Annotated in this window: 37 protein-coding genes (2 of these 37 running past the window's edge); 20 read left to right on the top strand and 17 right to left on the bottom strand. The window is 74.0% G+C overall.

The features are described 5' to 3' along the window. The 4 genes from cydD to hisC form a co-directional block, all read right to left on the bottom strand. Positions 1-446: the 5' portion of a thiol reductant ABC exporter subunit CydD gene (cydD, locus tag ABD361_RS03135; RefSeq protein ID WP_344433081.1), read on the bottom strand. 3,076 nt of this gene lie to the left of the window's left edge; the window shows 446 of its 3,522 coding nt (coding positions 1-446); its start codon is at positions 444-446; the stop codon falls past the left edge of the window. A 10-nt stretch (positions 447-456) separates the two neighbouring features. Then, complete coding sequence (gene cydB / locus ABD361_RS03130; RefSeq protein WP_344433080.1) at positions 457-1,458, bottom strand: cytochrome d ubiquinol oxidase subunit II; 1,002 nt, start codon at positions 1,456-1,458, stop codon at positions 457-459. Positions 1,459-1,512: 54 nt separating this feature from the next. Continuing rightward, positions 1,513-3,096 (bottom strand): cytochrome ubiquinol oxidase subunit I, encoded by a 1,584-nt coding sequence (locus ABD361_RS03125; protein ID WP_344433079.1) that lies wholly within the window; start codon positions 3,094-3,096, stop codon positions 1,513-1,515. A gap of 312 nt (positions 3,097-3,408) precedes the next feature. Continuing rightward, on the bottom strand, positions 3,409-4,488 hold the full coding sequence (hisC, locus tag ABD361_RS03120; protein ID WP_344433078.1) for a histidinol-phosphate transaminase: 1,080 nt from the start codon (positions 4,486-4,488) through the stop codon (positions 3,409-3,411). Positions 4,489-4,821: 333 nt separating this feature from the next. Here hisC and ABD361_RS03115 point away from each other — a divergent pair, with 333 nt between their 5' ends. The 3 genes from ABD361_RS03115 to ABD361_RS03105 all read left to right on the top strand — a co-directional run bounded on the left by ABD361_RS03115 (position 4,822) and on the right by ABD361_RS03105 (position 8,555). Further along, entirely contained in the window at positions 4,822-5,934 is a 1,113-nt protein-coding gene (locus tag ABD361_RS03115; RefSeq protein ID WP_344433077.1) for a LacI family DNA-binding transcriptional regulator, read from the top strand. 439 nt (positions 5,935-6,373) lie between these two features. After that, positions 6,374-7,516, top strand: a complete 1,143-nt coding sequence (locus ABD361_RS03110) for a metallophosphoesterase family protein (protein WP_425583128.1) — start codon at positions 6,374-6,376, stop codon at positions 7,514-7,516. 187 nt (positions 7,517-7,703) lie between these two features. Beyond that, positions 7,704-8,555: a hypothetical protein gene (locus tag ABD361_RS03105; RefSeq protein WP_344433075.1), complete on the top strand. Its 852-nt coding sequence runs from the start codon at positions 7,704-7,706 to the stop codon at positions 8,553-8,555. 154 nt (positions 8,556-8,709) lie between these two features. On the opposite strand, the gene thiC is transcribed toward ABD361_RS03105, so the two are convergent. Beyond that, complete coding sequence (gene thiC / locus ABD361_RS03100) at positions 8,710-10,470, bottom strand: phosphomethylpyrimidine synthase ThiC (RefSeq protein ID WP_344433074.1); 1,761 nt, start codon at positions 10,468-10,470, stop codon at positions 8,710-8,712. Positions 10,471-10,664: 194 nt separating this feature from the next. Here thiC and ABD361_RS03095 point away from each other — a divergent pair, with 194 nt between their 5' ends. Next, positions 10,665-12,071 (top strand): YibE/F family protein, encoded by a 1,407-nt coding sequence (locus ABD361_RS03095; protein WP_344433073.1) that lies wholly within the window; start codon positions 10,665-10,667, stop codon positions 12,069-12,071. An 8-nt stretch (positions 12,072-12,079) separates the two neighbouring features. On the opposite strand, the gene ABD361_RS03090 is transcribed toward ABD361_RS03095, so the two are convergent. The 3 genes from ABD361_RS03090 to ABD361_RS03080 all read right to left on the bottom strand — a co-directional run bounded on the left by ABD361_RS03090 (position 12,080) and on the right by ABD361_RS03080 (position 13,701). Continuing rightward, positions 12,080-12,526: an SsgA family sporulation/cell division regulator gene (locus ABD361_RS03090; protein WP_344433072.1), complete on the bottom strand. Its 447-nt coding sequence runs from the start codon at positions 12,524-12,526 to the stop codon at positions 12,080-12,082. Between the two features lie 427 nt (positions 12,527-12,953). Further along, complete coding sequence (locus ABD361_RS03085; RefSeq protein WP_344433071.1) at positions 12,954-13,172, bottom strand: DUF5326 family protein; 219 nt, start codon at positions 13,170-13,172, stop codon at positions 12,954-12,956. Between the two features lie 211 nt (positions 13,173-13,383). Continuing rightward, complete coding sequence (locus tag ABD361_RS03080; protein WP_344433070.1) at positions 13,384-13,701, bottom strand: cupin domain-containing protein; 318 nt, start codon at positions 13,699-13,701, stop codon at positions 13,384-13,386. A gap of 81 nt (positions 13,702-13,782) precedes the next feature. Here ABD361_RS03080 and ABD361_RS03075 point away from each other — a divergent pair, with 81 nt between their 5' ends. Next, positions 13,783-14,163 (top strand): phage holin family protein, encoded by a 381-nt coding sequence (locus ABD361_RS03075; protein ID WP_344433069.1) that lies wholly within the window; start codon positions 13,783-13,785, stop codon positions 14,161-14,163. Positions 14,164-14,216: 53 nt separating this feature from the next. On the opposite strand, the gene ABD361_RS03070 is transcribed toward ABD361_RS03075, so the two are convergent. The 3 genes from ABD361_RS03070 to ABD361_RS03060 form a co-directional block, all read right to left on the bottom strand. After that, complete coding sequence (locus ABD361_RS03070) at positions 14,217-14,792, bottom strand: hypothetical protein (RefSeq protein ID WP_344433068.1); 576 nt, start codon at positions 14,790-14,792, stop codon at positions 14,217-14,219. A gap of 29 nt (positions 14,793-14,821) precedes the next feature. Continuing rightward, entirely contained in the window at positions 14,822-16,159 is a 1,338-nt protein-coding gene (locus ABD361_RS03065; protein ID WP_344433274.1) for an amino acid permease, read from the bottom strand. A gap of 138 nt (positions 16,160-16,297) precedes the next feature. After that, positions 16,298-16,951 carry a ScbR family autoregulator-binding transcription factor gene (locus ABD361_RS03060; protein WP_344433067.1) on the bottom strand — a complete coding sequence of 218 codons (654 nt, stop codon included), beginning with the start codon at positions 16,949-16,951 and terminating at the stop codon, positions 16,298-16,300. A 282-nt stretch (positions 16,952-17,233) separates the two neighbouring features. Here ABD361_RS03060 and ABD361_RS03055 point away from each other — a divergent pair, with 282 nt between their 5' ends. Both ABD361_RS03055 and ABD361_RS03050 read left to right on the top strand, forming a co-directional pair. After that, positions 17,234-19,447: an AfsR/SARP family transcriptional regulator gene (locus ABD361_RS03055; protein WP_344433066.1), complete on the top strand. Its 2,214-nt coding sequence runs from the start codon at positions 17,234-17,236 to the stop codon at positions 19,445-19,447. 27 nt (positions 19,448-19,474) lie between these two features. Then, the gene (locus ABD361_RS03050; RefSeq protein WP_344433065.1) at positions 19,475-19,642 is read left to right on the top strand and encodes a hypothetical protein; all 168 of its coding nucleotides are present in this window, start codon (positions 19,475-19,477) and stop codon (positions 19,640-19,642) included. 72 nt (positions 19,643-19,714) lie between these two features. Here ABD361_RS03050 and ABD361_RS03045 read toward each other — a convergent pair whose 3' ends face one another. Genes ABD361_RS03045 through ABD361_RS03030 form a run of 4 tightly spaced genes read right to left on the bottom strand, consistent with a single transcriptional unit; the run spans position 19,715 to position 23,041 of the window. Beyond that, entirely contained in the window at positions 19,715-20,476 is a 762-nt protein-coding gene (locus tag ABD361_RS03045) for a GNAT family N-acetyltransferase (protein WP_344433064.1), read from the bottom strand. After that, a complete protein-coding gene (locus ABD361_RS03040; RefSeq protein ID WP_344433063.1) occupies positions 20,464-21,228 on the bottom strand; it encodes a thioesterase II family protein in 765 nt (254 codons plus the stop codon). Before ABD361_RS03040 ends, ABD361_RS03045 begins: the two co-directional genes overlap by 13 nt. Next, a complete protein-coding gene (locus ABD361_RS03035) occupies positions 21,225-22,037 on the bottom strand; it encodes an ABC transporter permease (protein ID WP_344433062.1) in 813 nt (270 codons plus the stop codon). Before ABD361_RS03035 ends, ABD361_RS03040 begins: the two co-directional genes overlap by 4 nt. Beyond that, positions 22,034-23,041 carry an ATP-binding cassette domain-containing protein gene (locus ABD361_RS03030; RefSeq protein ID WP_344433061.1) on the bottom strand — a complete coding sequence of 336 codons (1,008 nt, stop codon included), beginning with the start codon at positions 23,039-23,041 and terminating at the stop codon, positions 22,034-22,036. The genes ABD361_RS03035 and ABD361_RS03030 overlap by 4 nt, the downstream gene beginning before the upstream one ends. A 162-nt stretch (positions 23,042-23,203) precedes the next feature. Between ABD361_RS03030 and ABD361_RS03025 the strand changes: the two genes are divergently transcribed. The 12 genes from ABD361_RS03025 (at position 23,204) to ABD361_RS02970 (ending at position 55,216) form a co-directional block, all read left to right on the top strand. Then, entirely contained in the window at positions 23,204-31,381 is an 8,178-nt protein-coding gene (locus tag ABD361_RS03025) for an amino acid adenylation domain-containing protein (protein WP_425583127.1), read from the top strand. After that, a complete protein-coding gene (locus ABD361_RS03020) occupies positions 31,378-39,108 on the top strand; it encodes an amino acid adenylation domain-containing protein (protein ID WP_344433059.1) in 7,731 nt (2,576 codons plus the stop codon). The genes ABD361_RS03025 and ABD361_RS03020 overlap by 4 nt, the downstream gene beginning before the upstream one ends. Continuing rightward, on the top strand, positions 39,105-44,696 hold the full coding sequence (locus ABD361_RS03015) for an amino acid adenylation domain-containing protein (RefSeq protein ID WP_344433058.1): 5,592 nt from the start codon (positions 39,105-39,107) through the stop codon (positions 44,694-44,696). Before ABD361_RS03020 ends, ABD361_RS03015 begins: the two co-directional genes overlap by 4 nt. Before the next feature lie 213 nt (positions 44,697-44,909). Beyond that, positions 44,910-45,968, top strand: a complete 1,059-nt coding sequence (locus ABD361_RS03010) for an alpha/beta hydrolase (protein ID WP_344433057.1) — start codon at positions 44,910-44,912, stop codon at positions 45,966-45,968. Further along, the gene (locus ABD361_RS03005) at positions 45,961-47,154 is read left to right on the top strand and encodes an acyltransferase family protein (protein WP_344433056.1); all 1,194 of its coding nucleotides are present in this window, start codon (positions 45,961-45,963) and stop codon (positions 47,152-47,154) included. Before ABD361_RS03010 ends, ABD361_RS03005 begins: the two co-directional genes overlap by 8 nt. 67 nt (positions 47,155-47,221) lie before the next feature. Next, positions 47,222-49,741, top strand: a complete 2,520-nt coding sequence (locus tag ABD361_RS03000; protein WP_344433055.1) for a non-ribosomal peptide synthetase — start codon at positions 47,222-47,224, stop codon at positions 49,739-49,741. 215 nt (positions 49,742-49,956) lie between these two features. Beyond that, complete coding sequence (locus tag ABD361_RS02995; protein ID WP_344433054.1) at positions 49,957-50,913, top strand: TauD/TfdA family dioxygenase; 957 nt, start codon at positions 49,957-49,959, stop codon at positions 50,911-50,913. A 34-nt stretch (positions 50,914-50,947) separates the two neighbouring features. Next, complete coding sequence (sbnB, locus tag ABD361_RS02990) at positions 50,948-51,988, top strand: 2,3-diaminopropionate biosynthesis protein SbnB (protein ID WP_344433052.1); 1,041 nt, start codon at positions 50,948-50,950, stop codon at positions 51,986-51,988. 33 nt (positions 51,989-52,021) lie between these two features. Next, the gene (sbnA, locus tag ABD361_RS02985) at positions 52,022-53,065 is read left to right on the top strand and encodes a 2,3-diaminopropionate biosynthesis protein SbnA (RefSeq protein WP_344433050.1); all 1,044 of its coding nucleotides are present in this window, start codon (positions 52,022-52,024) and stop codon (positions 53,063-53,065) included. 32 nt (positions 53,066-53,097) lie between these two features. Further along, positions 53,098-53,307, top strand: coding sequence for an MbtH family protein (locus tag ABD361_RS02980; protein ID WP_344433049.1), 210 nt, complete (start codon positions 53,098-53,100; stop codon positions 53,305-53,307). 49 nt (positions 53,308-53,356) lie between these two features. Beyond that, positions 53,357-54,337, top strand: a complete 981-nt coding sequence (locus ABD361_RS02975) for a TauD/TfdA family dioxygenase (RefSeq protein ID WP_344433048.1) — start codon at positions 53,357-53,359, stop codon at positions 54,335-54,337. 108 nt (positions 54,338-54,445) lie between these two features. After that, positions 54,446-55,216, top strand: coding sequence for a LuxR C-terminal-related transcriptional regulator (locus ABD361_RS02970; RefSeq protein ID WP_344433047.1), 771 nt, complete (start codon positions 54,446-54,448; stop codon positions 55,214-55,216). Here the strand turns inward: ABD361_RS02970 and ABD361_RS02965 are convergent. After that, positions 55,099-55,902, bottom strand: a complete 804-nt coding sequence (locus ABD361_RS02965; RefSeq protein ID WP_344433046.1) for a 4'-phosphopantetheinyl transferase family protein — start codon at positions 55,900-55,902, stop codon at positions 55,099-55,101. The genes ABD361_RS02970 and ABD361_RS02965 overlap by 118 nt on opposite strands. Positions 55,903-56,183: 281 nt before the next feature. Beyond that, positions 56,184-56,828 (bottom strand): ScbR family autoregulator-binding transcription factor, encoded by a 645-nt coding sequence (locus ABD361_RS02960; protein ID WP_344433045.1) that lies wholly within the window; start codon positions 56,826-56,828, stop codon positions 56,184-56,186. A 252-nt stretch (positions 56,829-57,080) separates the two neighbouring features. Between ABD361_RS02960 and ABD361_RS02955 the strand changes: the two genes are divergently transcribed. Continuing rightward, a protein-coding gene (locus ABD361_RS02955; RefSeq protein ID WP_344433044.1) for a ScbA/BarX family gamma-butyrolactone biosynthesis protein crosses the window boundary here: on the top strand, positions 57,081-57,671 show its 5' portion. 369 nt of this gene lie beyond the right edge of the window; the window shows 591 of its 960 coding nt (coding positions 1-591); it begins with the start codon at positions 57,081-57,083; its stop codon lies beyond the right edge, outside the window.

Here is a 57,671-nt window from a genome sequence, read left to right as displayed (position 1 = left end):
CGGGCGAGCACGGCGACGGGGACGACGACGGCGAGGCCGAGCTGGGGCAGGTAGCGGGCGAAGTAGTCGTCGAGCGCGTCCATGCCGCGCGTGGCGAGGGTGGCCAGGGCGCCGGTCGGGGCGGCGCCGGGCCCCAGCAGGGCGGCGTGGCCGAGGAGCCGGGTGCGCAGGGCGGACTTCACCGCGGCGCTCGCGCGGTGCGCGGCCCGTTCGGTGAGCCAGGCCACCGCCGCCCGGCCGAGGGCGGCGGCGGCCAGCAGGATCAGCGGCCGCAGCAGGTCCGCGGGCGTCCGGCCGTGCTGGAAGGCGCCGGTGACCACCTCGGCGATCAGCATCGCCTGGGCGATCACCAGCCCGGCGCCGGCCAGGCCGAGGGCGACGGTGGCGGCGACGAAGCGGCGGGCCGCGGCGGCGTGGCGCAGGAGCCGGGGGTCGACGGGCTTCATGGCGCCGGGCTCAGTGGGCGGCCGGGATGTGCCGGGTGGAGATCCGCTTGCGGAAGACCCAGTACGTCCAGGCCTGGTAGCCGATGATGACGGGGGTCGCGAAGCCCGCGATCCAGGTCATGATCTTGAGCGTGTAGGCGCCGGAGGCGGCGTTGGTGACGGTCAGGCTCCACGCGGGGTCGGAGGTGGAGGGCAGCACGTTCGGGAAGAGCGCGAGGAAGACCGTGGCGAAGGCCGCCACCACCGCCAGTCCGGACAGCGCGAACGCCCAGCCCTCGCGCCGGGCCCGGTTCAGCAGCAGGGCCAGCGGCAGGGCGCCGAGGGCCAGGACGACCGCGGGCAGGCTGCGCCCGTTGCCGTACGCCGCCTGCGTCCAGATCAGGAAGGCGGCGGCGAGCAGCAGGGCCGCGATGCCGTAGCGCCCGGCGTGGGCGCGGGCCCGGTGACGGATGTCGCCGTCGGTCTTCAGGGCCGCGAAGACCGCGCCGTGGAAGGTGAAGAGCACGAGCGTGAACAGGCCGCCCAGCAGGGCGTACGGGCTGATCAGGTCGAGCACGTCACCGGTGAAGTTCTTGTCGGGCCCGATCGGCACCCCGCGCACGATGTCGGCGAAGGCGACGCCCCACAGGAAGGCGGGCAGCAGCGAGCACCAGAAGATGGCGGCTTCCCAATTGCGCTGCCAGCGCTCCTCGGGGCGCTTGTGGCGGTACTCGAAGGCCACGCCCCGCACGATCAGGCACACCAGGATCGCCAGCAGCGGCAGGTAGAAGCCGCTGAAGAGGGTGGCGTACCAGTCGGGGAAGGCGGCGAAGGTGGCGCCGGCGGCGGTGATGAGCCAGACCTCGTTGCCGTCCCAGACGGGCCCGATGGTGTTGATCAGGACCCGGCGTTCGGTGCGGTCCTTCGCCAGGGTGCGCGTGAGCACGCCGATGCCGAAGTCGAAGCCTTCGAGGAAGAAGTAGCCGGTCCACAGGACCGCAATGAGCAGGAACCAGAAGTCGTGGAGGTGCATGGCCCTCTCTCCCTTGTCTGTGACGCCCTTGTCTGTGACGAGCCGCCGCGCCGGTCAGTACGCGAACGTCATCGGCTTGTCGGCGTCCTCGGGCCGCTCGTCGGCGGCGTCGCGGCCGCGGGGCAGCCGCAGCCGGGGGTCCTTCGCCGGCGGCTGCTCGTCGGTGTCGGGCCCGGCCTTGCCGTACTTCAGCAGCAGCCGGACCTCGACCACGGCGAGCACCGCGTACAGGCCGGTGAAGACGGCCAGCGAGGTGATGACCTCGCCCTGCCCCACGCCGGGCGAGACCGCGTCGGAGGTCTTCATCAGGCCGTAGACGGCCCAGGGCTGACGGCCCATCTCGGTGAAGATCCAGCCGAAGGAGTTGGCCAGGAGCGGCAGGCCCATGGTCAGGATGCCGATGCGCCACGACCAGGCGGTCAGGAAGGGGTTCATCTCCCGGGTGCGGGTGAGCATCAGGCGCGGGATCTCGTCCTGTCCGACGCGCTTGTCCGGTGCCACCCACAGCTTGCGGCGGGTGGTCCACAGGCCGATCAGGCCGGCCACGAAGGAGGTCATCCCGAAGCCGATCATGAGGCGGAAGCCCCAGAAGGTCATGAAGATGCTCGGGATGTACTCCTCGGCCTTCCCGCCGTAGCGGGCGGCCTCCTGGGCCGCGACGTCGTTGATGCCGGGGACGGACTCGGTGAAGTTGTTGTGGGCGAGGAAGGACAGCAGGCCGGGGATCTCGATCTCGACGCTGTTGTGGCCCTGGGAGACGTCGCCGACCGCGAAGACCGAGAACGGGGCCGGCGACTGCGTCTCCCACAGGGCCTCGGCGGCGGCCATCTTCATCGGCTGCTGCTCGAACATCACCTTGCCCAGCTCGTCGCCGCTGACGGCCGTGCCCAGGCCCGCGATCACGGCGACGACCAGGCCCACGCGCAGCGAGGCGAGCATGGCGGGCAGCTGCCTGCGCTGCTTCGCGCCGAGCTCCTCGCCCCTGATCTGCTTGCGCTTGGCGCGCCAGAGGTGGAAGGAGGAGACGCCGACGACGAAGGCCGCGCCGGTGAGGAAGGCGGCGGTCAGGGTGTGCAGGACGACGACCATGGTCGTGTTCTGGGTGAACACCGCCCAGATGTCGGTCAGCTGCGCCCGGCCGGTGGCCTTGTCGACGGTGTAGCCGATGGGGTGCTGCATCCAGGAGTTGGCGGCCAGGATGAAGTACGAGGAGAGGATCGTGCCCATGGCCACGATCCAGATGCAGGCGCAGTGGATCTTCTTGGGCAGCTTGTCCCAGCCGAAGATCCACAGCCCGATGAAGGTGGACTCGAAGAAGAAGGCGAGCAGGGCCTCCATCGCGAGCGGGGCGCCGAAGACGTCACCGACGAAACGCGAGTAGTCCGACCAGTTCATGCCGAACTGGAACTCCTGCACGATGCCGGTGACCACGCCCATCGCGATGTTGATCAGGAAGAGCTTCCCCCAGAACTTCGTGGCGTGGAAGTACTTCTCCTTGCCCGTACGGACCCAGGCCGTCTCCAGGCCGGCCGTGATCGCCGCGAGGCTGATGGTGAGGGGGACGAAGAGGAAGTGGTAGACGGTCGTGATGCCGAATTGCCAGCGGGCGAGCGTCTCAGGAGCCAGGGCCAGATTCACCGGGGTCTCTCCTTGCCTCTTGCCTCACCGGTGACGCCTGCCACCGGTGGTTTCGCCCCTGTATGACCCGTATAAATGCGGTCATCCAAGCGCGCTTGTGAACGCGTTCACATTCACAAGCATCATGGCACACCCGTTTTTCGGACAAGCATCCGGGGTGCCCCGATCGGCCCTAGCGCGGCCCGCGGGCGCCCTGCGCACAACGGCAGCGGGCCCCCACCCCGCCAGGGGTGAGGGCCCGTACGCCCGACGGCGGCGCCGTCACGGCTCCCCGGCCGTCACAGCTGCTCGGCCGTCACGGCTCCTCGGCCGTCACAGCTCCTTGCGGAACTCCTCCGCCGCCCGCAGCACCAGGTCGTTCGCCTCGGTCTCGCCGATCGTCACCCGCACGCCCTCGCCCGGGAACGGCCGGACGACCACGCCCGCCCGCTCGCACGCGGCGGCGAAGTCCGCGGCGCGCTCCCCCAGCGGCAGCCAGACGAAGTTGGCCTGCGACTCCGGAACCGTCCAGCCCTGGCCGGCCAGCCCCTCGGCCACCCGGGTGCGCTCGGCCACCAGCGCGTCCACCCGCTCGCGCAGCGCGTCCTCGCTGCGCAGCGAGGCGACGGCCGCGTCCTGGGCCATCTGGCTCACGCCGAACGGCACCGCGGTCTTGCGCAGCGCCGCGGCCACCGGCTCGTGGGCGACGGCGAAGCCGATCCGCATGCCGGCCAGGCCGTACGCCTTGGAGAAGGTGCGCAGCACGCAGACGTTGGGCCGGTCGCGGTACAGGTCGATGCCGTCGGGCACCTCCTCGTCCCGGATGAACTCCCGGTACGCCTCGTCGAGCACGATCAGCACGTCCGAGGGCACGCGGTCCAGGAAGGACTCCAGCTCGGCCCGGCGCACCACGGTGCCGGTGGGGTTGTTGGGGTTGCAGACGAAGATCAGGCGCGTCCGCTCGGTGATCGCGGCCAGCATCGCGTCCAGGTCGTGGACCGCGCCCTCGGTCAGCGGCACCTGCACCGGGGTCGCGCCGGAGACCTGGGTGATGATCGGGTACGCCTCGAAGGACCGCCAGGCGTACAGCACCTCGTCGCCCGGGCCGGCCGTCGCCTGCACCAGCTGCTGGGCGACGCCGACCGAACCGGTGCCGGTGGCCAGGTGGCTCAGCGGCACGTCGAAGCGCTCGGCGAGCTCGGCCATCAGGCCGGCACAGGCCATGTCGGGGTAGCGGTTGAGGGAGGCGGCGGCCTGCAGGGCGCTCTCCAGCACCCCGGGCAGCGGCGGGTAGGGGTTCTCGTTGGAGGAGAGCTTGTACGCCACGGGGCCGCCGGCGGCCGCGGGCCGGCCGGGCTTGTAGGTCGGTACGCCCTCGAGCGCGGCGCGCAGCTTCGGGGTCTTCTCGGTCACCGCGGGTCCTCCTCCACCTCTGACTGAATACACCACACCTTATGAGGATTGCCCGGGGCGGCGTCCAGAGTTTCGGGAGCGCTCCCCGCAGGTCCGCGCGCCGTGGCGGGCGCCCTGGCGCGCGTCCCTCGTGAAGGTGAGTTGAGACCTCTTCGAGACCTGGACCATTCCGCGGGCGTGGATATGCCAGAGGCCCACGGCCCCCCGCAAGCTCCCTCAACTACCTGCGATTCCATGATCATTGATGGAATCGGTCACAGCAGAAACGTGCCTGTCAACAGTCAAATGAGGCACCCTGCCAAAGGACCACCCGAGCCCTACTATCGGCCTGCCATGACAGCAGCAGGGAAGCATCAGGTGAGCCGGGCTGAGACCTCCCGCCGGGGCAGCAGGCAGGGGCGCGCGGGCATCCGCGACGTGGCCGCCGCCGCCGGGGTGTCGATCACGACCGTCTCCGACGCGCTCAACGGCAAGGGCCGGCTACCGGACGCGACCCGCCGCCACGTCCGCGAGGTCGCCGACCGGCTGGGCTACCGCCCGTCGGCCGCGGCCCGCACGCTCCGTACGGGCAAGTCCGGGCTCATCGGACTGACCGTGACCACATACGGGGATGAACCTTTCACCTTCACCGAGTTCGCCTACTTCGCCGAGATGGCCCGGGCCGCCACCTCCGCCGCGCTGGCCCGCGGCTACGCCCTGGTCATCCTGCCCGCGACCTCCCGTCACGACGTGTGGTCCAACGTCGCCCTCGACGGCACGGTCGTCATCGACCCCTCCGACCACGACCCGGTCGTCTCCGACCTGGTCCGCCAGGGCATCCCGGTGGTCTCCGACGGGCGCCCGGCCGGCTCCCTGCCGGTGACCGCCTGGGTGGACAACGACCACGAGGCCGCGGTGCTCGACATCCTCGACCACCTCGCCGCCGCCGGGGCCCGCCGGATCGGCCTGCTCACCGGCACCACCACCGACACCTACACCCGGCTGTCGACCACCGCCTACCTGCGCTGGTGCGAGCGCGTGGGCCAGGACCCGGTCTACGAGGAGTACCCCGCGCACGACCCCTGCGCCGGCGCCGTCGCCGCCGACCGGCTGCTGGCCCGGCCCGACCGGCCGGACGCGGTGTACGGGCTGTTCGACCCCAACGGCACCGACCTGCTCGCCGCCGCCCGCCGCTACGGCCTGCGCGTCCCCGACGACCTGCTGCTCGTGTGCTGCAGCGAATCCACCGTCTACGCCACCACCGAACCGCCGATCACCACGCTCTCGCTCAAGCCGCGGCGCATCGGCACCGCGGTCGTCCAGCTGCTCATCGACGCGATCGAGGGCCTGGGCAGCGGTCGCCCGGTCGAGCAGGTGATACCGACGGAGCTGATCGTCCGGACGTCCTCCGAACGGCGCCCGCCCCGCACCACCGTGAGCCCCCCGCGCGGCCCCGCATCCGGCTGACGCCCCGCGACCACCCGTACGCCCGGCATCCGCACACCACCCGCACCGCCCCGTACGTCCCCACTGCCACCGCAGTCACCTCCCGCCCGCCGCGCCGACCCGCGGCGGAACGCCGGCCGACCGGCCCACGGACCACCCGCCCGCCACGCCCGGATGTCAACCGGGCGCGGGACGTCAACCGGAAGCACACCCGCTCCCGGGGGAGCGGGTCACCGGGCCCGGGGACGGCGCACGAGGCCGCTCGACCGGCCCGAACGGCTCATTTAACGGCGCATTTGGGGAGAAATGACCGGCGATCCCGGTCACCCGCCCCGATTCACAGCCCCTGGTGCGTCACAAGGCGCGACGGTCATTCCTATGATGGGCGCACGACACCGCGGACCGCCGTCGACCAGGCAAGGTCCACAAGGTGCACGGCGGCGCGATGGTGGAGGGGTCGATGACTCAGGGGGCCGGGCAGGGACCTGCGGCACGGGCCACGGCGGCGATGCCGCCCATCTCCGGGTACGCCGCAGCGCAGCCTCCCGCGCCCGGCTACGGCCATCCCGCCCCGCCCCCGGTGCCGCCCGCCCCGGCCCAGCCGCCGCTGCCCGGCGGCGGGGAGTACGGCGAGTACCCCGAGGGCTACACCCCCACCGCCCGCGACCTGCCGGTCATCAACCGCGGCGCCCCGCAGGACGTGCCCACCGTCGAGCTCACCCCGCTCGCCGCGCCGCAGCCCCAGGCCCAGCCCCAGCAGGACCCCCTGCCGGCCGGCCCCGGCCCCCTATACGTCGTCGGCGACGTCCACGGCTACCTGGACGAGCTCTACGAGGCACTGGCCGCCGAGGGCCTGATCGACGCGCACGGCAACTGGGCCGCGGGCAACGCCCGGCTGTGGTTCCTCGGCGACTTCACCGACCGGGGCCCCGACGGCGTCGGCGTGATCGACCTGGTGATGCGGCTGTCCGCCGAGGCCGCCGCCGCCGGGGGCTACTGCAAGGCCCTCATGGGCAACCACGAGCTGCTGCTCATCGGCGCCCGCCGGTTCGCCGACACCCCCGTGAACTCCGGCGCCGGCACCGCCTCCTTCCAGGCCGCATGGCTGCTCAACGGCGGCCAGCGCAGCGACATGGAGCGCCTGCAGGACCACCACCTGCAGTGGATGTCACGCCTGGACGCGATCGCGGAGGAGGACGGCCACCTGCTGCTGCACTCCGACACCACCGCCTACCTCGAATTCGGCGACTCCATCGAGGACGTCAACGACGCCATCACCGAGGCACTGCAGCGCAACGACCCCGACGAGTGCTGGGAGCTGTTCCGCAAGTTCACCAAGCGCTTCGCCTTCCGCGACGAGGAGGAGGGGCCGCTCGCCGTACGGAAGCTGCTGCAGACGTACGGCGGAAGCCGTATCGTCCACGGCCACAGCCCCATCCCCTATCTGCTGGGCGAGGTGCCCGCGGAGGACGCGGACGGCGAGGACGGCGCGCCCCTGGTGGACGGCCCGCACCTGTACGCCGGCGGGCTCGCGGTCGCCATGGACGGCGGGGTCACCATGGCCGGAAAACTGCTGGTGGCGCAACTTCCGCTGACCGACTGAGGATTCAGCGGGGCGTTCCCCGGGCAGATCGAGGGTTCCACCGGCGCGGGGCAATTCGGGAAACCGGCTGTCACCGCGCGCCGGTAGCGCTCTACCATCGGCTTGTCCGTCGCAGGCTCGCTCTCCTCCGTTTCCGCCCACTGCCCGGTACAAGCCGACACCACGGCGCCATACGGAGCATCGGGGGATGCACATGAACAGCGCTCCGCATCTGCTTGCCGAGGACCGCCCGGAATTCGAGCGGCTTCTCGACCAGGCGCTGCGTACAGCGAACCAGGACCCGGAACTGTCCGCACTCATAGGACAGCGGCTCGGCACCGAGCAGCTGCGCGGCATGGCACGAGGGGCCATGGCCGCCATCGTCTCGTGCGCGGCGACGGAATATCAGGAGTTCATCGCCGTCCGTGAGGAACTGCGCGCCCGCTCCGCCGCCGCCCGGCCCCAGCCGGTCGGCGGCGGTTCCGCTTCCGGTGGCGGGAGCGACGCGGGGGACGACCACGCGGTCGCCTCCGCGAGCACGACCCCGGAAGGGCCGGACGCCCCCGGCGCCGGCGCGCTCGCGGTCGTCGCGGTGCTGGCCCCCGTGCTGGCCGGGATCGCGGGGTTCCTGTTCCTGCTCATCGGCTATGTGATGCGCACGGTGGGCACGGGCGGGGCGGCGGCCGGCCAGATGGTCACCATCGGCTGGTGGTTCGGCGGCCTGACCGTCGCCGCGGTGCTGGTGGCCTCCTCCGGCCTGCTGGTCACCGCCCTGCGCACCGGCCGGGAGGCCCAGGACGGCGCGCCGCACGACCCCCTGGCCGAGGAGGCCGGGCGGGCCCGCGAGGCCTGGCGGCAGGCCCTGCTGCACCGTGGCCTGCTGCCGTTCCTGAGAGAGGCACTGATCAACACGGGCGCCCCGGCCCCCCGTTCGTACGCGAACGGCGGCGGCCCGCCCGGCGGTCCGCCCGGCGGGGCGGGCCGCACGCCCCGGCTCGGCTACTCCCCGCCCGGCTTCACGAGCCCCGAGCAGGGGGGCAACGGGAAGGCTCCGCAATGACCACGTTTCCCGCCCGGCCGCCGGGGCGCCCCGTAGGCGCGCTCCGGCGGCCGGGCGAAGGCGGCACTCCGTCTGCGGGTGCGTCGTGGCTTGTCGCGCAGTTCCCCGCGCCCCTACGGGGCGCCCCTGTCGGGCGCCCTGTCGGGGCGCTGCCTCAGTCGGCGATCGGGAGATAGACGCGGTTGCCGGAGGCGGCGAATTCGCGCGACTTCTGCGCCATGCCTTCCTCCGCATCGACGGCCAGATCGCCGCCGTGCTCGCGGCGAATGTCCTGGGAGATCTTCATCGAACAGAACTTCGGTCCGCACATCGAGCAGAAGTGCGCCGTCTTCGCGGGTTCGGCCGGCAGCGTCTCGTCGTGGAAGGCGCGGGCGGTGTCCGGGTCGAGGGCCAGGTTGAACTGGTCCTCCCAGCGGAATTCGAAACGCGCGTCCGAGAGCGCGTCGTCCCATTCCTGGGCGCCCGGGTGGCCCTTGGCGAGGTCCGCCGCATGGGCCGCGATCTTGTAGGTGATGACGCCGGTCTTCACGTCGTCGCGGTCCGGCAGGCCGAGGTGCTCCTTGGGCGTGACGTAGCAGAGCATCGCCGTGCCCCACCAGGCGATCATCGCCGCGCCGATGCCGGAGGTGATGTGGTCGTACGCCGGTGCGACGTCGGTCGTCAGCGGGCCGAGGGTGTAGAACGGGGCCTCCTCGCAGATCTCCTGCTGGAGGTCGATGTTCTCCTTGATCTTGTGCATCGGGACGTGGCCCGGGCCCTCGATCATCGTCTGCACGTGGTGCCGCTTGGCGATCGAGTTGAGCTCGCCCAGCGTCCTGAGCTCGGCGAACTGGGCCTCGTCGTTCGCATCCGCGATCGAACCGGGGCGCAGGCCGTCGCCCAGGGAGAACGTCACGTCGTAGGAGGCGAGGATCTCGCAGAGCTCCTCGAAGTTCTCGTAGAGGAACGACTCCTTGTGGTGCGCCAGGCACCAGGCCGCCATGATCGAGCCGCCGCGCGAGACGATGCCGGTCTTGCGGCGGGCGGTCAGCGGGACGTAGCGCAGCAGCACGCCGGCGTGGACGGTCATGTAGTCGACGCCCTGCTCGGCCTGCTCGATGACGGTGTCCTTGTAGATCTCCCAGGTGAGCTCCTCGGCCTTGCCGTCCACCTTCTCCAGCGCCTGGTAGAGCGGGACGGTGCCGATCGGCACGGGGGAGTTGCGCAGCACCCACTCGCGGGTGGTGTGGATGTTGCGGCCGGTGGAGAGGTCCATGACCGTGTCGGCGCCCCAGCGGGTGGCCCAGGTCATCTTCTCCACCTCCTCCTCGATGGAGGAGGTGACGGCCGAGTTGCCGATGTTGGCGTTCACCTTCACCAGGAACTTCTTGCCGATGATCATCGGCTCGATCTCCGGGTGGTTGACGTTGGCCGGCAGCACGGCGCGGCCCGCGGCGATCTCCTCGCGGACGGTCTCCGGGGAGACGCCCTCGCGCAGTGCCACGTACTCCATCTCGGCGGTGATCTCCCCGCGCCGGGCGTACGCGAGCTGGGTGACCGCCGCTCCGTCGCGGCCCCGGCGGGGCTGACGGGGGCGGCCGGGGAAGACGGCGTCGAGGTTGCGCAGGCCCCCGCGCGGCGCGGTGTGCCTGATGCCGTCGTCCTCCGGGCGCACCGGGCGCCCGGCGTACTCCTCGGTGTCGCCGCGGGCGATGATCCAGTTCTCCCGGAGCGGGGGGAGGCCCCGTCGTACGTCCGTTTCGACGGACGCATCGGTGTACGGGCCGGACGTGTCGTAGAGGCGGACGTCCTGGCCGTTGGTGAGGTGCACCCGTCGCACCGGAACGCGGATGTCCGGACGCGAGCCCGTCACATAGTCCTTGTGCCAGCCGATCTCGCGACCGGCTCCGGACGTGCGTGCATCCTGCGAGGTCATATGACCGTAACTCCCTACGCCGGCATTACCCGGTAACAGGTTCGGCGGTCGGCGCAGCGGCTTTCGCACCCATGTCCAGTGCGAAGGTCAGCGCCCTCTCAGCCCGGTGCTCCGAGCTCCCGCGATTGCAAAGGTGGCACCACGCTAGCGCCTCCCGCGTCCGGAGGGCCAGGGGGGCTTGTCATCATCGTCGGGTGACCCCCACGCACCCTTCCCCCCACTCGCACGCCCCCCACGACCCCGACCACGCCCGTGCGCCCGACCCCGGCGGACCCGCGCACGGCCATGGGCACGGCCATGGGCACGGCCACAGTCATGCCCACGCGCACGGTCCGGCGACGCCCGTCTCGGCTCATCTGCGCAAGGTCATCGCGGCCGTGCTCATCCCCTTCGCCGCCGCCGTGGCCGCCGGGCTGATCGTGCTGTGGCCCGGCGGGGCCCCGCCGCACCAGCACACCGGCGTCGGCATGGACCAGCAGACCCAGTCCGGGCGGGTGACGGCCGTCCAGGAGTACTCCTGCCCGGCCTCCGGCGGGTTCGGCGGCCCGCAGCAGCAGCCGCAGCAGGGCGCCGCCCCGTCGTCGGCGCCGCCGCCCGCGCAGGGCACCTGCCAGAAGGCCACCGTCGAGGTGACGTCGGGGCCGGACAAGGGCACGACGTTCACCGAGCTGGTGCAGCCCGGCTCCTCGCGCCACTACTCCTCCGGGCAGAAGGTGGTCCTCGCCTACGCGCCGAAGGCCCCGGAGAACCTGCGCTATTCGGTCACGGACGTCGACCGCGACCTGCCCATGGGGCTGCTCGCGGGCGTCTTCGCGGTCGCCGTCGTGGCCGTCGGCCGGTTGCGCGGCGTCTTCGCGCTCGTCGCGCTGGTGATCAGTTTCGGCGTGCTGACGCTGTTCATCCTGCCGGCGATCCTGCAGGGCTCGGACCCGCTGGTCGTCGCCGTGGTGGGCGGCGGCGCGATCATGCTGATCGCGCTCTACATGTGCCACGGGCTCAACGCCCGCACATCCGTGGCGGTCCTGGGCACGCTCACCTCCCTGCTGGTCATCGGCCTGCTGGGGTCGCTGTTCACCTCGTGGGCCCACCTGACGGGCAACACCGACGACCAGACCGGGCTCGTGCACGGCCTCTACCCGCAGATCGAGATACGGGGTCTGCTGCTCGCCGGGATCATCATCGGTTCGCTGGGCGTGCTCGACGACGTCACGGTCACCCAGACGTCGGCGGTGTGGGAGCTCAAGGAAGCGGATCCGGCCGCCACTTGGCGCCGGCTGTACGGACAGGCGATGCGCATCGGACGCGATCACATCGCCTCGGTGGTCAACACGCTCGTGCTGGCCTACGCGGGTGCGTCGCTGCCGCTGATGCTGCTGTTCACCATCGCGGACCGGGGGGTGGGCACGGTGGCGACGAGCGAGGTCGTCGCGGAGGAGATCGTACGGACGCTGGTGGGCAGCATCGGCCTGGTGGCCTCGGTGCCGGTGACCACGCTGCTGGCCGCGCTCGTGGTGAGCGCCGACCGGCCCGGCGCCGCGGGGGGCGGCAGGGGGACGGGACGGTCCAGGTCGCGCGGTGGCAGGCGCCGCCGGGCGAAGTGAGGCCCCGGCTAACCGGCGTTCTGCCCCTCGGGGTTGCCGGCGAGGATGCTGTCGAGGGCCGCGGCGAGCTCGTAGTCGAAGTCGGCGACCGTGTGCTCCTCGCCGAGGGGGGCGATGCGGTCGGTCCGGTCGAGGAAGGCCACCAGCGGGGCGGCCCCGGCCCGGAACAGCGCGCCCTCGCCGCCCACTTGCAGGCGGATGAAGACGTCGGACAGGTGCTGCGAGGAGGCGGGGGCAATGTGCACGTCGCCCTCGCCGGAGGGCTGGCTGAGCCCGTCCAGCAGCAGCTCCCGGGCGAAGGCCCAGGTCACCGGCGCGTCGCCGGGGAGGTGGAAGGTGAACTTCACCGCGTAGGGGTCGCTGCTGTCGTAGCCCAGCTCCACCGGGATCCGGAAGGACAGCTCCTCGGAGACGAGGAACGTCATGACCACTTCTGCCTGAACTGTGTCGCGCATCGCCCAATGCCCCGTCTTCGTCGGTTTGGCAGGGATTGGAGCCTGGTGGCCCCAATGACGCCATAGTCTGACAAGAACGCCCAGTGGATCACAAGGAGTGATTTTCCAGTTACTCATGGAGACCGAGGGTGAGCATACGAGCTCTCCGACTCTGGAGCGTAGCGACTCGACTACTCCACGGAGTCGTAACGTGGGATTTGATGGCACGGAACGGCTGAGAACTGGCCAAAGTGGCGCGAGAGGGCACGGATTTCCGTGGGGGCGGTCCCCGGGACGTTCAGGTTGACGGAGGAAAGTTGACGGCGGAGATAACTCCCCGCCGTCCGTTTCGTTGAGCCGGTGGAGCGGACACCGGGCGGTGGCGTGGGCGACGTCCCCTGCCCGGTGGGCGTTCCGAGCGCCCCCCGCGCGCCCGGAACCCCCGGCCCTACCAGTCGCCCCTCGACGACGAGGACGACGTGAACTTCTTGACCAGGAAGACCAGGCCGCCGACCAGGGCCACCAGCAGCAGGGCCTTGAAGAGCAGGTTGATGACAAAACCGAGCAGGCTCAGGATCAGGCTGCCGAAGACCAGCACCACGAGAGCCGGCAGCACGACCAGCGTCACCCACCACGGCAGTCCCGCGAAAAATCCCTTCTCCGACATCTCAACCCCTGCTCTCGACTTCGTGCGCGTATTCCCGCGCTCTTGTTGATGTCCGGTCGCCGAACGCGCCGCCGCACAATTGCGTCCGCGCATTCCCGGCCGTCCGGAGCGAATGCCCCGTCCTGACCTCGATGCTAGGCGCGCCGGGTGCACTGCAGGGGCCCGCGCACCCCCCGTCCATCCCTGAGCCTCCCCCTACGGGATGCGGCCTTCAGCTCTCCGGCGGCGAGAAGACCACGAGCACCCGCAGGTCCTCGCTGATGTGGTGGAAGCGGTGCGTCACCCCGGCCGGTACGTACACGACGCTGCCCCGCCCCACGTGGGTGGTCTCATCCCCCACCGTGATCGATCCGCGGCCGCTCATCACGACGTAGACCTCGTCCTGGGCGTGCGGGCCCTGGGGGTCGGGGTCGCCGGCGTCCAGCGCGTACAGCCCCACCGACATGTTCCGCTCGCGCAGGAACTGCAGGTACGCACCCTCGTTCGCGACCCGCTCGGCCTCGAGTTCGTCCAGCCGGAACGCCTTCATGTCCTGACCTGCTTCCTGCCGCACCGATCATGGTTGATGTGCGGCTCCCCGTGGGCCGCGCCCGTCTGCAACGATCTCACCATGAAGAATTTCGTAGTCAAGACGGTCGCCAACGCCGCGGCCCTGGCGGTGGCCATCTGGCTGCTGAAGGGCATCACGCTCTCCGGCGAGAACACCGCCCGCAAGGTGATCACGCTGTTCCTCGTCGCCCTGGTCTTCGGCGCGGTGAACTATCTGGTCAAGCCGGTCGTCAAGCTGCTGTCCCTGCCGCTGTTCATCCTCACCCTCGGCCTGTTCACGCTGGTGGTCAACGCGCTGATGCTGCTGCTGACCTCGTGGCTCGCGGGCAGGCTGGACCTGGCCTTCCACGTCGCGGGCTTCGGGGCCGCGCTCGTCGGCGGCGTGATCGTCTCCATCGTCGCCTGGGCGATGCACGTGATCCTGCCCGACGACCAGGACTGACGGCGGCGGGGCGCGGCGGCCGGGGCGCCGCCGCACCGCCCGCCCGCGCGGGTCTACGAGCCCGCGCCCACCAGGCGCCGCGTCAGCCGCAGCTGGGCCCGCGAGAGGGCGATGACCAGCCGGGGACCGGCGAAGAGCGCGAGGACGCCCGCCGCGAAGTGCAGGGCCACCGCACCCTCGGGAGTGGGACCGCCCCAGGCCGGGTCCGGATAGGGCGCCCAGCCCCACACGGGATAGGTCAGGTTGCGGGCGCAGACGATGACCACGCCCACGGCCAGCGCGCAGGCCACCCCACTGAGCAGCAGGTCGGCCAGGAAGTACGTGAGCGCACCGCCGAGCCGGCCCTTCCCCGCCCGCGGCGCGATCCGCGCCCCGAAGAACCAGCGCGCCCGCGCCCGGCCGAACGCGCCGGCACACAGCAGGGCGAGCACGGTGAGCACCACCGCCCCCACCACACCGAGCACGGGAACGCCCCTCTCCCGGGTGATTCTCAGGCCGTTGACCACGGCCAGGAACCAGGCCAGGCCCAGCGGGGCGAGCAGCGCGTGCAGCATGTGCCGCCAGGTGACGGCCCTGAAGGGCACCCGCAGCAGGTCGGCGAGCACGGCTCGGGGCGGCGTGCGTGACATGAAGAATCGTCTCCTCGGGGGGTCGGAGGTCATGCAGGCGACGACACCGCAAGAGCGGTGCGGCGCCTGCGTCGTACGACGTCGCGCGCCCAGGCGATGCCCGCCAGCACGGCACTGGCCACCGCCGAACACAGGACCTGCACCCTGGCGTCCGCATCGGTCAGCATGAGCACGAGCACGGCCGCGACGCCGGCCAGGGTCAGCCAGGTGACGTAGGGGAAACCCCACATCCGTACCGCGGGTCGCTCGGCGCCCGCCTGCTCCAGGCGGCGGCGCAGCCTCAGTTGGGACGCGGCGACCAGCAGCCAGACCACCAGCAGCACGGCGCCGACGGTGTTGAGCAGGTAGAGGAAGACCGTGTCCGGCCACAGCAGGTTCAGCACCACGGACGCGAAGCCGAAGCCCACGGAGGCCAGGACGGCCCGGTGGGGCACGCCCTCGCGGTTGACGGCCAGCAGCGCCCGCGGGGCCTCGCCGCGCTCGGCGAGGGAGAAGACCATGCGCGAGGCGCCGTAGAGGTTGGCGTTGATGGCCGACAGCAGGGCCACCACGACCACCACGTTCATGATCTGCCCGGCGGCGGGGATGCCGAGGTGCTCCAGGACCGCGACGTAGGGGCTGCGGCCGATCTCGGAGTCGTTCCAGGGCAGCAGGGTGACGACGACCGCGAGCGAGCCGATGTAGAAGACCAGGATCCGCCACACCGCGCTGCGCACCGCCCGGCCCACGGCCCGGGCCGGGTCCTCGGACTCGGCGGCGGCGATGGTGAGCACCTCCAGGCCGCCGAAGGAGAAGGTCACGGCGAGCACGCCGGCGACCACGCCGCCCCAGCCGTGCGGCAGGAAGCCGCCGTGGCCGGTGAGGTTGGCCAGGCCCGGCGAGGACGAGCCGGGCAGCAGACCGAGGACGGCGAGCAGGCCGAGGCCGAGGAAGCAGACGATGGCGCCCACCTTCAAGGCGGCGGCCCAGAACTCGAGTTCGCCGAAGTTCTTCACCGAGGCCAGGTTGGCGGCGGTGAAGAAGGTGATGAACATCAGCACCCAGGCCCACTGCGGCACCGCCGGCAGCCAGCCGGAGGCGATGGCCGCGGCGCCGGTGGCCTCGACGGACAGCACGACCACGAGCATCAGCCAGTACAGCCAGCCCACGGTGAACCCGGCCCAGCGCCCGAAGGCCCGCTCGGCGTGCACCGAGAAGGACCCGGGCGCGGGGTCGGCCGCGGACATCTCGCCGAGCATGCGCATCACCAGCAGCGCGAGGGTGCCGGCGATGGCGTACGAGATCAGGATGCCCGGGCCCGCGAGGGCCACGCCGGCGCCCGAGCCGACGAACAGCCCGGCGCCGATCACCCCGCCCAGGCCGAGCATGGTCAGGTGGCGCTGTTTGAGGGCGGCGGGCAGGGCCCTGCCGGTGTCGGTCGTCACATGGGTCTCCTGCGGGTCGACGGGACCGCCGGCCGTGCGCCGGCGGGCACGGGGACCCTAGTCAGGGGACTTTTTGCCTTGTTATCGAAGGGTTTTCCCGACGCCGGCCGGGCGCAGCAGCGGCAGCCGGTCCGCGGGGGCCAGCCGCGGCAGGACCAGGCCCCAGACCCGGGTGATCCAGTCCGCGTCCGCGCCGTCGCCCGCACCCGTGCCCTCCCCTTCGCCGTCGCGGGAGAAGAGTTCGGCGCCCGCGATCAGGGAGAGGGCGAGGGCGGCCACCGCGTCCTCGTCGGCGTCCGGCAGCAGGCTGCCGTCGGCCTTGGCCCGCTGCAGCAGTGACCGGACGGCAGCCGCCCACTCCTCGTAGCAGTCGGGCCGGGAGCGCTCGGGGAACTCCGCGTCGCGCGAGAGCCGTACGTCGGCCCGGGTCAGCGGGTCGGTGCGCAGCGCCCGGGCCAGGTGGTGGGTGAGGTCGACCACCGTCTGCAGGGCGAGGACCGGTCGCTCGGCCAGGGCCTCGACGGCGGCCGTGGAGGCAGCGCGGGCCTCGTCGCGCACGGCCTGGGCCAGGTCGGCCTTGGTGGAGAAGTGGAAGTACAGCGCCCCCTTGGTGGCCCCGGCCGCCGCGCTGATCCGCGACAGCGTGGCGCGCTCGTACCCGATGCGGTCGAAGACGTCCGCCGCTCCCCGAATGAGGGCCCTGCGGGTCCGCTCCGCCCTCTCCTGCTGCTCCACGTGCCACCTCGGCGTCCGCTGGGTCAACAACATGCGAAGAATAAACATACCGCGTGGTTTTTTCCAGCGCCACAGGCCCAGTTCCGGGCGGCCCGCCCGCCCCATCCGGGCAGGACAGGGCCGAGGCTCGACTTTGACAAACCGGCTGGCTGGTTTTTAACTGGCTCTGCCCACACCCCGGGCAGCGCCCGGCGCCGTCGATCACGGCGCCCCACACGGGACGTGGCGACACGGCCCGCGCGGCAACCACAGCACGACCGGCACGGAACAACGGGGGCGGAGATGACAGAGGTGGCGTACGAGCCGCAGGCCGACACGGAGACGGCCGCGGCGGGAATGGAATTCGGGATCCTCGGCCCGCTGCAGGTCACCGCGGGCGGCCGCCAGGTGCCCGTCGGCGGGCCCAGACAACGCACGATCCTCGCGATGATGCTGCTCGCCCAGGGCCAGGTGGTCTCCGTCGACCGCCTGGTGGACGTGGTGTGGGACGGCCGTCCCCCCGCCACCGCGCGCACCCAGGTCGCCATCTGCATCGCCGGGCTGCGCAAGACCTTCAAGGCCGCGGGCTGCGCCGAGGACGCCATCGTCACCGTCCACCCCGGCTACCTGCTGCGCATGAGCGGGCACCGCGTCGACGCCGGTGACTTCTCCGCCCTGGTCGCCGAGGGCCGGCAGGCCGCCCGCGAGGGCCGCACCACCCGCGCGGAGGCCCTGTACCGGCGGGCGCTCGGCCTGTGGCGCGGCCCGGCCCTGGCCGGCGTGGCCGGCCGCCCGGTGGAGGGCGAGGCCGCCCACCTGGAGGAACACCGCCTCGCCGCGTACGAGGAGTGGTCCGACCTGCGCCTGGAGCTCGGCCAGTACCAGGCGCTCATCCCCGAACTCGCCGACCTGACCCGCGAGCACCCGCTGCGCGAGCGGCCCCGCGTCCAGCTGATGCTCGCCCAGTACCGGGCCGGCCGGCGGGCCGAGGCGCTGGAGGTCTTCCGCGAGGCCCGCAGCCGCTTCATCGAGGAGCTCGGCCTCGAACCGGGCCCCGCGCTCACCGAGCTGCACGACGCGATCCTGCGCGACGACCCCGCCCTGACACCCGCCCGCGCCCCCGAACCCCCGCCCGCTGTCGCCGAACCCGCCGTCACCCCGGCCCATCTGCCCACACCCCTGCCCGTCTTCGTCGGACGGGAGGCCGAACTCGCCGCCCTCGACGCCCTGCTGGACGAGGAGCCGGGCCGCGCCGCCGTCGAGCAGCCGCCCACCATCGCCCTGGTCAGCGGCGTTCCCGGGGCCGGCAAGACCGGCCTCGCACTGCGCTGGGCGCACCAATGGGCCGACGCCTTCCCCGACGGACAGCTCTACGCCGACCTCGGCGGCCGCGGCGGCCAGGAGGAGGTCACCGCCGCCGACGTCCTCGCCCGCTTCCTGCGCGCCCTCGGCGTGCCCGGCGAGCGGGTGCCGGCCGACCTCGGCGAGCGCGAGGCCCTCTACCGCAGCGTCCTGGCCACCCGGCGCATCCTCCTCGTCCTCGACGACGCCCAATCCGGCGCCCAGCTGCGCCCCCTGCTCCCCGGCACCGGCCGCTGCCGCGTCGTGGTCACCAGCCGCGCCCCCCTCGACAGCGCGGCCACCGCGGGCGGCGCCGTGCGCATCGGCCTGGGCATGCTGCACGAGGAGGAGGCCGTCGACCTGATCGGCCGCATCGCCGGCCGCGACCGCGTCGCCGCCGAACCCGCCCACGCCGACCGGCTGGCCGCCCAGTGCGACCGGCTGCCGCTCGCCCTGCGCATCGCCGCGACCCGGCTCGCCGCCAAACCGCACTGGACCCTGCGCCACCTGACCGCCCGGCTGGCGGACGAGCGCCGCCGGTTCGCCGAACTGAGCGAGGCCGACCCGGCGCTGCGCGCCGGTCTCGACCTCAGCTACCGCCGGCTGACCGCGGACGCCGCCGCCATGTACCGGCGGCTCGCCCTGCTGGAGGCGCCCGACTTCGCCGTCTGGGCCGGCGCCGCCGTCCTCGACACCGGCGTGCTGGAGGCCGAGCGGCTCATGGAGCAGCTCGTCGACGCCCAGCTGCTGGGCACCACCGGCACCGACGCCACCGGCAGCCTGCGCTACCGCTTCCCCGACCTGCTGCGGCTGCACGCCCGCGAGCGCGCCGAGGCCGAGGAGCCGGCGGACGAGCGGGAGCGGGCCGTGGACCGGGCGCTGCGCGCCTGGCTCACCATCGCCGAGGAGGCCCGGCGCCGCGAGCACGGCGTGCGCCGGGTCTCCCTGCAGCGCAGCACGCTGCGCCGCCGGATCGACCCCGACTACCTCGACGAGCTGCTCGCCTCACCGCACGACTGGCTTCAGGCGGAGCAGCGCTGCCTGACGTCCGTCATCGCGCAGTCCGTGGCGCTCGGCCGGGACGAACTCGCCTTCGAGCTCGCGCTCTCGGCGGGATTGCGGGAGAAGGAGACCTCCGCGGCACCGGCACAGGTGCTGGCCGCGGGTTGCCGATGAAGCAGGAGTCAAGGAAAGAGAGGACGAGTGAGGGAGACATCGCATGCGGTCATCGCCGGTTCCCTGCTGATCAGTTGCGCCATGCTGGCCGGAGCGGCCGTCGTCTGGCGGGCGGCCACCGAGCAACGCACCGCGGCCGCCGACACGGCGGAACGGGTACGGGCCATCCAGCGGCTGCTGGAGGACGCCGAATAGCCGGCCGACGATAGGCGAAGGGGCCGGGTGGGCACTGGATTCCAGTGCCCACCCGGCCCCTTCCGCACGGGCTCAGAAGTCCTCCTCCAGCTGCACGCTGGTGAACTCCTGGACCGTGGTGTAGCCGAGGCGCCGGTACAGCCGCACCGCGGACGCATTGCCGGAGTGCACCGACAGCGTGCACACCGCCTCGCCTCCCTCCAGGACGTCCCGCGTGAGCCGGCCCGTGACGGCCGCGGCCAGCCCGCGGCCGCGCAGCGCGGGCGCGGTGGCGATCGAGGCGAGGTGGGCCGTGCCCGTCCCCGGGCGCCGCTGCAGGGCGCCGGCGGCGGCCAGTTCGCCGTCCTCCGTACGCAGCGTGGCCCACGTCTGCACGGTCGGGTCGCCGGGGCGTACGGCGTAGCCGGGGCTGGCCGCCGTGAGCAGGGCGGTGATCTCGGGCATCCCGGCGTCGTCGGTGCGCACCCGATCCTCCAGCGGATGCGGCTGCGGGGCCCGGGTCGCCGTCATCAGCTCCCAGTACTCGTACGTGTCCTCCGCCACGGCCATCCCGGGCAGCCCGCTCAGGTCGGTGCCGCGCGGCACCGTCAGCCCGTAGGGCGGGGCCGGCAGGTCCGGCAGGACGGCCCGCAGCAGGTCGGCCGCGGGTTCCGGGGCGCCGACGACGGTGAGCCACTCGGTGGGCTCCGGGCCGGGTGCGGTGCCGTAGGCCGCGGCGCCCGGCAGGGACCAGGCCACGAGGTCGCGGTCGGGGGCGATCAGAGCGGCGGTCCACGCGTCGCCGGTCCCGGCGAGGAGGGACGCGCCGGTGCGGTGGGCGGTCAGGGTCGGCACGGGGCCTCCAGAGCGGTACCGGCCAGCCGCCGGGCGATGTCGTCGAGCAGCGCGGCCTCGTGCGGCACCAGGTAGAAGTGCCCGCCGGCGAAGCCGCGGGCGGCGAAGCCCGCGCCCGCGACGACGGCCCAGGCCAGCGCCTCGGGCTCGGCGGCGCCCGTGTCCTGCTCGCCGTAGTACGCGGTCAGCGGCACGGGCAGCGGCCGGGTGGTGGCCTCGCCGGCGTACGCGTCCAGCATCCGGTAGTCGGCGCGCAGTACGGGCAGGAACAGCTCGCGCAGCTCGGGGTGGTCGAGGGCGGCCGACGCGGGCGCACCCCGGCCCTGCACGTGCGCGACCAGGGCGTCGTCGTCCAGGTCGCCGGTGCCCGAGGGCTGGAGCCGGTGCGGCGCGCGCCGGGCCGAGACCAGCAGGGCCACGGGCGGGCGCGCGTGCTCCCCGGCCAGCCGGTGCGCCACCTCGTAGGCGACGGAGGCGCCCATGCTGTGCCCGAACAGGGCCAGCGGCCGCTCGTCCAGGGCCAGCAGGGCCGCGGTGACGGCGTCGGCGAACTCGCCCATCCGCGTCGCGCACGGCTCGGCGATCCGGTCCTCGCGGCCCGGGTAGCGCACCGCCAGGACCTCGACGTCGTCGGGCAGGCCGGCCGGCCAGGTGCGGAAGGCGCTCGCCGTGCCGCCGGCGTGCGGGAAGCACACCAGCCGTACGCGGGGCTGTGCCACCGCGCGCAGGACCCGCAACCAGTTCGTGCTCATGCCCGCCTCCTGTACTGCCGCACCGCCAGGCCCGCGAAGAGCGCGACGAGGCCCGCGCTCCAGGCGAGCGCGCCCGTCGCACTGCCGGCCACCGGGCCGCCGTTCATCAGGTTCCGGGCGGCGTCGACGACCAGCGTCATCGGGTTGTTGGCCACGACCACGCGCAGCCAGCCCGGCATCGTACCCGGGTCGACGAAAATCGAACTGCCGAACTGGAACGGCACCATGGCCAGCATGCCGATGCTCTGCACCGTCTCCGGCGTGCGGGCGGCCAGGCCGATGTAGGCGTGCATCCAGCACAGCGCCACGCCGTACAGCAGGATCAGCCCGATCGCACCCAGCACACCGAGGACGTCGGTGTGCACGCGGAAGCCGATCAGCAGCGCGAACGCCAGGATCACCAGCAGGCTCACCAGCATGCGGACGGTGTCCGCGAGGATGCGCCCGCCGAGCACCGCCGACCCCGCCATCGGCAGGGAACGGAAACGGTCCATGATGCCGTTGCTGAAGTCACTGTTGATGCTGATGCCCGAGGTACGGGAGGCGATGGTGATGCTCAGCGCCATGATGCCCGGCATCAGGTACTGCCGGTACTCCGCGGCGCTGCCCGAGATCGCGCCGCCGAAGCCGAACACGAAGATCACAGCGAAGATCAGCGGCATCAGCGTGGCATCCAGGACCTGCCCCGGACTGGCCAGCACCTTGCGCAGGTTGCGGCGGGCGATCGCCAGCGTGTGCTGCACCGCCTCCGCCGCTCCGGGCACCCGGGCCACCGTGGCGGTCGTCGCGGTGGCGGTCGTCGCGCTCATGCCGCGCTCCTCGTGGTCTCGTCGTCGTGCGCACCGGAACCGGCACCGGCTCCGGCATCGGCTCCGGCATCGGCTCCGGTGAGCGTCAGGAACACCTCGTCCAGGCTCGGCACGTGCGTGTTGACCCCGGCCACCGGGATCCCGGCCGCGCCCAGTGCTCGTACGGCCGCCGTCAGCGCGCCGCCGCCCTCGCCGGACAACGGCACCTGGACGTGGCCCGCGGCCTCGTCCAGCTGCGCCTCCCCCGCCCCGCAGCCCGCCAGGACGCGGCGCACCTCGGGCAGCTGCCCGGGGTCCTCCGGCACCACGCGCAGCACCTGGCCGCCCACCCGGGCGCGCAGCTCGGCCGTGCCGCCGGAGGCGATGACCCGGCCGCGGTCGATGACGACCAGCGAGTCGGCGAGCGCCTCGGCCTCCTCCATGTACTGGGTCGTGAGCAGCACCGTCGTACCGGCGGCCGCCAACGCCCGCACCTCGTCCCACAGTTCGTTGCGGCTGCGCGGGTCCAGGCCGGTGGTCGGCTCGTCCAGGAACAGCACCCGCGGGCTGCCGACCAGGCTCACCGCGATGTCCAGCCGGCGGCGCATGCCGCCCGAGTAGCCGCCCGCGGCCCGGCCGCCGGCCTCCGTCAGCCGGAACCGCTCCAGCATCTCGTCGGCCCTCGCCCGCGCACCGCGCCGGCCCAGGCCCGTCAGCCGGCCGACCAGGTAGAGGTTCTCCCAGCCGGAGATGTCCTGGTCCACCGCCGCGTACTGGCCGGTCAGACCGATCAGCGAACGCACCGCGCGAGCCTCGCGCACCACGTCGTGGCCCAGGATCTCCGCCCGCCCGCCGTCCGGGCGCAGCAGCGTGGAGAGCATCCTCACCGTCGTCGTCTTGCCCGCGCCGTTGGGGCCCAGCACGCCCAGCACGCTGCCCGCCGGCACCTCCAGGCTCACCCCGCGCACCGCGGGGGTGCCCGCGAAACTCTTGACCAGATCCTCGGTCCGGATCGCCGTCGTCATCGGGTCCTCTCGATTTCTCCCGGGGTACCACCGGGGTCCGGAAACTAGGCGGCCCGCGTATTGGCGGCATATCGCTTGCTTATCCCGAGCGGCCCGCTCGGTATGAAAAGCCGTCAATAACACGTCGAAAACCCGGCTCATTAGCTTCCCCGCAAGATCGCAATGAGCGAACGAGGAGTCGGATTGATGGAAGGTGTCCCGATGCCGTACGAGTCCCTGCGGGACCGGCTCGCCGCGCACGCGTCCCGTACGCCGGAGCGCACCGCGCTCACCGGCGCGGGACGGCGGTGGAGCTACCGCGAACTGGACCGGGACACCGAGGTGCTGGCGCAGCGGCTGTACGACGTCGGTGTGGGCGCCGGCGACGTGGTGGCCGTGCACGGCGAGCGTGATCCGCATCTGTTGCTTGCGCTGGTGGCCGTGCTCAAGGTTGGGGCCGCCTTTACGGTGCTGGATGCGGGGCATCCGGCTTCTCGGGTTGCCGCCTGTGCCGCGGCGGCTGCGCCGCGGGCTTGGCTTGTGTGCGGAGGCGCTCCGGCGCCGGCCGCGGACGGGGTGCCGGTACTGGACGTACCGGGGGTGGTTGCTGCCGGTGGGTCGGTTGGCGCCCACCCGTTCCTCCCCCAGCTACCGCTGGGGGGACCCCCAGCGGAACGACTGCCCGCCAACCGGGCGGCCTATGTTGCTTTTACCTCCGGGACCACCGGGGTGCCTCGGGCCGTTGTGGGCTCGTGGGAGCCCGTTGCGCATTTTCTTGAGTGGTACAGCCGGGCCTTCTCCCTCGGGGACGGGGATCGGTTCGCCGCGCTTGCCGGGCTGGGGCACGATCCGTTGTTGCGCGATCTGTTCACGCCGCTGTGGGTCGGCGGCGAAGTGCACTTCCCCGACGTGCCGTTGCGCGATGCCGCCGCGCTGGGCCGGTGGCTGGCGGAGACCGGCGTCACCGTCGTCCACCTCACGCCCGGCCTCGCCGACGCCCTCGCCGACGCCGCCCCCGCGGGCGGCTGGCCCGCGCTGCGGCAGGTCGGGTTCGGCGGGGAGGCGCTGGGCTGGGGGACCGCCCGTACCTGGGCGCGGCTCGCGCCCGGCGCGCGGCTGCTGAACCTCTACGGCGCCACCGAGACCCCGCAGGCCGTCTCCGTACTCGTCGTGCGCGAGCCCGGCGGCCCGCTGCGGGCCGAGTCGGGGGCCCGCGTGCCGCTGGGGCCGGGCATCGACGGCGTGACGCTGCTGGTGCGCGCCGAGGACGGCACTCTCGTGGACGCCGGTACCGCAGGGGCCACCGGTGAGCTGGTCGTGCGCACCCGGCACCTTGCCCGGTACGCCGACGCCGCCGAGGTGCCCGCCGAGTACGCCACCGGCGACCTCGTGCGCGCGGCCGGTGACGGCACGCTCACCTACCTGGGCCGCGCCGACGACCAGGTCAAGATCCGCGGCTTCCGCGTCGAGCCCGGCGAGGTCGAGGCCGTGCTGCGCGCCCACCCCGGCGTCTCGGGCGCGGCCGTGACCGTCGCCGAGGACGCCTCCGGCGACCGCAGCCTCGTCGCCTACGTCGTGGGCGACACCAAGGGCCTGCGCGAGCACGCCGTGGCTCTTCTGCCCTCCTACATGGTTCCCTCGCGCTACCTCTCGCTCGACTCCCTCCCGCTCACCCCCAACGGCAAGGTGGACCGCGCCGCGCTGCCCGCCCCGGGCGCCGCTGCGGTCGCGGCGCGCGGCCGGGCGCCGCGCACGCCGCGCGAGGAGGTGCTGTGCGGGCTGTTCGCCGAGGTGCTCGGCGCCGCACAGGTCGGCATCGACGACGACTTCTTCGTGCTGGGCGGCCACTCGCTCAAGGCCAACCGCCTGATCAACCGGGTGCGCAAGGTCTTCGGCGCGGCCCTGTCCGTGCACACCCTCTTCGACGCGCCGACCGTCGCCGCCCTGGCCGCCCGCCTCGACGCGGAGGCCGGCTCGCAGCGCCCCGCCCTGCGCCCGGCGGAGCGCCCCGCGCGCGTACCGCTGTCCGCCGCCCAGCAGCGCCTGTGGTTCCTGCACCACATGGACGACCTGGAGGACGGCGCCGCCGCGTACAACGTCGCCCTGCGCGTGCACCTGCGCGGCCGGCTGGACCGCAGCGCGCTCGCCGCGGCCCTGGCCGACCTCACCGACCGGCACGAGTCGCTGCGCACCCGCTACCCGGCACTCGACGGGGAGCCGTACCAGGACGTGCTGCCCGCCGGCAGCAGCCGCCCGCAGCTGGCGGTCGTCGCCGCGGGCGACGGCCTGGAGGAGGCCGTCACCGAGGCGGCCCGCCACCGCTTCGACCTCGCCGCCGAACCGCCCTTCCGCCCCACGCTGTTCACCGTCTCCGACGACGAGCACGTGCTGCTCCTGCTGCTGCACCACATCGTCACCGACGGCGGCTCCCTGGCGCCGCTCAGCCGCGACCTGTCCACCGCGTACGCCGCCCGGCTCGACGGCCGCGCGCCGCAGTGGGCGCCGCTGCCCGTGCAGTACGCCGACTACGCCCTGTGGCAGCAGGGGCACCTCGGCGACGAGCAGGCCGCGTACTGGAAGGAGCGCCTCGCCGGTCTGCCCGAGGTGCTCGAACTGCCCACCGACCGGCCCCGGCCGGCCGTGGCCAGCAACAAGGGCGGCCTCGTCCCGCTGAGCGTGGACGCCGACCTGCACCACAGCCTCACCAAGCTCGCCCGCCGCACCGGCACCACGGTCTTCATGACCGTGCACGCCGCCCTGGCCGCGCTGCTCACCCGGCTCGGCGCCGGCACCGACATCCCCCTCGGCACGCCGGTGGCCGGCCGCGGCGACGAAGCCCTCGACGACCTCGTCGGCTTCTTCGCCAACACCCTCGTCCTGCGCACCGACACCTCCGGCGACCCCACCTTCCGCCAGCTGCTGGGCCGGGTGCGCGAGGGCGACCTGGCCGCCTTCGACCACCAGGACGTGCCCTTCGAGCGCGTCGTCGAGACCGTCAACCCGGCCCGGTCGCTGGCGCACACCCCGCTGTTCCAGACGATGCTGACGTTCGCCGGGTCCACCGGCGCGCAGTTCGCGCTGCCGGGCCTGACCGCCGAGCTGACCACCGTGGACAAGCGCGTGGCCAAGTTCGACCTGTCGTTCGTCCTGCAGGAGGAGCACGCGGCCGACGGCGCCCCGCAGGGCATCACCGGCAGCCTGGAGTACGCCGCCGACCTCTTCGACGAGGACGGCGCCCGCGCCGTCGCCGACCGCCTGGTGCGGCTGCTGGCGGCCGCTGCGGCCGAGCCCGACCGGGCGATCGGCGAGCTGGAGATCCTCTCCCCCGAGGAGCGCCACCAGCTGCTCGCCGGCTGGCACGGCGAGCAGCGCGAGGTCGACGCCACGACGCTCACCGCGCTCTTCGAGGCCCAGGCCGCCCGCACCCCCCACGCCGTCGCCGTCGAGCACGCCGGCACCACGCTCACCTACGCCGAGCTCGACGCCCGCGCCAACCGGCTCGCCCGGCTGCTCGTGCGCCGCGGCGTCGGCCCCGAGCGGTACGCGGCCGTCGCGCTGCCCCGCTCGGCCGACCTGGTCACCGCCCTGCTCGCCGTGCTCAAGGCGGGCGGCGCCTACCTGCCGCTCGACCTCGCCTACCCCGCCGAGCGCACCGGTTTCATGCTGGCCGACGTCCGGCCCGTCACCGTCATCGCCCACAGCGAGCAGCTGCCCGCCCTGGGCGAGGCCATCGCGCTGGCCGCCCCGGCCGACGAGGCCCCCGGCGTCCTGCTCCTCGACGACACCGCGACGCACGACGCGCTCGCCGGCGAGTCGGCGGACACCCTCACCGACGCCGAGCGCACGACGCCCCTGCGGCCGTCCCACGCCGCCTTCACCATCTTCACCTCCGGCTCCACCGGCCGCCCCAAGGGCGTCATGGTCGAGCACCGCTCGCTGGTGCAGTACCTGTCGTGGGTCCGCGAGGCGTACGACAGCGTCGACGGCCGCGCGCTGGTGCACTCCCCGGTCTCCTTCGACCTCACCGTCACCGGCCTGTTCGCCCCGCTCATCACCGGCGGCTGCGCCCACCTCGTCCGCCTGGACGGGCGGACCGGCCCCGACGAGGTCACCGAGGCGACCCGGCCGACGTTCGTGAAGGCCACCCCCAGCCACCTGCCCCTGCTGCTGGAGCTCGACGACCGCTTCTCCCCCTCCCGCCAGCTGGTGCTGGGCGGCGAGTCGCTGATGGGCGAGGTGCTGGACCTGTGGCGGGCCCGCCACCCGCAGGCCACCGTCATCAACGAGTACGGCCCGACCGAGACCACCGTCGGCTGCACCGAGTACCGCATCGAGCCCGGCGACACCGTGCCCTCGGGCGTGGTCACCATCGGCCGCCCCATCTGGAACACCCAGATGTACGTGCTGGACGCCGCGCTGCGCCCGGTGCCGGCCGGCGTGCCCGGCGAGCTGTACATCGCCGGCGACCTGGTCACCCGCGGCTACCTGGGCCGCCCGGCGCTGACCGCCGGCCGCTTCGTCGCCAACCCGTACGGGCCGCCCGGCAGCCGCATGTACCGCAGCGGCGACATCGTGCGCTGGGCGCGCGACGGGCAGCTGCAGTTCGTCAGCCGCGTCGACAACCAGGTCAAGCTGCGCGGCTTCCGCATCGAACTCGGCGAGATCGAGACCGTCCTGGCCGCGCACGAGCGCGTGGTCCAGGCCGCGGTCGTGGTCCGCGAGGACCGGCCGGGCGACCGGCGCCTGGTCGCGTACGTCGTCGGTGACACCGAGGACTTGCGCGAGCACGCCGCCGCCGAACTCCCCGAGTACATGGTGCCCTCCGCCTTCGTCGCCCTCGACGTGCTGCCGCTGACCCCCAACGGCAAGCTCGACCACCGCGCCCTGCCCGCGCCCGCCTCCTTGCGGGCCGGCGGCGGCCGGGCGGCGCGCACGCCGCGCGAGGAGATCCTGTGCGGCCTGTTCGCCGAGGTCCTCGGCCTGGACGGGGTCGGCGCCGACGACAACTTCTTCGAGCTCGGCGGCCACTCACTGATGGCCACCCGCCTCATCAGCCGCATCCGCACCGCCTTCGGCGCCGAGCTGCCGATCCGGGCCCTCTTCGAGGCCCCGACCGCCGAGCGCCTCGCCGAACGCCTCGCGGAGGCCGGCGAGGCCCGGCCCGCCCTCGTGGCCGCGCAGCGGCCCGAGGTGCTGCCGCTGTCCTTCGCCCAGCACCGGCTGTGGTTCCTCGGCCGCCTCGAAGGCCCGAGCGCCACCTACAACGTGCCGCTGGCCGTACGCCTGTCCGGGCCGGTCGACACCGACGCCCTTCAGGCGGCACTCGGTGACGTGGTGGCCCGCCACGAGAGCCTGCGCACCGTCTTCCCCGAGGCCGACGGCACGCCCGTCCAGCGCATCCTGCCCGCGGACGAGGCCACGGTGCGGCTGACGGTCACCGACACCACCGACGTCGACGCCGCGCTGCGGGAAGCGGTCGGCCACGCCTTCGCGCTCGATGCCGAACTGCCGCTGCGCGCCACGTTCTTCCGCGAGACGGCCGAGCAGGGCGTGCTCCTCGTCCTCATGCACCACATCGCCGCCGACGGCTGGTCGACCGCACCCCTGCTGGCCGACCTCACCACCGCGTACACCGCCCGCCTGGCGGGCGAGGCGCCCGCGTGGCAGCCGCCGGCCGTGCAGTACGCCGACTACGCGCTGTGGCAGCACGACGTCCTCGGCGACGAGAACGACCCCGCCAGCCTCGCCGCCCAGCAGGCCGCGTACTGGAAGGAGCGCCTGGCCGGGCTGCCCGAGCTGCTCGACCTGCCCACCGACCACGCCCGCCCCGCCGTCGCCTCGCACCGCGGCCAGCAGGTGGACTTCGCCCTGCCGGCCGACGCCCACCGGGCCGTCACCGAGCTGGCCCGCCGCACGGGCACCACGGTCTTCATGACCGTGCAGGCCGCCCTCGCGGCCCTCCTCACCCGCCTCGGCGCCGGCACCGACATCCCCCTCGGCACCGCCGTCGCCGGCCGCACGGACGAGGCGCTCGACGAGCTCGTCGGCTTCTTCGTCAACACCCTCGTCCTGCGCACCGACACCTCCGGCGACCCCACGTTCGAGGAGCTCCTGGCCCGCGTCCGCGAGACCGACCTGGCCGCGTACGCCCACCAGGACCTGCCCTTCGAGCGCCTCGTCGAGATCGCCAACCCGGCGCGCTCCCTGGCCCACCACCCGCTCTTCCAGGTCATGCTCGTCCTGCAGAACAACGCCGAGGGCACCCTCGACCTGCCGGGCCTGACCGCCACGACGCTGGAACTGCAGGCGGCGGCCGCCAAGTTCGACCTTTCCTTCAACCTGCACGAGCGCTTCGCCCCCGACGGCACCCCTGCCGGCATCGGCGGCGGCCTCGTCTACGCCACCGACCTGTTCGAGCGGCACACCGCCGAGGACATCGCCGGCGGCCTGGCCCGCCTGCTGGGCGCCGCGGCCGCCGACCCGGCCCGCACCGTCGGCGAGCTCGACGTCCTGGCCGCCGAGGACCGCGCCCGGCTGCTGGGCGGCGACTGGAGCGGGGACGCGCGCGCCTTCCGCACCGCCTCGGTGCCGCAGCTCTTCGCCGAGCAGGCGGCCCGCACCCCGGACACCGTCGCGCTGGTCGCGGGCGGGGACACCGTCACGTACGCCGGGCTCGACGCCCTCGGCAACCGCGTCGCCCACCGCCTGCTGGCGCACGGCGTCACCGCCGAGACCCGCGTGGCCCTGCTGCACGACCGCTCCATCGAGGCCGTGGCCTGCCTGCTGGGCGTGCTCAAGGCCGGCGGCGCGTACGTGCCGCTCGACGCCCGCCACCCCGCCGCCCGCATCCGGGCGATCCTGGCGGCGTCCGGCGCGCAGGTGCTGCTCACCGACCGGCCGGCCGCCGAACTCGGCGACCTGCCCGAGCAGATCACCGTCGTGCCCGTCGCCGAGGCCGTCGGTGGCACCGCCGACCACGACCCGGGCATCACCGTCCACCCCGGACAGCTGGCCTACTCGATGTTCACGTCGGGCTCCACCGGCACCCCCAAGGGCGTCGCGACCACCCACGCCAACATCGTCGCCTTCTGCGCGGAGGCCACCTTCCACACCGGGCGCCACCGCAGGCTGCTGCTGCACTCGCCGCTCGCCTTCGACGCCTCGACGTACGAGATGTGGGTGCCGCTGCTGGCCGGCGGCCAGGTCGTCCTCGCCCCGCCCGGCGACCTCGACCTGCCCGCCCTCGCCCGCACCATCGCCGAGGAGGGCATCACCAGTGTCTTCCTCACCGCCGGCCTCTTCCGGCTGATCGCCGAGGAGCACGTGGGCTGCCTGCGCGGCGTCCACGAGGTGTGGACGGGCGGCGAGGTCGTCTCCACCGCCGCCCTGCGCCGCGTCGTCGAGGAGTGCCCCGGCACCACGGTCATCGACGTCTACGGGCCGACGGAGACCACCACCTTCGCCACCTTCCACCCGCTGCGCCGCCCGTACGACTACCCGGGCACCGTCCCGATCGGCGCGCCGATGGACAACACCGCCGCGTACGTCCTGGACGCCGCGCTGCGCCCGGTGCCGGTGGGCGTGCCCGGCGAGCTGTACCTGGCCGGCGCGGGCCTGGCCCGCGGCTACCTCGGCCGTCCCGACCTGACCGCGGGCCGCTTCGTGGCCGATCCGTACGGACCGCCGGGCAGCCGGATGTACCGCACGGGCGACCTGGTGCGCTGGGACCGCGGCGGGCAGCTGCACTTCACCGGCCGCGTCGACGACCAGGTCAAGATCCGCGGCTTCCGCATCGAGCTCGGCGAGATCGAGAGCGTGCTGCTCACGCACGACGCGGTCGCCCAGGCGGCCGTGGTCGTGCGCGAGGACCGGCCCGGCGACAAGCGCCTGGTCGCCTACGTCGTCGGTGACACCGCGGGCCTGCGCGAGCACACCGCGGAGCGCCTGCCCGAGTACATGGTGCCGTCCGTCTTCATGACGCTTCAGGCCCTGCCGCTCAACCCCAACGGCAAGCTCGACCACAAGGCGCTGCCCGTCCCGGACCCGGACGACCGGCCCGCCGGGCGGGCGCCGCGCACCCCGCGCGAAGAGGTGCTCTGCGGCCTCTTCGCGGAGGTGCTGGGCCTGGAGAACGTCGGCATCGACGACGACTTCTTCGCGCTGGGCGGCCACTCCCTGATGGCCACCCGTCTCATCAGCCGCATCCGCACCGTCTTCGGCGTGGAGCTGGCCATCAGGGCCCTGTTCGAAGCACCGACCGTCGCGACGCTCGCCGGTCACCTGGACACCGCCGAGAAGGCGCGTCCGACACTCCGGCCGAAGCTGCGGCCGATGAAGAGGTCTGTTGAGGAGATGTCATGATTCCGCTCTCTTACGCGCAGCACCGGCTGTGGTTCCTCAGCCGCCTCGAAGGCCCCAGCGCCACCTACAACGTCCCCCTCGCCCTGCGCCTGACGGGCACCGTCGACACCGGCGCCCTGGAGGCGGCCCTGCGGGACGTGGTGGCCCGCCACGAGAGCCTGCGCACCGTCTTCCCGGAGACCGACGGCGTGCCGCGGCAGCGCATCCTGCCCGTGGAGACCGGCTTCACCGGCCTGACCGTCACCGACACCGGCTCCGGCGACGTCGACACCGCACTGCAGGAGGCGGTCGGCCACGCCTTCGCGCTGGAGACCGAACCGCCCCTGCGCGCCACGCTGTTCCGGGTGGACGAGCAGCACAGCGTGCTCCTCGTGCTGATGCACCACATCGCCGCCGACGGCTGGTCGGTCGGCAACCTGCTGCGCGACCTGTCGACGGCGTACACCGCCCGCCTGCAGGGGGCCGCCCCCGGCTGGGAGCCGCTGGAGATCCAGTACGCGGACTACGCGCTGTGGCAGCGCGAGGTGCTCGGCGAGGAGGACGACCCCGAGAGCGTCGCCTCCCGCCAGGCCGCCTACTGGGCCGAGCAGCTGGCCGGCGCGCCCGAGCTGCTGGACCTGCCGGCCGACCGGCCGCGCCAGGCCGTCGCCGGGCACGCGGGCGACACCGTCCCGCTGACGGTGGACGCCACCACGCACGCCCGCCTGGCGGAGCTGGCCCGCACCCACCGGTGCAGCCTGTTCATGGTCGCCCAGGCCGGTCTCGCCGCCCTGCTCACCCGCCTCGGCGCCGGCACCGACATCCCGCTCGGCACCGCCGTCGCGGGCCGCACGGACGAGGCGCTCGACGAGCTCGTCGGCTTCTTCGTCAACACGCTCGTCCTGCGCACGGACGTCTCCGGCGACCCCACCTTCGCCGAACTCGTCGACCGCGTCCGCGACACCGACCTGGCCGCCTACGCCCACCAGGACATCCCCTTCGAGCGGGTCGTCGAGGTGACCAACCCGGTGCGCACGCTGGCGCACCACCCGCTGTTCCAGGTCATGCTCGTCCTGCAGAACAACGCCTCCGGCACGGTGCAGCTGCCGGGCCTGGCCACCGAGGTCGAGGACCTCAACGCGAAGACCGCGAAGTTCGACCTGTCGTTCACCCTGCACGAGCACCACGACGCCACCGGCGCGCCGGCCGGCCTGACCGGCGGCCTGACGTACGCCACGGAGCTGTACGACGAGGAGACGGCCGCGTACCTGGCGGCGTGCCTGTCCCGGCTGCTGGCGAGCGCCGCCGCCGACCCGGCGCGGCCGGTGAGCGCGCTGGACGTCCTGTCGCCCGCCGAGCGCGAGCGGCTGCTCGTGGAGTGGAACGACTCCGCCCGCGACGTCGCCCAAGGCACCCTGCCCGAGCTGTTCGCGGCCCGCGTCGCCGAGACCCCCGACGCCGTCGCGGCCGTGTACGGCACGACCGAGCTCACGTACGCCGAGCTGGACGCGCGCGCCAACCGGCTCGCCCACCACCTCGCCGGCCTCGGCGCCGGCCCCGAGCGGATCGTGGCCGTCGCCCTGCCGCGCTCGGTGGAGTGGCTCGTCGCGCTGCTCGCCGTGGTCAAGGCAGGTGCCGCCTACCTGCCGGTCGACCCGGAGTACCCGGCCGAGCGCATCGCCTACATGCTCGACGACGCGGATCCGCTGTGCGTCGTCACCGACGCCGCCACCCGCGACCGCCTCCCGGCCAGGGCGAACGCGCTGGTGCCGGACGAGGCGGCGCTCGCCGGGCAGCCGTCCCACGCCCCGCAGCCGCGCCTGACGCCGGCGAACGCGGCGTACGTGATCTACACGTCGGGTTCCACGGGCCGCCCCAAGGGCGTCGTCGTCACCCACACGGGCATTGCCGGCCTCGTCGCCGAGCAGATGACGGCCTTCGGCGTCGGCTCCGGCAGCCGCGTGCTGCAGTTCGCCTCGCCGAGCTTCGACGCCGCGACGTGGGAAGTCTGCATGGCCCTGCTCTCGGGCGCCACGCTCGTGCTGGCCCCGCGCGAGGAGCTGCTGCCGGGCGACGCGCTCGCCGCGACCCTGCACCGGCACGCCGTCACCCACGCCACGCTCCCGCCGGCCGCCCTGGCCGTCCTGCCCGACGGCGCGCTGCCCGAGGACATGACGCTGGTCGTGGCGGGCGAGGCCTGCGCCCCGGACCAGGTCGCCCGCTGGTCCGCCGACCGCCGGATGATCAACGCCTACGGGCCGACGGAGACGACGGTCTGCGCCACCATGAGCGGTCCCGTCTCCGGCGCCGACGTGCCCCCCATCGGCCGGCCCATCGCCAACACGCAGGTGTACGTGCTCGACGCCGCGCTGCGCCCGGTGCCCGTGGGCGTCGCCGGCGAGCTGTACGTCGCCGGCACCGGCCTGGCCCGCGGCTACCACGGGCGCCCCGACCTCACGGCCGGCCGCTTCGTCGCCGACCCGTACGGGCCGGCGGGCTCCCGGATGTACCGCACGGGCGACCTCGCCCGCTGGGACCGCGACGGACAGCTGCACTTCGTCGGCCGCGCCGACAACCAGGTCAAGCTGCGCGGCTTCCGCATCGAACTCGGCGAGATCGAGACCGTCCTGGCCGCGCACGAGCGCGTGGTCCAGGCCGCGGTCGTGGTCCGCGAGGACCGGCCGGGCGACCGGCGCCTCGTCGCCTATGTCGTCGGTGGCACCGAGGACTTGCGCGAGCACGCCGCCGCCGAACTCCCCGAGTACATGGTCCCCTCCGCCTTCGTCACCCTCGACGCCCTGCCGCTGACCCCCAACGGCAAGCTCGACCACAAGGCCCTGCCCGCCCCGGACACCACCGAGCGGCCCGCGGGGCGTGCGCCGCGCACGCCGCGCGAGGAGATCCTGTGCGGCCTGTTCGCCGAGGTGCTGGGTCTGGAGAGCGTCGGCATCGACGACAGCTTCTTCCAGCTGGGCGGCCACTCCCTGATGGCCACCCGCCTCATCAGCCGCATCCGCACCACCCTCGGCGCCGAACTGGCCATCCGTGACCTCTTCGAGGCCCCGACCGTGGCCGCCCTCGCACCCCGCCTGGACGACGCCGGCTCCGCCCGCAACCGGCCCGGCGCCGACCGCGAGCGCCCCGAGGTGCTGCCGCTGTCCTTCGCCCAGCGCCGGCTGTGGGTGCTCGACCACGTCGAGGGCCCCAGCGCCACGTACAACGTGCCGCTCGCCCTGCACCTGACCGGCACGGTCGACACCGACGCCCTTCAGGCGGCGCTCGGTGACGTGGTGGCCCGCCACGAGAGCCTGCGCACCGTCTTCCCGGAGACCGACGGCGTACCGCGGCAGCAGATCCTGCCCGCGGAGACCGGCTTCACCGGCCTGACCGTCACCGACACCGACACCACCGACCTGGACGCCGCACTGCGCAAGGCGGCCGGGCACGCGTTCGCGCTGGGCACCGAACCGCCCCTGCGCGCCACGCTGTTCCGGGTGGACGAGCAGCACAGTGTCCTGCTCCTGCTGATGCACCACATCGCCGCCGACGGCTGGTCCGCCGGCCCGCTGCTGGGCGACCTGACCACCGCTTACACCGCCCGCCTGGCGGGCGGGGCGCCGCAGTGGCAGCCGCTGCCGGTGCAGTACGCGGACTACGCGCTGTGGCAGCACGACGTCCTCGGCGACGAGAGCGACGCGGCCAGCACCGCCGCCCGCCAGGCCGCGTACTGGACGGAGCGCCTGGCCGGCCTGCCCGAGCTGCTCGACCTGCCCACCGACCACGCCCGCCCCGCCGTCGCCTCCTACCGGGGCGACCAGGTCGGCTTCTCGATCGGGCAGGAGACCCACCAGGCGCTGTCCGCGCTGGCGCGCCGGACGGGCGCGACGACCTTCATGGTCGTCCAGGCGGCGCTCGCCGCCCTGCTCACCCGCCTCGGCGCGGGCACCGACATCCCGCTCGGCACCGCCGTCGCGGGCCGCACGGACGAGGCGCTGGACGGGCTGGTCGGCTTCTTCGTCAACACGCTCGTCCTGCGCACGGACGTCTCCGGCGACCCCACCTTCGCCGAACTCGTCGAGCGCGTACGGGAGAGCGACCTCGCGGCGTACGCCCACCAGGACCTGCCCTTCGAGCGCCTGGTCGAAATCGCCAACCCCGTCCGCTCGCTGGCCCACCACCCGCTGTTCCAGGTCATGCTGACCCTGCAGAGCCAGTCCGAGGCCGCCGTCGAGCTGCCCGGCCTGACCACGCGGGTGGAGGGGCTGGACGCCGGTGCGGCGAAGTTCGACCTCTCCTTCAGCCTCCGCGACCGCTACGCCGCCGACGGGACGCCCGCCGGCATCGACGGCAGCGTCGTCTTCGCCACCGACCTCTTCACGGCCGGCACCGCCCGCGGCATCGCCGAGCGGCTCGTGCGTCTGCTGCAGGCCGCGGCGGCCGCGCCGGACGCCCCCGTGGGGCAGCTGGAGATCCTCGCGCCGCAGGAGCGCGAGCGGCTGCTCGTCGAGTGGAACGACTCCGCCCGCGACGTCGCCCGGGGCACCCTGCCCGAGCTCTTCGAGGCACAGGTCGCCCGCACCCCGCAGGCCGTCGCCCTCGTCCACGGCGACACGACGCTGACGTACGCCGAGCTGGACGCGCGCGCCAACCGGCTCGCCCACCACCTCGCCGGACTCGGCGTGGGCCCGGAGCGGATCGTCGCCGTCGCGCTGCCGAAGTCCGCCGCCCTGGTGGTGGCCCAGCTCGCCGTGGTGAAGGCGGGCGGCGCCTACCTGCCGGTCGACCCCGAGTACCCGGCGGAGCGCATCGCCTACATGCTCGACGACGCGGCCCCCCTGTGCGTCGTCACCGACGCCGCCACCCGCGACCGGCTGCCGCGGACCGTGCCCGTCGTCGACCTCGACGGCACCGACCTCACCGGCCGCCCGGTCCACGCGCCGCAGCGCACGGCGGTGCCGGCGAACCCCGCGTACGTCATCTACACGTCCGGCTCGACGGGCCGCCCCAAGGGCGTCGTCGTCACCCACACGGGCATCTCCAGCCTCGCCGCGGGCCAGATCGAGGTCTTCGGCGTGACGCCGGACAGCCGCGTGCTGCAGTTCGCCTCGCCGAGCTTCGACGCGGCCACGTCCGAGATGTGCATGGCCCTGCTGGCGGGCGCCACGCTTGTGCTCGCCTCCCGCGACGAGCTGCTGCCGGGCGAGGACCTCGTCCGCACGCTCGCCCGGCACCGCATCACGCACGCCACGCTCCCGCCGGCCGCCCTGGCCGTCCTGCCCGACGGCGCGCTGCCCGAGGACATGACGCTGGTCGTGGCGGGCGAGGCCTGCGCCCCGGACCAGGTCGCGCGGTGGTCCGCCGGCCGCCGCATGATCAACGCCTACGGGCCGACCGAGACCACCGTCTGCGCCACGATGAGCGGCCCGGTCTCCGGCGCCGTCACCCCGCCGATCGGCCGGCCCATCGCCAACGCGCAGGTGTACGTGCTCGACGCCGCCCTGCGTCCCGTGCCCGCCGGGGTGCCCGGCGAGCTGTACGTGGCCGGTACGGGCCTGGCCCGCGGCTACCACGGGCGCCCCGACCTCACGGCCGGCCGCTTCGTCGCCGACCCGTACGGACCCGCCGGTACGCGCATGTACCGCACCGGCGACCTGGCGCGCTGGGACGAGGACGGACAGCTGCACTTCGTCGGCCGCGCCGACAACCAGGTCAAGGTCCGCGGCTTCCGCATCGAACTCGGCGAGATCGAGGCCGTCCTGGCCGCCCGCGACGGCGTGGCCCAGGCCGCGGTGATCGTGCGCGAGGACCGGCCGGGCGACCGGCGCCTGGTCGCCTACGTGGTCGGTGACGCCGAGGGCCTGCGCGAGCACGCCGCCGCCGAACTGCCCGAGTACATGGTGCCCTCGGCCTTCGTGACCCTCGACGCCCTGCCGCTGACCCCCAACGGCAAGCTCGACCACAAGGCCCTGCCCGCCCCCGGCCAGGGCGAACGGCCCGCCGGCCGTGCCCCGCGCACCCCGCGCGAAGAGCTCCTGTGCGGCCTGTTCGCCGAGGTGCTGGGCCTGGACGGCGTCGGCGCCGACGACAACTTCTTCGAGCTCGGCGGCGACAGCATCCTGTCCATCCAGCTGGTGAGCCGCGCCCGCAAGGCCGGGCTCGTCCTCACCGCCCGGGACGTCTTCAAGCACCAGTCGCCGGCCGCCCTCGCGCTGATCGCCGCGGACAGCGGCGCGGCCACGGCCCAGGAGGCGCCGGACGCCGGCGTGGGCACCCTGCCGCTGACGCCGATCATGCACTGGCTGCGCGAACTCGGCGGCTCCTGGGAGGGCTTCAACCAGTCGATGGTGGTCCAGGTGCCGGCGGGCGCCGACGAGGACCGGCTGCTGCGGGCCGTCCAGGCCCTGCTGGACCGGCACGACGCCCTGCGCCTGCGCCTGACCGGCACCGACGGCTGGACCCCCGAGATCGCCCCCGCCGGCACGGTCACCGCCGCCGGCTGCCTGGAGCGCGTGGACGTCAGCAGGCTGGCCGGCGAGGCGCTGGCCGAGGCCGTGGCCGTCCACGGCGAGGCCGCCCGGCAGCACCTCGCCCCCGCGGACGGCGCGGTGCTGCGGCTGGTGTGGTTCGACGCCGGCGCCGAGCGGCCCGGCATGCTGCTGATCGTCGCCCACCACCTGGTGGTCGACGGCGTCTCCTGGCGCATCCTGCTCCCGGACCTCGCCGCCGCCTGGGAGGGCTCGGCCGGCGGCGCCACCCCCGCCCTCGACCCCGTACCGACCTCCTTCCGCCGCTGGTCGCAGCGGCTGACCGAGGCCGCGGCCGCCCCGCAGCGCACGGCCGAACTGCCCGTGTGGCAGCGGGTGCTGGACACCCCCGACCCGCAGCTGGGCACGGTCGCCCCCGACCCCGGGCGCGACGTGGCGGCGACCACCGTCTCGCTCACCCTGCGGCTGCCGGCCGAGGTGACCGAGCCCCTGCTGACGTCCGTTCCGGCCGCCTTCCACGCCGGCGTGAACGACGTCCTGCTGACCGGCCTCGCCCTGGCCGTGCGCGAGTACCGCGCGCGGCGCGGCCACGGCACCGGCCCCGTCCTGCTGGACCTGGAGGGCCACGGGCGCGAGGAGATCCTGGACGGCGCCGAACTCTCCCGCACCGTCGGCTGGTTCACCTCGCTCTTCCCCGTACGCCTGGACCCCGGACCGGTCACCGACGCCGACGTGCGCACGGCCGGCCCCGAGCTGGGCCGGGCCCTGAAGCGGATCAAGGAGCAGCTGCGCGAGCTGCCCGACAACGGCATCGGCCACGGCATGCTCCGGCACCTGAACCCGGACACCGCGCCCCACCTGGCCGGGCGGGCCGCGCCGCAGATCGGCTTCAACTACCTGGGCCGCTTCCCCGCCTCCGGCGGCGGCGCCCCCACCGCCGACTGGGCCGTGGTGCCCGGCGTCAAGGGGCCCGCGCCCCGCGACGGCGCCATGCCGGTCGGGCACACCCTGGAGATCAACGCGATCACCGAGGACCGGCCCGGCGGCCCCGAGCTGAGCGCCGTGTGGACCTGGCCGGCCGCGCTCCTGACCGAGGCCGAGGTCCGCGAGATGGCCGAGGGCTGGTTCCGCGCACTGCGGGCCCTGGCCGAGTGCACCGCCACCACCGACGTGGGCGGCTACACCCCGTCCGACCTCTCGCTGGTCGAGCTGAGCCAGGACGAAATCGACGATCTTGAAGCTGAATTGAGGGAAATCGCATGAAGACTTCGGGTCTTGAGGATGTCCTGCCGCTGTCTCCCCTGCAGGAGGGCCTCCTCTTCCACGCGCTCGCCGGCGAGGCGGGCGACACGGACGTCTACAACACCCAGCTCTTCCTCGACCTGGAGGGCACCCTCGACGTCGAGCGGCTGAAGACCTCGGCGCGCGCCCTGCTGCGCCGCCACGCCAACCTGCGCGCCGGCTTCCGCCAGCGCAAGAACGGCCAGGCCATCCAGGTCGTCCACCGCGAGGTGCCGCTGCCCTGGCAGGACGTGGACCTCTCCGCCCTGCCGGAGGCCGTGCGGGAGGCGGAGTTGACCGCCCTGCTGGAGGCCGACCGCGTCCGCCGCTTCGACCTGGCCGCCCCGCCGGCGCTGCGCTTCACCCTCGTCCGCCTGGGCGCGGGCCTGCACCGCCTGGTGATGAGCAACCACCACATCCTCATCGACGGCTGGTCGGCGCCCGTGCTGCTGCGCGAGCTGCTCACGCTGTACAAGGAGAACGGCTCGGACGCGACGCTTCCGCCGGTCACCCCCTACCGCGCCTACCTCGCGTGGCTGGCCCGCCAGGACGCCGGGGCGGCCAAGGACGCCTGGCGCCGCGCCCTCGCCGGGCTGCAGGGCCCCACCCTCGTCGTGCCCGCCGACCCCGACCGGCCCGGCATCCTGCCCGCCTACCGCTCCACCGACCTCCCCGAGGAGCTCACCACCTCCCTGGAGGCCATGGCCCGCACCCGCAACCTGACCGTCAACACCCTCCTGCAGGGAGTGTGGGCGCTGGTGCTGGCCGAGCTGACCGGCCGCGACGACGTGGTCTTCGGCTCGGTGGTCTCCGGCCGCCCGCCGGAGATCCCCGGCATCGAGACGATGGTCGGGCTGTTCATCAACACCGTCCCCGTGCGCGTGCGCCTCGAGCGCGGCGCCTCGCTGGCCGCCAACCTCACCCGGCTGCAGGAGGAGCAGGCCGACCTGCTCGACCACCAGCAGCTGCGCCTGGGCGAGGTGCAGCGCCTGGCCGGGCACGGCGACCTGTTCGACACCGCGCTCACCGTCGAGAACTACCCCTCCGACGGCTCCGGCAGCCAGGAGGTCGCCGGCCTGCGCGTCGCCCGCGTCTCCGGCAAGGACGCCGCCCACTACCCGCTGCGCCTGATCGCCGGCATGGCCGGCCGCCGCCTGCACATGCGCCTGGAGTACCGCCCCGACCTCTTCGACGAGGCCGCCGCGGACGTCCTTCTCGCCCGCACCGAACACCTGGTGCGCACGGCCGTCGAGCAGCCGGAGCTGCTCCTCGGCGACGTCGAGCCGATCACCGCCGCCCAGCGCGCCCTGCTGCCCGTACCGGCGCCCGCTGACGCATCCCTGCCGGTCACTGCCCGGCCGCGGCGGGAGCGCGAGCGCACCCCGCAGGAGGAGATCCTGTGCGGCCTGTTCGCCGAGGTGCTCGGCAAGCCGGCCGTCGCCCCGCACGAGGACTTCTTCGAGCTCGGCGGCCACTCCCTGTCGGCGATCAAGCTGCTGGGCCGGGTCCGCGCGACGTTCGCCGTCGAACTGCCCGTACGCGCCCTGTTCGAGGCCCCCACCGCCGCCCTGCTGGCCCGGCGCCTGGACCAGGGCGTCACCGCCCGCGAGCCGGTCCGCCCGGCCGTGCGGCCCGAGCGCGTACCTGTCTCCTTCGCCCAGCGGCGCCTGTGGTTCCTCGACCGCCTGGAGGGGCCGAGCGCCACCTACAACATCCCCATGCCGCTGCGCCTGACCGGCCGCCTCGACGAGCAGGCCCTGCGCGCCGCGCTGGGCGACGTCGTGGCGCGCCACGAGAGCCTGCGCACCCTCTTCGGCGAGCACGAGGGCGTCCCGTACCAGCGGATCCTCGACGCAGGCGAGCACCGGGCCGAGCTGACCGTCGTCACCACCGACGCGGACGGCCTGCCGGCCGCCCTGGCGAAGGCCGCGCGCCGGCCCTTCGACCTGGCGCTGGAGACGCCGCTGCGCAGCACCCTGTTCAGGGTGGGCGAGGAGGAGCACGTACTGCTCCTGCTGCTGCACCACATCGCGGGCGACGGCTGGTCCACCGCCCCGCTGGTGCGCGACCTGGGCGCGGCGTACACCGCCCGCACCGCGGGCCGCGCCCCGACCTGGGAGCCGCTGCCGGTGCAGTACGCCGACTACACGCTCTGGCAGCACGACCTGCTGGGCGACGACGGCGATGCCGACAGCGTCCTCGGCCGCCAGCTGGCGTACTGGACGCAGGCGCTGGCCGGCGCTCCCGAGCTGCTGGCCCTGCCCACCGACCGGCCGCGCCCGGCCGTCGCCGACCACCGCGGCGACTACGTGCACCTGTCGGTCGACGCCGCCACCCACCGCGCGCTGGTCTCCCTGGCCCGCGCCCACCGCTGCAGCCTGTTCATGGTGGTGCAGGCGGGCCTGGCCGCCCTGCTCACCCGCATGGGCGCGGGCACCGACATCCCCATCGGCACGGCCGTGGCCGGCCGCGGCGACGAGGCCCTCGACGACCTGGTGGGCTTCTTCGTCAACACCCTGGTGCTGCGCACCGACACCGCGGGCGACCCGGGCTTCGGCGAGCTGCTGGAGCGCGTGCGCGAGACCGACCTGGCCGCGTACGCCCACCAGGACATCCCCTTCGAGCGCCTGGTCGAGGCCGTCAACCCGGTGCGCTCGGCGGCCGCGCACCCGCTGTTCCAGGTGATGCTGGCCTTCCAGAACAACACGGGCCCCGCCCTCGAACTGCCGGGCCTCGCGGTCGGCTTCGAGGCCACGGGCGCGGGCGTCGCCAAGTTCGACCTGTCCTTCAGCGTCGCCGAGAGCCACGACCCCGACGGCGAGCCGGCCGGGCTGCGCGGCATCGTCGAGTACGCCACGGCCCTGTTCGACCGCGAGACCGCCCAGGAGCTCGCCGACCGCCTCGCCCGGCTGCTGGCCGCCGCCGCGGCCGACCCGAAGGCCCCGCTCAGCCGCCTGGAGGTGCTGGCCGGCGCCGAGCGCGAGCAGCTGCTGCAGGGCTGGCACGGCCCCGTCCTCGACCTCGAAAAGGCCCCGCTGCCCGCGCTGTTCGCGGCCCAGGTCGCCCGCACCCCCGACGCCGAGGCGCTCACCGCGCACGACGGCACCTCGCTGACGTACCGCGAGCTCGACGAGCGCGCCAACCGCCTGGCCCACCGCCTGGCCGGCCTGGGCGCCGGCCCCGAGCGGTTCGTGGCCCTCGCGCTGCCGAAGTCCGCCGACCTGGTCACCGCCCTGCTGGCCGTGGTCAAGACCGGCGCCGCCTGGGTGCCGCTGGACCCCGCCTACCCGGCCGAGCGCCTGGCCCTGATGCTCGCCGACGCCGACCCGGTGTGCGTGCTCACCGGCTCCTCGGTGACCGCCGCCCTCCCGGCGGACGCGCCCGTCGTCCTGCTGGACGACCCGCGGTTCGCCGCCGAGGTCGCCGCGCAGCCGGCCACCGCCCCCGCCGTGACCGTGCGCACCGACCACCCCGCGTACGTCATCTCCACCTCCGGCTCGACCGGCACCCCCAAGGGCGTCGTCGTCACCCACCGCGGCCTGGCCGGGCTCGCCCACCACCACCGCACCCGGCACGGGGCCGGACCGGGCAGCCGGGTGATCCAGTTCGTCTCGCCGAGCTTCGACGTGTCGGTCTCCGAGCTGTGCATGGCCCTGCTGACCGGCGGCACCCTCGTGGTGCCGGACGGCACGCCGATCGGCGAGGAGCTGGCCCGCTTCCTGGCCGAGCAGCGCATCACCCACGCCCACATGCCGCCCTCGGTCCTGGCCGGCCTGCCGGCGGCGGACCTGCCCGACCTGCGCACCCTGATCGTCGGCGGCGAGGTCTGCGCCCCCGAGCTGGTGGCCCGCTGGGCGCCCGGCCGCCGCCTGGTCAACGGCTACGGGCCGACCGAGGCCACGGTCGAGGTCACCTCCGCGGTGTGCGACCCGCAGGCCGGGCCCGTGCAGCCCATCGGCCGGCCGGTGGCCAACGCCCGCGCGTACGTGCTGGACGCGGCCCTGCGGCCGGTGGCCGCCGGCGTCGTCGGCGAGCTGTACCTGGCGGGCGACGGGCTGGCCCGCGGCTACCTGCGCCGGCCCGCCGTCACCGCCGCGCGCTTCGTCGCCGACCCCTACGGCCGGCCCGGCACCCGCATGTACCGCACCGGCGACCTGGTGCGCCGGCGCCGCGACGGACAGCTGGAGTTCGTCGGCCGCGCCGACGACCAGGTCAAGCTGCGCGGCTTCCGCATCGAGCTCGGCGAGGTCGAGTCGGCCGTCGCCGAACAGAGCGCGGTCTCCCGCGCGGTGGCCATGGTCCGCGAGGACCGGCCCGGCGTGCAGCGCCTGGTCGCCTACGTCGTCCCGGCCCCCGGCGCCGGCGCCGCCGACGTGGCGGCCCTGCGCTCGCGGCTGCTGGGCCGGCTCCCGGAGTACATGGTGCCCTCGGCCTTCGTGCCGGTGGAGCAGATCCCGCTGACCCCCAACGGCAAGGCGGACCTGCGGGCGCTGCCCGAGCCGCCGGCCGCCCCCGCCGGCCGCGCCCCGCGCTCGGGCCGCGAGGAGGTGCTGTGCGCCCTGTTCGCCGAGGTGCTGGGCGCCCCGGGAATGGGCATCGACGACAACTTCTTCGAGTTCGGCGGGCATTCGCTGCTGGCGTCCAAGCTGGCCGGCCTCATCGGCGCGGTGCTCGGCGCGGAGGTCTCCGTCCGTACGATCTTCGCCGCGCCCACCCCGGCGGCGCTGCTGGAGCGCATCGACGGCGGCGACGCGGCCGGCGGCTTCGACGTCCTGCTGCCGCTGCGCACCACCGGCACGCGGCCGCCGCTGTTCGCCGTCCACCCGGTGGGCGGGCTGAGCTGGTGCTACGCGGGCCTGCTGCGCGCACTGGACGCCGACCAGCCGCTGTACGGCCTGCAGTCGCGCGGCGCCGACGGCAGCGAGCCGCCGGCGGCGACGCTCGCGGAGATGGTCGCCGACTACGTGGCGCAGATGCGCTCCGTGCAGCCGGCGGGCCCCTACCACCTGGTGGGCTGGTCGCTGGGCGGCGCCCTCGCCCAGGCGGTGGCCGCCGAACTGCGCCGCCAGGGCGAGGAGGTGGGCCTGCTGGCCCTGCTCGACTCCTACCCGGTGGAGGCCGACCGCAAGGAGCCGCTGGAGCCGCAGGGCATCCTCACCGACATGTTCCAGGCGTACGCCCGCATCCACGGCGAGTCCGACGCGGTGCCCGCCGACCTCGCCGAGGTGCGCCGCGCCGTCGTCGGCTACATGGGCCGCGGCTCCAGCGAGTCCCGCCACCTGGACGAGGCGCAGCGCGCTGCGGTGCTGGACGTGCTGGTGAACAACGTGCGCCTGGTGACGCCGGCCGAACCGGCCCCGTACGACGGCGACATGCTGCTGGTCGTCGCCACCGAGAACCGCCGCGAGTGGGCGGACCCGGCCGCGTGGGAGCCGTACGTCTCCGGCACGGTGGAGCTGGTGGAGGTCGCCACCACGCACGAGCGGATGACCGAGTCGGCCCCGCTGGCCGAGATCGGCCGCCTGCTGGCGGAGCGCCTGCACCGCGCGCCGGCCGCGGCCCTCGTCTGAGCAGCCGTCGCCTGAGGTGCCTTTTCGCCGGGGTGTTTCCCCAAATTCAGGGAAACGCCCCGGCGGGGTTCCGAGCGGGCTTTAGCGGGCGGGAATTGCCCTGATAGTCCGCCGATAATTCGGCTTTTTAGGCTCCCGGCCACCAGTTCCCGGCCGGGAGGCGGAATGAATCACTCCGCTCGCCCGGCACAGCAACGCGGAGGTCGTGACATCGTGCCGGACGAACCGGAGGACACCATCGTCGAGGGCCGCAGGCCCCCCGGGATACCCCGGCCCCTGCGGCGCGGCCTGCTCGCCGCCGTCGTCGCCGCCGCGGTGGCCGTCCCGGTGACCGGCGCCCCCTCGCAGGCGCGCGACGTGCAGACACCCGCCCCACCGGCCCTGCCGGCCATGGCGGCGGACACCCTCGACGCGCGCTACCGGCTCACCCGGCAGGCCGCCGAGGACGCGGCCGTCGCCGCCGAGCGCGCCGACGACACCGACCGCGCCGCCGCCCTGCGCGCCCTGGCCGCGCCCGGACGGCACTTCCTGTCCTTCGACGGGCGCGGCCGCGGCCGGGCCGTGGAGGTCGTCGGCGACGACCTCGCCACCGCCTCCACCATCACCGTCCTCGTGCCCGGCGCGGACACCACCGTGCGCCACTTCGACAGCCACGGCTCCACCTGGGCCGCCCCCGGCGGCGGCGCCCGGGCCCTCGCCCGCCAGCTGCGCGCCGACGACCCCGGCGGCCGGCACGCGGTCGTCGCCTGGCTCGGCTACGACACCCCCGAGACCATCAGCGGCGCGGTCATCACCCCCGGCCGCGCCCGGGAGGGCGCGCGCGGCCTCCTCGCCTTCCTGACCGGGCTGCGCGCCGCCGCCCCGCACGCCCGGCTGACCCTGCTGTGCCACTCCTACGGCTCGGTCGTGTGCGGCAGCGCCGGCCCCGGCCTCGACGCCGCGCACGTCGCCGACGTCGCCCTCTACGGCAGCCCCGGCAGCGGCGCCACCACGGCGGCCGGCCTGGACACCGCGGCCCGCATCTGGGCCGGCCGGGCGAGCGGCGACGGCATCGCGCGCGTCCCGCACGTCTCCCTGCGTCTGCCGCTGGACATCACCCTGGGCCTGGGCACCGACCCGGTCTCCGGCGCGTTCGGCGCCCACCGCTTCGCCGCCGGCAGCGGCGGCCACGGCGACTACCTGCGCCCCGGCGGCACCGCCCTGCGCAACCTCGCCCTGATCGCCCTCGGCCGCACCGCGGACGTCACCGCCACGGGAGGCGACCGTGCGTGAGACCGTCACGGCGCTCGCCCGCCGCGTGGAGGCCGCCACCCCTGCCCGCCGCGACCGGGCCGTGGACGCCCTGCGCGCCTTCGGCATCTGCGGTGTCGTCCTGGGGCACTGGCTGGTGACGGCCGTCGTCCAGGACGGCGACGGACACCTGTACACCGACAGCCCGCTGGGGCACCTGCCCGCCCTGACACCCCTGTCCTGGGTGCTGCAGACGCTCGCCGTCTTCTTCCTCGTCGGCGGCTACTCGGCCGCCCGCAGCTGGGAGTCGGCCCGCGCCCGCGGCGAGTCGTACGGGCGCTGGACCGCCCGCCGGCTGGGCCGGCTGACCCGCCCCGTGCCCGCCGTCCTGGGTGTCTGGATACCGGCCGCCCTCTGGCTGACGGCCGGCGACGCCGGCTGGGGCACGGTGCGCACGCTGATCGCGCTCGTCGTCTCCCCCCTGTGGTTCCTGTGCGTCTTCGCCGCCCTGACCGCGGCCACCGCCCCCGTCGTGGCGCTCGTACGCCGCCTGGGGCCCCAGGCCGCGCTGCTGCCTGCCGCCACGGTGGCCCTGGTGGACACCGCCCGGTTCGGCTGGAACACCCCGGAGCAGCTCGGCTGGCTGAACGTGCCGGCCGGCTGGCTCGTCCCGTACGTCCTCGGCACCGCCTGGGCCGCAGGTCACCTGCGCGGCGTCCGCGCCCCGCTCGCCCTGCTGGCCGGCGGCGCGGCGGGCACGGTGGCCCTCGTCCTGGGCTGCGGCTACCCGGCGAGCATGGTCGGCGTGCCGGGGCAGGACGTCTCCAACCTCAGCCCGCCCACCCTCGCCGCCGTCTGCTTCGGCCTCGCCCAGGCGGGCCTCGCGCTGGCCCTGCGCGGACCGCTGCGCCGCCTGATGGGCCGCCCCCTGCCCTGGATGCTCGTCGCCGGGCTCAACCTGTCGGCGATGACGGTGTTCCTGTGGCACCAGACGGCCATGCTGCTGACCACCTGCCTGGGCCTGACCGCCGGCCCGCTGCCCGGCCTGCACACCGCCCCCCTCTCCTTCGGATGGGCGCTGGAGCGGCTCGCCTGGCTTCCGGTGTTCGCCGTCGTCCTGGGCCTGCTGATGCCGCCCTTCCGGCACCGCGAGCACGCCCCCGCACGCACCCGCAAACGCCGGGCCGCATTTATCCGCGGGAGAGCTGAATTGATATTCCACCGATAAAGCCCCCGCCTAGTGTCGCTGAGGAAAGTAATCCGATGAATTATCCGCGTGGAGGGTTGCGCTCGTGGTGAGTTGGGCTGACGGGCACGGGCCGGAGGCGGCCGGTGCCGCGGAGGGCGAGAACCACTGGCGGGAGGTGCTCACCGCCGGCGGCTTCACCGCGCTGCCGCGCTGGACACGAACCCCCGGCGCGACGGCGGACGAACCGTCCGCGGAACACCGCACCCGCGCCCCCGGGGCGCTCGCGGAACTCGCCGCCCGCACGGCCGGCGAACTCGGCGTCTCCGTCGGCGCGGTGCTGCTCGCCGCGCACGTGAAGGTGCTCGCGGCGCTCACCGGCGACCGCGACGTCGTGACCGGCTGCCTGCGCGAGGGCTGGAGCGCCCCGCTGCCCTGCCGCGTCACCGCCGAGGACGGCACCTGGCGCGAGCTCGTCGCCCGCGCCGTCGGCGCCGAGGCCGCCACCGAACGCCACCACGGCCACCCCCTCGACGCCCTGCGCGCCGAACTGCGCCGTACCGACGCGCTGTTCGACACCGTCCTGGTCACCGACCGGGCCCCGGCCGAGGACGACCTCGCCCCCGGCGTCCTGCTCGCCGTCGGCCTCGACGTCACCGGCACGGCCTCCGGCGACGCCGAACTCGTCGTACGCCACCGGCCCCACGCCCACGACGCCGGCTTCGCCGCACGCGTCGCCGGCTACCTGCTCACCGCCCTGCGCGCCATGGCCGCCGACCCCGACGCCCCGCACCACGAGCTGTGCCTCATCGGCGACGAGGAGCTCGCCTTCCAGCTGCAGGACCTGGCCGGACCCGAGCGCCCCCTGCCCGACCTGCGCTTCCACGAGCTCTTCGAGGAACGGGTGCGCCTGCACCCCGACCGCGTCGCCGCCGTCCACGGCACCGAGCGCTGGACGTACGCCGAGCTCAACAGCCGCGCCAACCGCATCGCCCGCGCCCTGCGCGCCCGCGGCCTCGCCGACGAGGACGTCGTCGCCGTCGTCGCCGAACGCAACCTGCACTGGCTGGCCGGCGTCCTCGCCGTCCTCAAGGCCGGCGGCGCCTACCTGCCGGTCGAACCCCACTTCCCCGCCGGCCGCATCGCCACCGTCCTCGCCCGCGCCGACTGCCGCTGGGCCCTCGCCCAGCGCGACAGTGCCGCCCACCTGGACGAGGCCACCGCCGGCCTCGGCACCGTCACCACCGGCTACCTCGACACCCTGCCCGCCGAGACCGACGACGACAGCGACCTCGGCCTGCCCGTCGGCCCCACGCAACTCGCCTACATCTACTTCACCTCCGGCTCCACCGGCCTGCCCAAGGGCGCCATGTGCGAGCACGAGGGCTTCCTCAACCACCTGCTCGCCAAGATCGAGGACCTCGGCGTGCGCGAGGGCGGCACCGTCGCCCAGACCGCGCCCCAGAGCTTCGACATCTCCCTGTGGCAGCTCGTCGCCGCCCTCCTCGTCGGCGGCACCACGCTCATCGTCGAACAGGACGTCGTCCTCGACGTACGCCGCTTCGTCGACAAACTCGCCGCCGAACGCGTCGAGGTCGCCCAGCTCGTGCCCTCCTACCTGGAGGTCATCCTCTCCCACCTGGAGGACAGCCCCCGCGAACTGCCCCACCTGACCTGCGTCTCCGCCACCGGCGAGGCCCTGAAGAAGGAACTTGCCGAACGCTGGTTCGCCGCCTTCCCGCAGGTCCGGCTCGTCAACGCGTACGGCCTGACCGAAACCTGCGACGACACCAACCACGAGGTCATGGACCGCGTCCCGGACCACCCCTCCGTGCCGCTCGGACCCCCCGTCCGCAACGTCCTCGTCCTCGTCGTCGACGAACGCCTCAACCCCGTGCCCCTCGGCGCGCCCGGCGAGATCGTCTTCTCCGGCATATGCGTGGGCCGCGGCTACGTGGGCGACGAGGAACGCACCCGCGCCGCCTTCGTCCCCGACCCCTTCCGCGCCGGCCGCGGCCGCCTCTACCGCTCCGGCGACTTCGGCCGCTGGCTGCCCGACGGCAAACTCGAATACCTCGGCCGACGCGACTCCCAGATCAAGATCCGCGGCTTCCGCATCGAGATCGGCGAGATCGAGAACCGCCTCCTGCGTGTCCCCGGCGTCCGCGACGGCGCCGTCGTCGTCGCCGGCGAGGGCGACGGCCGCCACCTCGTCGCCTTCTACGCGGCCGACGAGGACCGCCCCGTACGCGAGACCCTCGCGGCCGACCTGCCGCCGTTCATGGTCCCCGACCACGCCCACCGGCGCGAGGCACTGCCGCTCACGGCCAACGGAAAGATCGACAAGAAGGCCCTGACGGCACTCGCCGCCGAACTGGCCGTCGCCGACGCGCCGTTGCGGGCCGCGCCGCACACGCCCACCGAACGCAGGCTGGCCGCGCTGTGGGCGGCGGCCCTGAAGGTCCCCGAGGACCGCATCGGCCGCCACGACCACTTCTTCGAGACGGGCGGCACGTCACTGTCGGCCCTCCGCCTCGTGATCGCCCTCGACCGCCGCATCACGGTGACGGAACTGGCCCGCACGCCGATCCTGGCGGAGCTGGCGACCGTACTGGACAAGCGGAGCTAGCCCCAACCCCGCCCTTCCACCGTTCCCGAGGGGGCCTGCGGCCCCCTCGCACCCCCGCTTCGGGGGCTCCGCCCCCGCACCCCCGACCGCGCTCCGCGCGGTGGACGGCGCCGCCGGTTTGTGGGCAATCGTTCCGCTGGGCGGAACGGGTGGGCACAAACCGGCCCACCGGGCCGCACCACCCCGGACAACAGCAACCACCCACAGGACGCACCATGACCACCCTCCTCGACCCACCCCTCACCGTCACCACGGAACCCGGCCGCACCCCCGTAGCAACTGTCACGTCCCTCGACCGCGAAGCAATCCGCACCGCCCTGGCCACCCACGGCGCCCTCCTCCTCCGCGGCCTCGCCGTCGCCTCGGCCGCCGACGTGGCCGCCGTCGCGGACGCCCTCGGTGTCGTCCCGATGCGCGAGCGCGAGCGCTTCGCGGCGCGCCGCGACCTGGGCAGCGGCGTGTACTCCGGCTCGGAGTGGCCGCACGACGAGCCGATGTGCATGCACCACGAGTTGAGCTACGCCGCCGAGGTCCCGGCGACCGCCGTCTTCGGCTGCCTGACGGCCCCGGCGGAGGGCGGCGCGACCGCCGTGGCCGACTCCCGCGAGGTGCTGCGGGCGCTGCCGGCGGACGTCGTGGAGCCGTTCCGCCGCCTGGGCTGGCTGCTCAAGCGCGCGTACCACGAGGTCGGCGTGGCGTGGCCGGAGGCGTTCGGCACGGACGACACGGCGGCCGTCGACGCGTACTGCGCGGCGAACGCCGTACAGGCCGAGTGGTTGCCGGACGGCCGCCTGCACACCCGCCAGCGCCGGGCGGCGATCATCAGCCATCCGGTCACGGGGGAGGAGGTCTGGTTCAACCAGGCCGCGTTCCTCAACGGCCGCACCCTCGATCCGATGATCCGCGAGTACCTCGTGGCGATGTACGGCGAGGACGGCCTGCCGTTCGACACGGCGTACGGTGACGGCACGCCCGTCCCGGAGGACGTCGTGGAGACGATCAACGCCGCCTACCGCGCGGCGACCCGCCGCGAGCCGTGGCAGCGCGGCGACGTGCTGCTGGTGGACAACCTGCGCACGGCGCACAGCCGCGAGCCCTACCGGGGCGACCGCGAGATCGCGGTCGTGCTCGGCGATCCGGTCCGCCTGCCGGGCCACGTCCTCGGGCTCTGAGAGCCCGTACCGCATCACGGAGACTGACAGACGCATGTCGCAGACCGATACCCCTACTTTCGCCGTCATTCCCGGCGCCCAGGTCCACCGCATCCTGCAGGGCCGTGAGCGGGAGGTGACCGATCTGGTCGAGGCCGCCTACCGGCTGCACGGGGAGGGCGCCACCGTCAATCCGCCCTCGTACTTCCTGCGCTTCCCCGACCGGCCGTCGTCGCGCATCATCGCCCTGCCCGCCTCGCTGGGCGGCGGCAACCGCGTCGACGGGCTGAAGTGGATCTCCAGCTTCCCGGAGAACGTCGCAGCTGGCATTCCGCGCGCCTCGGCGGTGCTGATCCTCAACGACCATGCGACCGGCTATCCGCTGGCCTGCCTGGAGAGCTCCATCATCAGTGCCGCCCGTACCGCCGCGTCGGCGGCGCTGGCCGCCCGCGCGCTGGCCGACGGCCGGGCGGGCGCCCCGCGACCGCGCCGGGTGGGTTTCGTCGGCACCGGTCTGATCGCCCGCTACCTGCACACCTATTTGGTGGGCACGGGCTGGGAGTTCGACGAGGTGGCGGTGCACGACCTGTTCGCGGAGCACGCGGAGGGCTTCAGCGCGTACGTGCGCGGCACGGGTACGGCGGCTCGGGTGACCGTGCGCGAGAGCGCCGAGGACCTGATCCGCTCCTGCGACCTGGTGGTGTTCGCCACCGTCGCGGGCACGCCGCACGTCGAGGACCCGGCGTGGTTCGCGCACAACCCGCTCGTCCTGCACGTCTCGCTGCGCGACCTCGCGCCGGAGGTGGTGCTGGGCGCCACCAACATCGTCGACGACGTCGAGCACTGCCTGAAGGCGAACACCTCGCTGCACCTGGCCGAGCAGGCCACGGGCAACCGCGACTTCGTCCACGGCACCCTGTACGACGTCCTGACCGGGGGCGTGGAGCTGCCCGCGGACCGGCCGCTGGTCTTCTCGCCGTTCGGTCTGGGCGTCCTGGACCTGGCGCTCGGCAAGCACGTCTACGACGCCGCGCTGGCCGGCGGCGAACTGGCGGTCGTCGACGACTTCTTCCACGAGATGCGGCGCTACGGCTGACGCCTCGCCGGACCGCAAGAACCGGAGGACAACGTGCCGATCATCTCGGTACCCCAGGAATTCAACGAAAACGATCTCTACGTCGATCTGCGCACCGCCCTCGGCCTGCCGCTCTACCTCAAGTGCGAGGGCCTGAACTTCGCCGGCTCCGTCAAGCAGAAGGCCGCGGCCGAGATGATCGAGGCCGCGGAGCGGGAGGGCCGGCTGCGGCCCGGCTCGGTCCTGGTGGAGTCCTCGTCGGGCAACCTCGGCGTCGCCCTCAGCATGATCGCGGCCAGCAAGGGCTACGGCTTCCTGTGCGTGACCGACTCCCGCTGCAACCTCGCCACCCGCCGGCTGATGGAGACCTTCGGCGCCCGGGTGCACACCATCACCGAGCCCGACCCGGAGACCGGCTTCCTGGGCGCCCGCATCGCGTACGTGAGCCGGTTGTGCGAGAGCGACGAGCGGTACGTGTGGCTCAACCAGTACTCCAATCCCAACAACTGGCGTGCCCACCACCGGCACACCGCGCCGGTGATCTCCCGCCGCTTCCCCGACCTCGACACGCTGTTCGTCGGGGCGGGCACCACGGGCACGCTGATGGGCTGCGCCCGCTGGTTCAAGGAGCACCGCCCGGACGTACGCATCGTCGCCGTCGACAGCGTCGGCTCGGTCACCTTCGGCCGGCCGCCCGCCCCGCGCATGATCCCGGGCCTGGGCGCGGGCGTCCGCCCGCCGCTGCTGGACGAGGCCTACGTGGACGACGTGGTGCTCGTCCCGGAGCGCGACACCGTGCGCGCCTGCCACCGGCTGGCCTCGCGCGGCTTCCTCTTCGGCGGCTCCACGGGGACGGTCGTCGCCGGCGCCGCCGCCTGGCTGGCCGACCGGGCGCCGGTGGGCACCGCCGTCGCCCTCTCCCCGGACCTGGGGGAGCGCTACCTGGACACGATCTACCAGACCAACTGGCTGCACGGGGTCTACGGCCCGGACGTGCTCGACGCCCTGGACGCCGCCACCACCCCGGACACCGCGCACGCCGCGCACACCGCGCACACCGCCGACGACCCGGTGTCGCTGGCCACCGCGACCGCCTGACCACCGCTCACGAAGGATCAAGGATCACTGCCATGACCAACCCGTTCGAGAACACCGACGGCCGCTACCTCGTGCTCGTCAACGACGAGCGCCAGTACTCGCTGTGGCCCGCCTTCGCCGAGGTGCCGGCCGGCTGGCAGGTCGCCCAGGGCGAGTCCGGCCACCAGGAGGCCCTCGACTTCATCACCGCCACCTGGACCGACATGCGGCCCCGCTCGGTCGCCGAGGCGATGGCGGCCTGACGCGCCCGCGCGCAGCCCTTCCCTCCCTACCTCAGACGGTGATCAATCCATGACCGCAATACTCGAATCCCGGGTCTCCGTGCCGACCGTGACGGTCGACCCCTACAGCGCGCCGGCCGTCGAGCGGACGGTCCGCGACCTGCGCACCGCGGCCGGGGGCCGGGTGGACAGCCCCGAATGGGTGGCCGCCGCCCGCGACGCCTGGTCGGAGTTCCCCGCCACGCTGCGCCGCGCCCTGGCCGACTACCGGCGCGACTCCGGCCGTACCGGCGCCCTGCTCGTGCGCGGCCTGCCGGTCGGCGAGGAGGAGCTGCCCGACACCCCGTCGGCACCCGACTCGGTGCAGCGCACCGCCACCGTCGCCGCCGGCGTGCTGACCGCCGTCGCCTGCGGCCTGGGCGACCCGGCCGCCTTCCGTCCGGAGAAGACCGGTGCGCTGGTGCAGGACGTCATTCCGCGCCGCGGCCAGGAGGACTTCCAGGGCAACGCCGGCTCGGTGCTGCTGACGTTCCACACCGAGAACGCCTTCCACCCGCACCGCCCCGACTTCGTGATGCTGATGTGCCTGCGCGCCGACCACGAGAAGGTGGCCGGGCTGCGGACCGCATGCGTGCGCGAGGTGCTGCCGCTGCTGTCGGACGAGGGCCGTGCGGCGCTGTCCGCGCACGAGTTCGTGACGACCGCCCCGCCGTCCTTCGGCACCGGCGGCACCGACGCCCCGCACCCGGTGCTGTCGGGCGCGCCCGACGACCCGGACCTGCGCGTGGACATGGCGGCGACGACGCCGCTGACCGACCGGGCCCGCCGGGCCATGGAGGAGCTGCGGGAGCTGTTCGAGCTGACCGCGCAGACGGCCCGGCTGCTGCCGGGCGACCTGGCGATCGTCGACAACCGGGTGACGGTGCACGGCCGTACCGCCTTCCGGCCGCGCTACGACGGCCGGGACCGCTGGCTGCAGCGCACGTTCGTCCTGTCGGACCTGCGGCGCTCGCGCGTCCACCGGGCCGGCGACGGCTACGTCCTGGACTGAAGCCGGGCGCACGGCGACCGCAGGGACGGGGCCGGTCACGGGCGCGGCGCGAGGAGCGCACGCCGGTGCCGGCCCCGCCGCGGTCGTGCACGACCAAGGAGGAGAGACGTGCCACCCATCGCACTGACCGGCCGCCCGGCCGGTCCCACTGCCGTCGGCGCGCTGCGCGTGGTGGTGGACGAGCCCTTCGCCCTGCTGCGCACGGGCCTGTTGCGCACCCTGGCCGACGCCGGCCACACCCCCCTGTCCCCCGGGGACCGCCCGCTTGCCGCCACCGTCGCCGACCACCGCCCGGACGTGGTCGTCGCCGCCGCCGGCCGCCTGCAGGAGGTCGTCGCGCTGCGCCGCGAGCGGCCCGCAACGCCCGTCCTGGTCCTGTCGCGGCGGGCCGAGGCGCACCACGTGCCGCAGCTGCTGGCGGCGGGCGGCCGGGGCACGGGCTACCTGCTGCACCGGCGGATCGGGGACGAGGCGGAGTTCCTGGACGCGCTGACGCGCGTCGCCCGCGGCGGGACGGTGCTGGATCCCGACGCGGTCACCCGCGCCCTGCGGGCGCACGAGGCGCACGACGACCTGGCGCAGCTCAGCCCCCGCGAGCGCGAGGTGCTGGCGCTGATGGCCGAGGGGCTGAGCAACGCCGGCATCGCCCGCGCACTGGTGGTCTCGACGGCGACGGTGGAGAAGCGGGTCGCCGGCGTCTTCGCCAAGCTGGGGCTGGAGCCGGACGGCGTGGCCAACCGCCGGGTGCTGGCGGTGCTGCGCTACCTGCGGGCGGCGGGCGACTGCGGCTCGTCCAGCACGTGCGCGATCCGTTCGGCGCCCCAGTGCGCCCTGACCTCCACGGGTGCGGTGCCGAGCACCGCGAGGGTGGCCAGGTAGCCCTCGCCCAGGGCGAGTTCGGGTGCGGTGCGGTCGGTCAGGTCGGTGAGCTGCGCGCGGACGCCCGAGCCGCCCGGGCCGTGCCAGGCCAGCAGGGCCGGCGGCTCGGCGGGCGACGAGACGGTGAAGTCGGTCATGGGCACGGCCAGCCCGTCGCCGGTGGCCTTGAGGACGGCTTCCTTGCGGGTCCAGTACGTCAGGAAGCCGTGCTGCCGGGCGGCCGCCGGCAGCGTGCGCAGCGCGTCGCGCTCGGCGGGGGTGAGGGTCAACGACGCCTCGACGGGCTCCTCCTCGTCCGCGTCGCCCGGGGCGGTGAGCTCCTCGACGTCCAGGCCGAGGGGCCGGCCGTGGGCGAGGGCCACCAGGACGCGGTCGCCCGAGTGCGAGACGGACAGCTCCCAGCCCACCGCGGCGCCGTCGGGGCGCGGCTTGCCGTGCGGTCCGCCGCAGTCGGGGCAGCGCACGGGCAGGCGGACGGCGTCGAGGCCGGCGCCCACCTGCTCGGCGAGGGCGGCCTTGGCGAGCACGCGGCCGGTGACGAAGCGGGCCCGGTCGCCCTCGTGCGCGTAACTGCCGAAGCGGGACCGCTCGGCGGCATCCAGCAGTGGCAGGTAGCGGTGCGGCTCGGGCAGCGGCGCCGCGCCCCAGACGTGGCAGACGGCGTGCGGCATTGCGCTCGGCTGCAAGGCACCTCCAACCAACGGACCGTACGGCGAAGGGTCCTCCGCCGGTCCTGCCATGGTGGCCCGGGCGGGCGGGCCGGCGGTATCCGGCTGACCTCCGCGTTCCTTACGGAAAACCCGCCCCGGCGGGGCGGGCCGGGTTTTCGGGAGGCGGCGTCTCAGGACGTGTCCGGTGGATCGTGCAGCGCCCCGTAGGGGCGCCGTGGTGCCGCGTGACGAAGATCCGCCGGACAGTCCCTAGGAGGCAGCGCCTCGGGAGGCGGCGTCCTCAAGAAGCAGCGTCCTCAGGAGGCGGCCGGCAGGTCCTTCGCCGCGGCCTCCGCGTACCCGCCGGTGCCGCGCGGGTCCATGTGGGCGAGGGCGCCGGGGAAGGCGATGCCCGGCAGGACGTGCTGCCAGAACTTCGTGATCCGCCCCGGCAGGTCGGCCCGGCCGGTGAGGATCTCCGACATCACCTGGATGCCGGTGAAGGAACCGACGATCATCATCGCGGTCTCGTGCGGCACGACCTGCGGCAGCACCTCGCCGCGGTCCTGCGCCTCGGTGAGCAGCCGCTCGATCACGCTCACCCACGCCTCGTAGGGCGCGGGCGCCGGGGAGTCGAACGTGGTCTCCAGGGTGAGCCGGATGCTGGCCCGGAGCATCACGTCGTGCTGCAGGGCGCGGGCGGTCTCGTGGGTGAGGTCGATCGCCCCCTGCAGGCCCTCGCCGGTGGTGGCGCCGCCGGCCATGCCGAGCTGCTCCTCGATGACGGCCTGGGCGAGGGCCTCCTTGGAGGCGAAGTGGAAGTACAGCGCGCCCTTGGTCACCCCGGCCCGCTTGAGGATGTCGGAAATACCGGCCCGCTCGTATCCGTACTCGCCGAAGACCTCGGCCGCCGCCTCCAGAACAACACGACGGGTCCGGACCGCTCGTTCTTGTCTTGCCACGTGATCTCTACCCTTCGTACCCCCCGTGGACATCTGCGCAGCCCACAGCATAAGAGAAACGCCAAAAGAGACCGAGGATCGACCTGAAAGCAGCTTGACGCAGACACGATCATGGCGGGGGGATCAGTGCGGCATCGGTGTACGAAATCACGCGATCTTGGCCCTTGAAAAAAACCGGCTGACCGGTATCGTGGCCTGAGTCGTCGCCAGAAGCGCCCTCACCAGGCGCCACCGCACTCGTCTCAGGGGGACATGATGACCGCGACACTCATCAGGGGAGCAACGACCACCACCGCGTACGACCGGGCCGCGTACGACCAGACCGTGCCCCGGCAGTTCGTCCACCGTTCCGCGCTGTCCGAGGTCTTCCTGACCGGCTCCGCCGGCCTCGGCGAGGGGACGTACCTCGTCTCCGCCCAGTGGCCGCGCGCCCACTCCTTCTTCACCCTCGAACGCAACCGCCGCCACGACCCCATGCTGGTCGCGGAAACGGTGCGGCAGACCGGCCTGCTGATCGCCCACACCGAGTACGGCGTCCCCCTCGGGCACAACTTCCTCATGTGGGACCTCTCCTACGACATCGAGGAGGAGGGCCTGCACATCGACGGCGCCCCCTCCGAGGTCACCGCCGTCGCCACCAGCCACGACGTGCGCATGCGCGGCACTCAGCTGGCCGGCATGCGGCTGCGGATCGAGCTCTTCCGCGACGGCAGACGCATAGGCGGCGGCGGGACGTCCTTCCACGTCACCTCGCCCACCGCCTACCGCCGGCTGCGCCCCATCGACCTGCTCAGCGCCTGGGCGGACGCCGCCGAGGCACCGCTGCCCGCCCCCGTCGACCCG

It is taken from the genome of Streptomyces luteosporeus (genome assembly GCF_039532865.1).
In the GTDB taxonomy this organism is placed as follows: domain Bacteria; phylum Actinomycetota; class Actinomycetes; order Streptomycetales; family Streptomycetaceae; genus Streptomyces; species Streptomyces luteosporeus.
Note: the sequence above shows the minus strand (reverse complement) of the source record. Positions and strands in the feature narration are given on the sequence as shown.

Coding starts and splice junctions, on each gene's coding strand:
- cydB (WP_344433080.1), bottom strand. CDS start 1,458: ATGCACCTCCACGACTTCTGGTTCCTGCTCATTGCGGTCCTGTGGACC.
- ABD361_RS03115 (WP_344433077.1), top strand. CDS start 4,822: ATGACAGCAGCAGGGAAGCATCAGGTGAGCCGGGCTGAGACCTCCCGC.
- ABD361_RS03110 (WP_425583128.1), top strand. CDS start 6,374: ATGACTCAGGGGGCCGGGCAGGGACCTGCGGCACGGGCCACGGCGGCG.
- ABD361_RS03105 (WP_344433075.1), top strand. CDS start 7,704: ATGCACATGAACAGCGCTCCGCATCTGCTTGCCGAGGACCGCCCGGAA.
- thiC (WP_344433074.1), bottom strand. CDS start 10,470: ATGACCTCGCAGGATGCACGCACGTCCGGAGCCGGTCGCGAGATCGGC.
- ABD361_RS03090 (WP_344433072.1), bottom strand. CDS start 12,526: ATGCGCGACACAGTTCAGGCAGAAGTGGTCATGACGTTCCTCGTCTCC.
- ABD361_RS03085 (WP_344433071.1), bottom strand. CDS start 13,172: ATGTCGGAGAAGGGATTTTTCGCGGGACTGCCGTGGTGGGTGACGCTG.
- ABD361_RS03080 (WP_344433070.1), bottom strand. CDS start 13,701: ATGAAGGCGTTCCGGCTGGACGAACTCGAGGCCGAGCGGGTCGCGAAC.
- ABD361_RS03075 (WP_344433069.1), top strand. CDS start 13,783: ATGAAGAATTTCGTAGTCAAGACGGTCGCCAACGCCGCGGCCCTGGCG.
- ABD361_RS03070 (WP_344433068.1), bottom strand. CDS start 14,792: ATGTCACGCACGCCGCCCCGAGCCGTGCTCGCCGACCTGCTGCGGGTG.
- ABD361_RS03065 (WP_344433274.1), bottom strand. CDS start 16,159: ATGCTCGGCCTGGGCGGGGTGATCGGCGCCGGGCTGTTCGTCGGCTCG.
- ABD361_RS03055 (WP_344433066.1), top strand. CDS start 17,234: ATGACAGAGGTGGCGTACGAGCCGCAGGCCGACACGGAGACGGCCGCG.
- ABD361_RS03040 (WP_344433063.1), bottom strand. CDS start 21,228: ATGAGCACGAACTGGTTGCGGGTCCTGCGCGCGGTGGCACAGCCCCGC.
- ABD361_RS03035 (WP_344433062.1), bottom strand. CDS start 22,037: ATGAGCGCGACGACCGCCACCGCGACGACCGCCACGGTGGCCCGGGTG.
- ABD361_RS03030 (WP_344433061.1), bottom strand. CDS start 23,041: ATGACGACGGCGATCCGGACCGAGGATCTGGTCAAGAGTTTCGCGGGC.
- ABD361_RS03025 (WP_425583127.1), top strand. CDS start 23,204: ATGAGCGAACGAGGAGTCGGATTGATGGAAGGTGTCCCGATGCCGTAC.
- ABD361_RS03020 (WP_344433059.1), top strand. CDS start 31,378: ATGATTCCGCTCTCTTACGCGCAGCACCGGCTGTGGTTCCTCAGCCGC.
- ABD361_RS03015 (WP_344433058.1), top strand. CDS start 39,105: ATGAAGACTTCGGGTCTTGAGGATGTCCTGCCGCTGTCTCCCCTGCAG.
- ABD361_RS02995 (WP_344433054.1), top strand. CDS start 49,957: ATGACCACCCTCCTCGACCCACCCCTCACCGTCACCACGGAACCCGGC.
- sbnB (WP_344433052.1), top strand. CDS start 50,948: ATGTCGCAGACCGATACCCCTACTTTCGCCGTCATTCCCGGCGCCCAG.
- ABD361_RS02980 (WP_344433049.1), top strand. CDS start 53,098: ATGACCAACCCGTTCGAGAACACCGACGGCCGCTACCTCGTGCTCGTC.
- ABD361_RS02975 (WP_344433048.1), top strand. CDS start 53,357: ATGACCGCAATACTCGAATCCCGGGTCTCCGTGCCGACCGTGACGGTC.